Source organism: Bradyrhizobium sp. 6(2017), assembly GCF_011058295.2.
In the GTDB taxonomy this organism is placed as follows: Bacteria; Pseudomonadota; Alphaproteobacteria; order Rhizobiales; family Xanthobacteraceae; genus Bradyrhizobium; species Bradyrhizobium septentrionale.
In genome coordinates, this window is record NZ_CP049289.2 from 4,729,458 (window position 1) to 4,787,128 (window position 57,671).

43 protein-coding genes and 1 pseudogene (2 of these 44 cut by a window edge) are annotated in these 57,671 nt (G+C 65.4%); 19 read left to right on the forward strand and 25 right to left on the reverse strand.

All coding sequences use genetic code 11. The features are described 5' to 3' along the window. A protein-coding gene (locus tag G6P99_RS22055; protein WP_029082191.1) for a vitamin B12-dependent ribonucleotide reductase crosses the window boundary here: on the reverse strand, positions 1-841 show its start. It extends 2,933 nt beyond the left edge of the window; the window shows 841 of its 3,774 coding nt (coding positions 1-841); it begins with the start codon at positions 839-841; the stop codon falls past the left edge of the window. Positions 842-1,662: 821 nt separating this feature from the next. On the opposite strand from G6P99_RS22055, the gene G6P99_RS22060 reads away from it, so the two are divergent. Then, positions 1,663-2,556: a DMT family transporter gene (locus G6P99_RS22060; protein WP_029082190.1), complete on the forward strand. Its 894-nt coding sequence runs from the start codon at positions 1,663-1,665 to the stop codon at positions 2,554-2,556. Between the two features lie 350 nt (positions 2,557-2,906). Here G6P99_RS22060 and G6P99_RS22065 read toward each other — a convergent pair whose 3' ends face one another. Together G6P99_RS22065 and G6P99_RS22070 are read right to left on the reverse strand one after the other, a co-directional pair. After that, positions 2,907-5,144 (reverse strand): CHASE3 domain-containing protein, encoded by a 2,238-nt coding sequence (locus G6P99_RS22065; RefSeq protein WP_165123421.1) that lies wholly within the window; start codon positions 5,142-5,144, stop codon positions 2,907-2,909. A 19-nt stretch (positions 5,145-5,163) separates the two neighbouring features. Next, the gene (locus G6P99_RS22070; protein WP_029082188.1) at positions 5,164-5,568 is read right to left on the reverse strand and encodes a response regulator; all 405 of its coding nucleotides are present in this window, start codon (positions 5,566-5,568) and stop codon (positions 5,164-5,166) included. Positions 5,569-5,747: 179 nt separating this feature from the next. Here G6P99_RS22070 and G6P99_RS22075 point away from each other — a divergent pair, with 179 nt between their 5' ends. Next, entirely contained in the window at positions 5,748-6,644 is an 897-nt protein-coding gene (locus G6P99_RS22075) for a DMT family transporter (RefSeq protein ID WP_029082187.1), read from the forward strand. A 66-nt stretch (positions 6,645-6,710) separates the two neighbouring features. On the opposite strand, the gene G6P99_RS22080 is transcribed toward G6P99_RS22075, so the two are convergent. Beyond that, on the reverse strand, positions 6,711-7,337 hold the full coding sequence (locus G6P99_RS22080; protein WP_084518525.1) for a BA14K family protein: 627 nt from the start codon (positions 7,335-7,337) through the stop codon (positions 6,711-6,713). Between the two features lie 255 nt (positions 7,338-7,592). Here G6P99_RS22080 and G6P99_RS22085 point away from each other — a divergent pair, with 255 nt between their 5' ends. After that, complete coding sequence (locus tag G6P99_RS22085) at positions 7,593-8,003, forward strand: NADH:ubiquinone oxidoreductase subunit NDUFA12 (protein WP_029082185.1); 411 nt, start codon at positions 7,593-7,595, stop codon at positions 8,001-8,003. Positions 8,004-8,480: 477 nt separating this feature from the next. Here the strand turns inward: G6P99_RS22085 and G6P99_RS22090 are convergent, their stop codons facing one another. After that, positions 8,481-9,167, reverse strand: coding sequence for a DJ-1/PfpI family protein (locus tag G6P99_RS22090; protein ID WP_029082184.1), 687 nt, complete (start codon positions 9,165-9,167; stop codon positions 8,481-8,483). A 128-nt stretch (positions 9,168-9,295) separates the two neighbouring features. Between G6P99_RS22090 and G6P99_RS22095 the strand changes: the two genes are divergently transcribed. Then, positions 9,296-10,234, forward strand: coding sequence for a GlxA family transcriptional regulator (locus tag G6P99_RS22095; RefSeq protein WP_029082183.1), 939 nt, complete (start codon positions 9,296-9,298; stop codon positions 10,232-10,234). 607 nt (positions 10,235-10,841) lie between these two features. Here the strand turns inward: G6P99_RS22095 and G6P99_RS22100 are convergent. The 4 genes from G6P99_RS22100 to G6P99_RS22115 all read right to left on the reverse strand — a co-directional run bounded on the left by G6P99_RS22100 (position 10,842) and on the right by G6P99_RS22115 (position 14,645). Beyond that, positions 10,842-11,285: a hypothetical protein gene (locus tag G6P99_RS22100; RefSeq protein ID WP_245284732.1), complete on the reverse strand. Its 444-nt coding sequence runs from the start codon at positions 11,283-11,285 to the stop codon at positions 10,842-10,844. A 202-nt stretch (positions 11,286-11,487) separates the two neighbouring features. Further along, positions 11,488-12,711 (reverse strand): SLC13 family permease, encoded by a 1,224-nt coding sequence (locus tag G6P99_RS22105; RefSeq protein ID WP_029082180.1) that lies wholly within the window; start codon positions 12,709-12,711, stop codon positions 11,488-11,490. 176 nt (positions 12,712-12,887) lie between these two features. Continuing rightward, the gene (locus G6P99_RS22110) at positions 12,888-13,829 is read right to left on the reverse strand and encodes an alpha/beta hydrolase (protein ID WP_029082179.1); all 942 of its coding nucleotides are present in this window, start codon (positions 13,827-13,829) and stop codon (positions 12,888-12,890) included. A gap of 36 nt (positions 13,830-13,865) precedes the next feature. After that, positions 13,866-14,645, reverse strand: coding sequence for an SDR family NAD(P)-dependent oxidoreductase (locus G6P99_RS22115; protein WP_165123423.1), 780 nt, complete (start codon positions 14,643-14,645; stop codon positions 13,866-13,868). 258 nt (positions 14,646-14,903) lie between these two features. On the opposite strand from G6P99_RS22115, the gene G6P99_RS22120 reads away from it, so the two are divergent. Then, positions 14,904-15,923, forward strand: coding sequence for a DUF2155 domain-containing protein (locus G6P99_RS22120; RefSeq protein WP_051346442.1), 1,020 nt, complete (start codon positions 14,904-14,906; stop codon positions 15,921-15,923). A gap of 113 nt (positions 15,924-16,036) precedes the next feature. Here G6P99_RS22120 and aat read toward each other — a convergent pair whose 3' ends face one another. Next, a complete protein-coding gene (aat, locus tag G6P99_RS22125; RefSeq protein WP_029082176.1) occupies positions 16,037-16,717 on the reverse strand; it encodes a leucyl/phenylalanyl-tRNA--protein transferase in 681 nt (226 codons plus the stop codon). Between the two features lie 225 nt (positions 16,718-16,942). Between aat and G6P99_RS22130 the strand changes: the two genes are divergently transcribed. The 7 genes from G6P99_RS22130 to G6P99_RS22160 all read left to right on the forward strand — a co-directional run bounded on the left by G6P99_RS22130 (position 16,943) and on the right by G6P99_RS22160 (position 28,430). Next, positions 16,943-18,388 (forward strand): DASS family sodium-coupled anion symporter, encoded by a 1,446-nt coding sequence (locus G6P99_RS22130; protein WP_029082175.1) that lies wholly within the window; start codon positions 16,943-16,945, stop codon positions 18,386-18,388. A 178-nt stretch (positions 18,389-18,566) separates the two neighbouring features. Next, positions 18,567-19,895, forward strand: coding sequence for an MdtA/MuxA family multidrug efflux RND transporter periplasmic adaptor subunit (locus G6P99_RS22135; RefSeq protein WP_051346441.1), 1,329 nt, complete (start codon positions 18,567-18,569; stop codon positions 19,893-19,895). Beyond that, a complete protein-coding gene (locus G6P99_RS22140) occupies positions 19,892-22,999 on the forward strand; it encodes an MdtB/MuxB family multidrug efflux RND transporter permease subunit (protein ID WP_029082173.1) in 3,108 nt (1,035 codons plus the stop codon). Before G6P99_RS22135 ends, G6P99_RS22140 begins: the two co-directional genes overlap by 4 nt. A 3-nt stretch (positions 23,000-23,002) precedes the next feature. Continuing rightward, the gene (locus G6P99_RS22145) at positions 23,003-26,287 is read left to right on the forward strand and encodes an efflux RND transporter permease subunit (RefSeq protein ID WP_165123425.1); all 3,285 of its coding nucleotides are present in this window, start codon (positions 23,003-23,005) and stop codon (positions 26,285-26,287) included. A gap of 33 nt (positions 26,288-26,320) precedes the next feature. Beyond that, the gene (locus tag G6P99_RS22150) at positions 26,321-27,772 is read left to right on the forward strand and encodes an efflux transporter outer membrane subunit (protein WP_029082171.1); all 1,452 of its coding nucleotides are present in this window, start codon (positions 26,321-26,323) and stop codon (positions 27,770-27,772) included. An 8-nt stretch (positions 27,773-27,780) separates the two neighbouring features. Next, positions 27,781-28,092, forward strand: coding sequence for a hypothetical protein (locus G6P99_RS22155; protein WP_029082170.1), 312 nt, complete (start codon positions 27,781-27,783; stop codon positions 28,090-28,092). Positions 28,093-28,103: 11 nt separating this feature from the next. Next, positions 28,104-28,430 (forward strand): BA14K family protein, encoded by a 327-nt coding sequence (locus G6P99_RS22160; RefSeq protein WP_245284731.1) that lies wholly within the window; start codon positions 28,104-28,106, stop codon positions 28,428-28,430. Between the two features lie 12 nt (positions 28,431-28,442). Here G6P99_RS22160 and G6P99_RS22165 read toward each other — a convergent pair whose 3' ends face one another. From G6P99_RS22165 to G6P99_RS22215, 11 genes are all read right to left on the reverse strand, one after another. Next, positions 28,443-29,126, reverse strand: coding sequence for a hypothetical protein (locus tag G6P99_RS22165; protein WP_165123427.1), 684 nt, complete (start codon positions 29,124-29,126; stop codon positions 28,443-28,445). Positions 29,127-29,283: 157 nt separating this feature from the next. Further along, complete coding sequence (locus tag G6P99_RS22170) at positions 29,284-30,375, reverse strand: sensor histidine kinase (RefSeq protein WP_029084200.1); 1,092 nt, start codon at positions 30,373-30,375, stop codon at positions 29,284-29,286. Beyond that, positions 30,372-30,812 (reverse strand): response regulator, encoded by a 441-nt coding sequence (locus tag G6P99_RS22175; RefSeq protein ID WP_029084201.1) that lies wholly within the window; start codon positions 30,810-30,812, stop codon positions 30,372-30,374. The genes G6P99_RS22170 and G6P99_RS22175 overlap by 4 nt, the downstream gene beginning before the upstream one ends. Continuing rightward, on the reverse strand, positions 30,809-32,335 hold the full coding sequence (locus tag G6P99_RS22180; protein ID WP_165123429.1) for a sensor histidine kinase: 1,527 nt from the start codon (positions 32,333-32,335) through the stop codon (positions 30,809-30,811). Before G6P99_RS22180 ends, G6P99_RS22175 begins: the two co-directional genes overlap by 4 nt. Before the next feature lie 129 nt (positions 32,336-32,464). Further along, positions 32,465-33,823 carry an acetyl-CoA carboxylase biotin carboxylase subunit gene (gene accC / locus G6P99_RS22185; RefSeq protein ID WP_029084203.1) on the reverse strand — a complete coding sequence of 453 codons (1,359 nt, stop codon included), beginning with the start codon at positions 33,821-33,823 and terminating at the stop codon, positions 32,465-32,467. A 24-nt stretch (positions 33,824-33,847) separates the two neighbouring features. Continuing rightward, positions 33,848-34,324: an acetyl-CoA carboxylase biotin carboxyl carrier protein gene (gene accB, locus G6P99_RS22190; RefSeq protein WP_029084204.1), complete on the reverse strand. Its 477-nt coding sequence runs from the start codon at positions 34,322-34,324 to the stop codon at positions 33,848-33,850. Between the two features lie 52 nt (positions 34,325-34,376). Further along, positions 34,377-34,862, reverse strand: a complete 486-nt coding sequence (gene aroQ, locus G6P99_RS22195) for a type II 3-dehydroquinate dehydratase (RefSeq protein ID WP_029084205.1) — start codon at positions 34,860-34,862, stop codon at positions 34,377-34,379. A gap of 309 nt (positions 34,863-35,171) precedes the next feature. Then, complete coding sequence (locus tag G6P99_RS22200) at positions 35,172-35,990, reverse strand: DUF1236 domain-containing protein (RefSeq protein ID WP_029084206.1); 819 nt, start codon at positions 35,988-35,990, stop codon at positions 35,172-35,174. 122 nt (positions 35,991-36,112) lie between these two features. Then, a complete protein-coding gene (locus tag G6P99_RS22205) occupies positions 36,113-37,075 on the reverse strand; it encodes a hypothetical protein (protein WP_063618986.1) in 963 nt (320 codons plus the stop codon). A gap of 133 nt (positions 37,076-37,208) precedes the next feature. Further along, entirely contained in the window at positions 37,209-37,976 is a 768-nt protein-coding gene (locus G6P99_RS22210) for a DsbA family protein (RefSeq protein WP_029084208.1), read from the reverse strand. Between the two features lie 87 nt (positions 37,977-38,063). After that, positions 38,064-39,155, reverse strand: a complete 1,092-nt coding sequence (locus tag G6P99_RS22215; protein WP_414645598.1) for a M48 family metalloprotease — start codon at positions 39,153-39,155, stop codon at positions 38,064-38,066. Positions 39,156-39,234: 79 nt separating this feature from the next. On the opposite strand from G6P99_RS22215, the gene G6P99_RS22220 reads away from it, so the two are divergent. Then, a complete protein-coding gene (locus tag G6P99_RS22220; protein WP_165123431.1) occupies positions 39,235-40,566 on the forward strand; it encodes a dicarboxylate/amino acid:cation symporter in 1,332 nt (443 codons plus the stop codon). A gap of 13 nt (positions 40,567-40,579) precedes the next feature. Here the strand turns inward: G6P99_RS22220 and G6P99_RS22225 are convergent, their stop codons facing one another. Further along, positions 40,580-41,812 carry an NAD(P)/FAD-dependent oxidoreductase gene (locus tag G6P99_RS22225; protein WP_029084212.1) on the reverse strand — a complete coding sequence of 411 codons (1,233 nt, stop codon included), beginning with the start codon at positions 41,810-41,812 and terminating at the stop codon, positions 40,580-40,582. Positions 41,813-41,918: 106 nt separating this feature from the next. Next, entirely contained in the window at positions 41,919-45,137 is a 3,219-nt protein-coding gene (locus G6P99_RS22230) for an Rne/Rng family ribonuclease (RefSeq protein WP_029084213.1), read from the reverse strand. A gap of 705 nt (positions 45,138-45,842) precedes the next feature. On the opposite strand from G6P99_RS22230, the gene G6P99_RS22235 reads away from it, so the two are divergent. The 5 genes from G6P99_RS22235 (at position 45,843) to G6P99_RS22255 (ending at position 53,080) form a co-directional block, all read left to right on the forward strand. Next, on the forward strand, positions 45,843-47,174 hold the full coding sequence (locus G6P99_RS22235) for an N-acetylmuramoyl-L-alanine amidase (RefSeq protein ID WP_029084214.1): 1,332 nt from the start codon (positions 45,843-45,845) through the stop codon (positions 47,172-47,174). Between the two features lie 282 nt (positions 47,175-47,456). Then, positions 47,457-49,958, forward strand: coding sequence for a penicillin-binding protein 1A (locus G6P99_RS22240; RefSeq protein WP_029084215.1), 2,502 nt, complete (start codon positions 47,457-47,459; stop codon positions 49,956-49,958). 97 nt (positions 49,959-50,055) lie between these two features. Continuing rightward, positions 50,056-51,187 (forward strand): peptide chain release factor 2 gene (gene prfB / locus G6P99_RS22245; protein WP_156928927.1). Its coding sequence is split into 2 segments (ribosomal slippage): positions 50,056-50,124 and positions 50,126-51,187, totalling 1,131 coding nucleotides; the frame shifts between segments, so codons are not numbered across the junction. A gap of 3 nt (positions 51,188-51,190) precedes the next feature. Then, complete coding sequence (locus G6P99_RS22250; protein WP_029084217.1) at positions 51,191-52,060, forward strand: NAD(P)-dependent oxidoreductase; 870 nt, start codon at positions 51,191-51,193, stop codon at positions 52,058-52,060. A gap of 84 nt (positions 52,061-52,144) precedes the next feature. Continuing rightward, complete coding sequence (locus tag G6P99_RS22255) at positions 52,145-53,080, forward strand: DMT family transporter (protein ID WP_165123433.1); 936 nt, start codon at positions 52,145-52,147, stop codon at positions 53,078-53,080. Here G6P99_RS22255 and G6P99_RS22260 read toward each other — a convergent pair. Next, positions 53,040-55,193: a carbamoyltransferase C-terminal domain-containing protein gene (locus G6P99_RS22260; protein ID WP_029084219.1), complete on the reverse strand. Its 2,154-nt coding sequence runs from the start codon at positions 55,191-55,193 to the stop codon at positions 53,040-53,042. The genes G6P99_RS22255 and G6P99_RS22260 overlap by 41 nt on opposite strands. 161 nt (positions 55,194-55,354) lie before the next feature. On the opposite strand from G6P99_RS22260, the pseudogene G6P99_RS22265 reads away from it, so the two are divergent. After that, positions 55,355-56,589 (forward strand): annotated as a pseudogene (locus G6P99_RS22265) (ABC transporter substrate-binding protein). A 605-nt stretch (positions 56,590-57,194) separates the two neighbouring features. On the opposite strand, the gene G6P99_RS22270 reads toward G6P99_RS22265, so the two are convergent. Next, on the reverse strand, positions 57,195-57,671 hold the 3' portion of the coding sequence (locus G6P99_RS22270; RefSeq protein ID WP_029084220.1) for a class I SAM-dependent methyltransferase. Its footprint extends 321 nt past the window's final position; the window shows 477 of its 798 coding nt (coding positions 322-798); the start codon falls outside the window, past its right edge — the gene reads right to left on this strand; it ends in the stop codon at positions 57,195-57,197.

Consider the following 57,671-nt stretch of genomic DNA (forward strand, 5'->3'; position numbering starts at 1 on the left):
CCATCTTGGCGGCGCGGCGGGTGGTGCCGCCCGACTTGATTGCGCCCGCGGCGCGGTCGCCGATCTTGAGGAAGCTCATCAGGCCGGACGAGCGGCCGCCGCCGGAAAGCTTTTCGCCTTCGCCGCGCAGGCTGGAGAAGTTGGAGCCGGTGCCGGAGCCATACTTGAACAGGCGCGCCTCGCGCACCCAGAGGTCCATGATGCCGCCCTCGTTGACGAGGTCGTCGCCGACGCCCTGGATGAAGCAGGCATGCGGCTGCGGGTGCTCATAGGCCGACTTCGATTTCGTCAGCTTGCCGGTCTTCCAGTCGACGTAGTAGTGACCCTGGCCCGGGCCATCGACGCCATAGGCCCAATGGAGACCGGTGTTGAACCACTGCGGCGAGTTCGGCGCGACCATCTGTTTTGCCAGTTGGAAGCGCAGCTCGTCGAAGAAGGCGAGGGCGTCTTCCTCGGTGGAGAAATAGCCGCCCTTCCAGCCCCAATAGGTCCAGCAGCCGGCGAGGCGATCGAACACCTGCTTTGCCGAGGTCTCGCCGACGATGCGCTCGTTCTCGGGCAGCAGGGCGAGTGCCTCGGTGTCGGGCACCGAACGCCACAGCCAGGACGGCACGGTCTCTTCCTCGACCTTCTTCAGGCGCGCGGCAACGCCGGCTTTGCGGAAATACTTCTGCGCCAGCACGTCGGAGGCGACCTGCGACCAGAAATCCGGCACCTCGACGTTCTCGGCGCGGAACACGACCGAGCCGTCCGGATTGCGGATCTCTGATGTGGTCAGGCGGAAATTGATCCCGGCATAGGGTGATTGTCCGCTGGTGGTATTGCGCCGATCGATTTGCATGGTCGAGCCCCGTCTCTTCTTCTGCCCGGTCCCACGTTTTTCGCAGGTTGCCGGAATGTTATCTGTTCGCGGACTCAGGGAAAACGCGTCAGCACGCCTCCCGTCATCCGCAGCTCAGCCGGTGGACCCGGCCTGTTCTCTCATCCGCGAGGGGTCCGGCTTGATCCGGCCCTGCGGCGGCACGATCCCGGCGCGGATCCCGACGTTACGGGCCCTCCGGGTCATGCATTCAACGCCCCAAAACGCTTCACGCGACACGTCACGCGTACGCTTCTTGCGGGCCGGTTCCGGCCTCTGTTTCCGGGTCCTTCTCGGCCCGTTTGTCGTCCCCAACCTGGCCCAAAAGACTCGGCCCAAAATCAGGGCAGACAAGTCCTTCACCCGCGGCCCGAAGGCCTGGCGGAGTGGTCATTTTGGTACCCTTGTGGGAGCGACCGGCGGGAACCCAAACACACTCGCGCCGAACAGGTTGAAAACTAGGCCATGTCCGTCTCACCCGTCAAGGACTAGTACGAGTTTCTGAATCAAACACTAAATATGGTGGATGGAGGGGGATAACAGGGGTCGGTGCCGCGCCTGTGATCGAGCCAACTATCGGTGAGTCCTCAGGGATTCCCAAGCCAAAAAAATTCGCTCCGCCTGTGGATTGGAGTTTCGCCCCGCTGTTCACAGGCGAAGTTTTTATTCGCCGTCCCGGATTGAATTTTAGGGACTCACGTAGGGCTACGGGCAAACTAAGGATCAGGCATGTCAGGGGCGTGATGGTCGGGCGACAAGATCGCGGGCAAGCTGCGGCCGACTCACATCCCCCGCCGGGTTCCATGACAGACCAGAAGCCTCACGCGCGGCCGCGCCTTGCGCCCGCCGGCCTGATGTTCCTCGCCATCACTTCGGTGGGCTGGGGGTTCAACTGGCCGTCTACAAAATTCCTGCTCAGCGAGCTCCCGCCGCTGACGCTGCGCGGCACCACCGGCGTGATCGGCGCGGTGCTGCTGGCGCTGCTGGCCGTGATCCGCGCGCAGAGCCTGCATGTCGAGCCCCGGCTGTGGCCGCGGCTCGTGCTGTATGCGGCGCTCAACGTCACCGGCTGGATGGTGCTGATGGGGCTGGCGCTGCTCTGGCTGCCGGCGAGCGAGGCCGCGCTGATCGCCTACACCATGCCGGTGTGGGCCTCGCTGCTGGCCTGGCCGGTGCTCGGCGAGCGGCCGACACTGCTGCGGACCATCGCACTGGTGATGGCGTTCGCGGGACTTGCCGCGATCATGGGCGGCAACGGCATTTCCGCGAGCAAGGAGAAGCTGCCGGGAATCATCATGGCGCTCTGCGGCGCGTTCGGCTTTGCGCTCGGCACGGTGCTGGCGAAGAAATACCCGCTGGTGATGCCGCCGATCCCGGCCGCGGCCTGGCAGATCGGCCTCGGCTGCGTGCCGATCGCAATCGTTGGCCTCCTGATCGAGACCACGCATATCGAGAGGGTGACGACGGTCGGCTGGTGGCTCCTGGTCTATTCGACGCTGATCCAGTTCTGCGTCGCCTATGTCGCCTGGTTTGCCGCGCTCGCCCGCCTGCCGGCCTCCGTCGCGGCGATCGGCACCATGGCAGTGCCGGTCATCGGCGTGGTGGCGTCCGCAGTCGCGCTCGGCGAGCCGCTCGGGCCGATCCAGATCACCGCGCTGCTGTTCACGCTCGCCGGCGTCGCGCTGGCGACGCGGTAGCTGCGTCTCGCTCTGCGCCACAAACTCGTCATGCCCGGCCTTGTGCCGGGCATCCACGTCTTGGCCTCTGAGCAAAAGAAGACGTGGATGGCCCGGACAAGCCCGGCCATGACGACGTGGCAACGTCAGTTGCAGAAGTCCGCAAATGCAATATGCGACAGCCCCAAGGTGAAGGGTGTCTGCATGATTTCTGAATAACGGAAAAATGTCGCTGATTTAGCCCCTCGTGTCGAGGCACCGTGGCGAACGTCGGCGGCCGTCGGCTCCTTTGCATGGGGTTGTTTTCGATATTTTGGCAGTGCACCCCTGCGATCGCCCTGCCGCAACCGAGGAGAGGTCGAGGCGTCGCATCACTCGCCGAGCGCCTGCTGCAGCATGCTGGAGAGCTGCGCCTTGCGGTAGGGCTTTGCGAGCAGCAGCACGCCTTCGTCGAGGCGGCCGTGATGCACGATCGCGTTCTCGGTGTAGCCCGAGGTGTAGAGCACCTTGAGGCCGGGCCGCCGTTTTCTCACTTCGTCGGCGAGCTGGCGGCCGTTCATGCCGCCGGGCATGATCACGTCGGTGAACAACAGGTCGAACTTCTCGCCCTTGTCGACCAGCGCCAGCGCGGCGCGGGCGTCGGGCACGGCAATGGTCTTGTAGCCGAGGGCGCCAAGCTGCGTGACCACGTAGTTGCGCACCAGCTGGTCGTCCTCCACCACAAGGATGACTTCGCTGCCGCGCCGCACCGGCTCCGGCTCCGGCGCCGTCGCCTCGACCTGGCCGCGGGCAGGCGGCAGATAGAGCTTGATCGTGGTGCCGTGGCCTTCCTCGCTGTAGATCTTGATATGGCCGCCGGACTGCTTGACGAAGCCGTAGACCATGCTCATGCCGAGGCCGGAGCCCTTGCCGACCTCCTTGGTGGTGAAGAACGGCTCGAACACCTTGTCCTGTACCGCGTGCGACATGCCGGTGCCGGTGTCGCTGACCGCGAGCAGCACATAGCGGCCCGGCGTGATGTCGGGGTTGGTCGCAGCATAGGCGTCGTCGAGCACGATGTTGCTGGTCTCGAACAGCAGCTTGCCGCCGTTCGGCATCGCGTCGCGCGAGTTGATCGCCATGTTGAGCAGCGAGTTGGCAAGCTGCGACGGATCGATATGGACGCTGGCGACATCGGGGGCGAGCACCGAATCGATCTCGATCTGCTCGCCGAGCGTCGGCCGCAGCAGTTTTGCGATATCGACCACGGTGCCGTTGATGTCGACGGTGCGCGGCTCGAGCGGCTGGCGGCGGGCGAAGGCGAGCAGATGCTGGATCAGCTCGCGGCAGCGCTCGGCGGCGCGGTCGATCAGTTCGGCGGTTTGCGCCAGCTTCGGCTGGTTGCGCAGGCTGTCGACCAGCGTCTCGGTGGTGCCGGTGATGACCGTCAGCATGTTGTTGAAGTCGTGCGCGACGCCGCCGGTGAGCTTGCCGATGGCGTCGAGCTTCTGCGCCTGCTGCAGCTTGTGCTCGGTTTCGCGCGAGGCGGTGATGTCGTGATAGATCAGCGCGGCGCCGGTGATGGCGTCGTCGCCGTCGCGCAGCGGGCAACCCGACACCACGAGGTGAATCGGGGGGGCGCCGCGGACCGGCTTGGCGACGAATTCCAGCCCGTCGAATTCCTCGCCGCGCAACGCCTTGGCCGAGGGCATGTCGTCGGCCTGCATCGGCGTCTCGCCGTCGGACTGGAATACGTTGCTCATCGCGCGCAGCTGCCGGAGCGTCATGCCTGGTTTGTAGCGCAGCATCTTCTCGGCGGCCGGGTTGGAGAGCAGCACGACGCCGGCGCTGTCGATCACCAGCACCGCCTCCGCCATGCTGCGGAAGGTGGTTTCCATCACCGAGGTGGAGCGGTGCAGCCCTTCGAGCGCGGCGCCAAGATCCTTGGTGCGTTCGGCGACCTTGCCCTCGAGCGACAAATTGGTGGCCTTGGTCGCGCTGAGCGCGCCCTGCAATTCGCGGCTGGCACGGCGGGCCGCGAGCGTCAGCGCGACCGCAAGCAGCAGGATCAGCACCACGCCGGCGAGGTCGATCGCCAGCAGCAGCCGTCCGTTGGTCTTCGACTGTCCGGTGCGAATCCCGAGCAGGCGGCGCTCTTCGGTGACCAGGCGGTCGAGCGCCGCTCCAACCTTGTCCATCACCGCGCGGCTCTCACCCGCGGAGATCAGCGCGGCGGCGCCGGCGGTGTCGCCCGCGTTGCGCAAGCGGATCAGTTCGGCACCGAGCGCGATGGCGCGCTGAACGTCTCTCCTGGTGCCCGTGATCAGCTGCGCCTCTTCGGGGGCCGACGTCACCGCGGCCATCAGGCCGTCGAAGGCAGCGGTGAGGGCTGTGCTCTGCTCGCGGAATTCGTCGGCGAAGGACGCGTCGCCGGTCAGCGCGAAGCCGCGTGCCGCGCTCTCGACGCTGCGCGGCAGCGCCCGCGCATCCGAAATGCGCTTGAGGATGCTGAGCGTGCGCTCGACCGAATCAATCTCGCTGCGCGACCTGACGTCCAGCCCGATCGACGCCGCGCTGATGACGAGAAGGATCGCAAGGCCGCTGCCGAGGATGAGACGTTGGGAAGCCATCGACGATTAGTACGAGCAATTACTTCGAAAGACGAGCGGAAGGAGTGTACTTCGCGAGACATTCGTTCACGGCGGCAATCAGCGCCTGCGGGGTAAACGGCTTGCGCAGGCAGGCGGACGCACCGAGCTCGATCGTCATCCGCAGGAAGTCCGGCGCGCGGTCGGCATTGGCGAAAGCGTAGCCCGACATCGCGATCACAGGAATATCGGGGGCGCGCTCGTGGAAGATCCGGATCGCCTCGAAGCCCCGCATATGCGGCATGAAGACGTCGACCACCATCACGTCGAACGTGCCGTTCTCGAGCGCACGCATGCCCGCCTCACCACCGTCGGCGACGGTGACCTCGAAGCCCTGGCGCTGCAAACAGACCTCGATGGCAACGCACACCATCGGGTCGTCATCGACCACGAGAACGCTCGGCACGATGCATCCTCTTGCTATGGCCTCGCGTGCCGGCGACTCGCTTGGCCCGTTTGCCGATTAAGGCGGAACCGCGACGGAAAGTCTGTATCATAGAATGCATATGCTGTTTGCTGACAAGCTGATTTCCAGCTAGCCCTGACACATCACTTGTATTTGTCCATTCCCTTTACGACAGGTCCATGACCGCAGTTCCAGCCGCCGGCCGCGCTCCGCTGTCACCGCTTGGCCTCGCATTCCTGGTGGTAGCCTCGACCGGCTGGGGACTCAACTTCCCGATCATGAAATTTCTCCTGAGCGAGTGGCCGCCGCTGTCCTCGCGCGGTCTGTGCGGCGTGGTCGGCGCGCTCGCGCTCGGTCTGGTGGCGGTCGTGCGGGGGCATACGCTGCGTGTTCCGCCGGGCATGTGGTGGCGGCTTGCGCTGGTCTCGACACTGGCGATCGGTGGCTGGGTCGCCTCGATGGGGCTGGCGCTGATCTGGCTGCGGGCCAGCGAGGCGGCCGTGCTCGGGATCACGATCCCGGTGTGGGTCGCACTGGTGGCCTGGCCGGTGCTCGGCGAGCGTGTGTCGCTGCCGCGCGCGCTCGCGCTTGCGGTGGCGCTCGCCGGCATCGCCGCGCTGATCGGCGGCGGCGGTCTCGACGCAAGCCTCGGCAAGTTGCCGGGCATTCTGTTTGCGCTCGCGGGCGCGGTGTGTGTCGGGCTTGGCACGGTGCTGACCAAGTCCTTCAAGCTCGCGATGCCGCCATTGTCTCTCGCGGCCTGGCAGCTTGCGATCGGCTGCGTGCCGATTGCGATCATCGGCGTCCTGATCGAGCAACCGCAATTGGTCGCGCTGTCGCGGTTCGGCTGGGCGTCGATGATCTACATGACGCTGATCCAGTTCTGCCTTTGCTATGTCTGCTGGTTTGCGGCGCTGGAACGGCTACCGGCGGCAACCGCATCGATCGGCACGCTGCTGGTGCCCATCATCGGCGTCTTGGCGGCAGCGGCGATGCTGCGCGAGCCGCTCAGCACCAGCGATATCGCGGCGCTGGTGGTGACGTTCGCAGCCGTCGCGGTGGCCTTGCGCACGTGAATCTTACGCACATGAAAAAGGACGGCGTTGCCGCCGCCCTTTGCTAACTGGAAGTTCAGACTGCGGTTACGGGCAGGGGTGCCGCTGGCCGTCGTAGCCGAGATAGGTGCCCGAGCCCGGGTCGTAGGACTTGTAGCGCTGCGCGCAGTAGCTGGCATCGCCGCCACTCGGCACGGCTTCCACAGCGACAGACGGTTCATCGTAATAACCGTAGCTGTCATCGTAATAGCCGGGGCCATAGCCGTAGCCCGAGCCGTAATACGCGCCCGAGGCAATGGCGCCGCCGACCACTGCACCGGCAACCGCGCCCGGCCAGTAGCCGCCGCCACGGCGATAGCCGCCGTGCCAACCGCCACCACCGCCTTGCCAGCGCCCGCCGCCACCGCCGGCCCACTGGCGACCACCGCCACCGCCACCAGCCCACTGGCCGCCGCCGCCAACGCGCGGGCCGGCTCCCATGGCCGCGCCACGACCGCCGCCAAATCCGCCGCCGCCGCCAATATGGCCGCCGCCACCGCCACTACCGCCGATGTGGCCACCGCCACCGCCACCGCCACGCGCGCCACCGCCGCCCATCGCGCCCATCTGTGCACCAGACTGCGCGAACGAGACGTTCGGCATCACCATCGGCAGCGCAAGCGCCAGCGCCGCGGCAGTGCTCAGAACCTTCAGGTTGATCATTTTCGACTCCATCAAAACGGGTGATGTCTAACCATTTCTGCGGTCGGACGTTCCTGCGTTCCACATTGATTGTGCGTCATCTTTGCTTGGCAGGCGGCGCATGTATGGTGGCTGAACAAAACCGCCCGTGACCGCGTCATTTGGTCGCCAAACGGGTTCGTGATCGGGTCCGTTCGGGGAGTGCGCGGTTACCTTGGCGACGGCTGGACATTTGGGGTTTGAGGTGGCATCAGAGCCTGACTGCCTCGAACCGACGACCGGCCACGCATGAAACAATTCCTGCTGAAATTCTTCACCTGGTGGAACGGCCAGACCTTTGGCACGCAATTGTGGACCTCGCGATTCGGTGAGCTGGTCGGCGAGGACGAGCAGGGCAATCGCTACTATCGCACCAAGGGCGGCGAGATCGACCCGACGCTGCATTTCGAGCGGCGCTGGGTGGTCTATAACGGCTACGCGGAAGCGTCCCGTATCCCGGCGGGCTGGCACGGCTGGTTGCATCACACCGTCGACGTGCCCCCGACCGAAGAGACCTACACGGCGCGGGAATGGGAGAAGCCGCACCTGCCGAACATGACCGGCACCGCGCAGGCCTACCGTCCGTCCGGCTCGACGCTGGCGAGCGGCCGCCGCCCCAAGGCGACCGGCGACTACCACGCCTGGACGCCGGGAAGCTAACCTTCACGCATTGCCGTTTCTGACGTGCATCTGCGTCACGCCGCGCGTGCACCGCACGCGCGTCGTGGCGACCCATGGCGCGCCTGTGGACAACGGTAACAGCGGGGACAGTCGGGCAGCAGCCGAACATGTCCGCTTGCGTCGCGCACGGGTTCGCGGCTCAATGAAGCCATCTTACGGAGATGGGAGACCATCGCGTCGGATCGGGCTCCAGATCGCGACTGTCCCGATAAGCAGCGGCCTCCGAGTTGGATGCGGCCGGGAGATAGGCCCCCGGTACAGATGTCCTGAAATCGCCCGCAAATGTGAGGCTACCGTGAGACAGGAAGGGCCGCCCGGGAAACTGGGCGGCCTTTTTCTTTGCGGCGATCCTGAAGCGTTTTCGAGCGTAGTGGATCCCGGTTCGCGTGAAGAAAACGCGTCAATACAAGAATCCAGAGCCCGTTCCGATTCCATCGGAACGGAAAGGGCTCTGCGTCAGGACAGCCGCGCCGCGGCACGGTTCATCTGTTCGGTGCGGCGGGTCTGCGACGGCGCGATCCGCTCCTTCACCAGAGCGAGGATCTCGGCCGGCGCGGTGTCGGGCGAGCCCGCATTGAAGGGCGGTGCGGGATTGTATTCGATCCCAAGCTGGATCGCTTCCGCGGCCTTGCGGTCGACCAGCTCCGACACTAGCGTCAGCGCGAAATCGATTCCAGCCGTGACGCCGCCGCCGGTGAAGCGGTTGCGGTCGACGCAGACGCGCGTCTTCGTCGGGATCGCGCCGAAGCCGGCCAGGAAATCGATCGCGCTCCAATGCGTGGTGGCGCGATAGCCTTTGAGCAGGCCGGCCGCGCCAAGCACCAGCGATCCCGTGCAGACCGAGGTGATGTACTTCGCGCCGGCGGCCTGCTTGCGCAGGAAGGCGAGCATCTCCTCGTCGCCCACCATGTCGTTGGTGCCGGCCCCGCCGGGCACGCAGATCACGTCGAGCTGCGGGCAATCGGCAAACGTCATGGTCGGCGTGAGCACCATGACGGAATCGGTCGGAACGGGTTCGATCCGTTTCCAGATCAGATGAACCTTGGCGCCGGGGACGGCCGAAAACACCTGCAGCGGACCGGTGAAATCGAGCTGGGTGACTTTCGGGAAGATCAGCAATCCAATCTGCAGGGGTTCGGACATCGGAAGTCTCCAAATAGCGCTTGACGGAACCACGATGCCATGATGGCCTTCCGTCCAAAATGGCGTATTTCCCTCATTTTAAGACGTAAGGCCATTCGGAACGTAACGCCGTTTGCGAGGATTTGGCGATGATCGGCATCCTGATCTTTCCGGACTTCCAGCTGCTCGACGCGGCCGGCCCGATATCGGCCTTCGAGATCGCCGCGCGCCTTTCCAACAACGCGCCGGCGATCAGGACGATCGCGATGAAGCCGGGGCCTGTGCGCTCTTCGTCCGGCGTCGAGATGCTCGCGCGCGGACTCAAGCCGTCGGCGGCGATCACCACGCTGATCATTTCGGGCGGCATGGGCGTGGGCGGAGCGGCGACCTGTCCGACCACGCTGTTATTCGTGCGGCGGATGGCGGACCGCGGCATTCGGGTCGCCAGCGTCTGCTCGGGTGCCTATGTGTTGGCCGAAGCGGGCCTGCTCGACGGCCGCCGCGCCACCACGCATTGGCACCGCACGCCGCATTTCGTGAAGACCTATCCGAAGGTCAAGCTCGAGCCGGACCAGATCTTCGTCCGCGACGGCAATATCTGGAGCTCGGCCGGCATCACCGCCGGCATCGATCTCGCGCTCGCGATGATCACCGAGGATTACGGCGACGAGATCGCGCAGAACACCGCGCGGCAGCTCGTGCTGTATCATCGGCGCAGCGGCGGGCAGTCGCAGTTTTCCTCGCTGCTGGAGTTGAAGACGCCGAACGGACGGTTCGGGCCGCTGCTCGCCTGGGCGCGCGAGCATCTCGACGCGCCGCTGACGGTCGAGGACCTCGCCGACAAGGCCGGGATGAGCTCGCGGCATTTCACCCGCGCCTTCATCGCCGAGACCGGCACCACGCCGTCGAAAGCGGTCGAGCGGCTCAGGATCGAGGTGGCGCGGCAGCGAGTGCAGTCGTCGGGCGAGGCGATCGAGCGCGTCGCCGAGATCACCGGCTTCCGCGATCCCGAGCGGATGCGCCGCGCCTTCATCCGCGCCTTCGGCCAGCCGCCGCAATCGCTGCGCCGGGCCGCCAGGGTGGGGTAGGCGCCAAATTCATCGGCGCTGTCGGCAGAGGCAATTGAGTTTGGGACAAGCTCGTTGTCCGATCTCACACGATCGATGATATTTTTGTACTGATGAACCAGCGCGAAGGTTCCCGTGACTTACCTTGAGTGGGCATTGGGGACCCGAGGAGGTTCTAATGACAAAGCATCGAACGATTACCGGGTTCGTGGCTGTCGCCCTGCTAGCTGTCACGGCAACCGCCGCTACGATGAGGTCGCACGCTTCCCGGACCGACGGCGTTGTCGCCTCCGGCGCGGACACGCTCCCGGCTACGGATTTTAACGACCGCTGGTCCGCGATATCCGCTTTGCCTCCGGCAACGGACATGGCCGAGCGTGCACCTGACGCGCGTTAAATCGGTCATTGGCGGCGGTCCGGCCAATTTGAGGACTCGCCGCGCGCAGAGATTGCCCTCACAGCACAAAAGCCCCGCCGAAGCGGGGCAAGATGTTGAACGACCTAATTTTGAACAGAACTAGCAGTTCCGCCGCGCCGGAATAGCGCAGCCACCGCACGCAGGATCAGCCCACGATCGCAGAAATCCACGAAAGCGCTGAGCACGAAACGTGCCCCAGCCGAAATATCGCTAGCTCAATGTGTCGGTCGCGATCTTCTTCTTGAGTGCTTCGCAGGTATCCCTGACCTCCGTGGTCATCAACGCCACGGCCTCGATCTGCAGGAAGAAACGCTTGCCCTGATCGCGGTAACCTGCGGCGAATTCCTTGATTTCCGCGATCATGTCATGGACGCCTGCCACCATTGCCTCGCAGTTCTTGGCGGCCAATTGCAGTTCCGTTCCAAGGGCCTCGATCTCTTTCACCGCCGCTTCGTATTCGCGCACCACCGCCTCGGCCGACAGCTTGCCCACCTCGTTGACGCCGTTGCGGTGCTCGACGTAGTCCGGCATCGGTGAGAGAGGCCGAATGTTGCTGCGTGGTCGATGCGAATTCATCGTGTCGACTTCGCCCTGCAACTGTTCCAGCGGGGCGCGGGCGAGGACTTCTGCACTAACACTCATGCGACGCTCCATAAGTTGTTACGACAAACGGAGTTTAGCAATGTCAACGGATTTGTCTCGCTTTTCCACAAGTTTGACGTAAGTTCATTGTGCAATGCAGCATAGCAAATTCCACATTAGCGAGAGCAGGTTGGTGAACAGCCGCGCGCCTGCGGCCAGCTGCCGCAATCGCCGTGCCGGGCGGCGCGGGCGGGGTAGGGCGGAGCCGGCGTGCTCAATGCGGCGCGTCGGGGTGCCAGCCGAGCAGCGCGAGCATCACGAAGAAACCGACGACGTAGGCCACCATGATCGGCCAGCCCTGGGTGATCCATCGGACCACCGACTTGGCTTCCGGATACATGTTGGAGACCGCGACGCCCGCGGAAGAGCCGAACCAGACCATCGAGCCGCCAAATCCGACCGCGTAGGCGAGAAAGCCCCAGTCGTAGCCGCCTTGCTTCAACGCCAGCGCGGTCAGCGGAATGTTGTCGAACACGGCCGAGACGAAGCCGAGCCCGAGCGCGGTCTGCCATGATGCCGCGGGCAGCTCCTCGACCGGCATCATCGAGGCCGCCGTCACCAGCGCCAGCAGGAACACGGTGCCTTTCAACGTTTCGGGCATCACCGACCAGTCCGGGCGGCGCAGCAGCGAGGTCAGCAGGATCGCGGCCCAGACGGCGAGGCCGAACACCGGCAGTGCATCGAGCAGCGCGGGGAATTTCAGATTGGCGGTGACATTGGCCGCGAGCGCAGCGAGCAGGATGACCGCCACGATCGCAACCCGCGCCCAGTCGATCTTCAGGCCGGACGGCGCGTCCTTCACGATCGGGGAGAAGCGATGCTGCTGCAGCGAGGCCGGCACCGCAAACACCAGCATCGCGACGATGGCGGCGACATAGGCGTCGACGACGATGAGCGGGCTGACGCCGTCGATCCACATCATCGTCGTCGTGGTGTCGCCGACGACGCTGCCGGAGCCGCCCGCGTTCGATGCGGCAACGATGGCGGCGAGGTAGCCGATATGCACCCGGCCGCGGAACACGTGGCGCGCGACGGTGCCGCCGATCAGCGCGGCTGCGATGTTGTCGAGAAAGGCCGACAGCACGAACACGAGCACGAGCAGGATCAGGCCGCCCTTCCAGTCATCGGGCAGCAGCGCCGGCATCTTGTCGGGGAGGCGGCTCTCCTCGAAATGGCGCGACAGCAGCGCAAAGCCGATCAGCAGCAGAAACAGGTTCGCGAGCGTGACCCACTCATGCTCCATGTGGTGCACAAGACCAGGCAAGCCGGCGCCGAACTTCGCGAAGCCCGCGAACAACAGCTTGTAGGCAACGATCGCCGTCAGGCCGGTCAACGCAACGGCAAGCGTGTGGTGATGGAAGATCGCGACGCCGAGCAGCGTCAGCGCGAACAGGAGGAAGTCGAGCGGGATACCGTAGAGGAGGACAGGCGTGAGCAAGACGATCTCGATGGCTGGAGTGCCCGGCGGCGTGACGCGCGCCCGGCCGCACTATCGCGCGACGCGGGGAACTTCAAGGCGCGCTAGCGCCGCAAGCTGCGCTCGCCGCTTCGAGCCATGATCGGGGGACGCCAGACCACGTCGCCCGATCCGGTTGTCCACTCGCCGGCCGGCCGTCAGCCCAGCGTCTTCAGCCAGGCGCTGATCTCTGACACCGCGACATTGGCCTGATTGAGCAGCTTGCCCATGGTGAAGAAGCCATGGAATTGGCCGGGGAAATGCCGGTAGGTGACGGGCACGCCGGCGTCCTTGAGGAATTTCGCGTACTCGTCGCCTTCGTCGCGCAGCGGATCGGCGCCGGCGGTCAGCACATAGGCCGGCGGCAGTCCGGCAAAGCTTGTCGCGCGCGCCGGTGAGACGCGCCAGTCGCTGCCGTCGGCGCCGCCGAGATAGTGGTTGGCGAACCAGCCGATCACCGAATGCGTCAGGAGGATGCTGGTCTCGGGCTCGCGATGCGAGGGATGCTTTCGCGAAAACTCCGTCGCGGGATAGATCAGCAGCTGGGCGGCAAGCTTCGGTCCGCCGTCACGGGCGGTGAGCGCAACCACAGCCGCAAGATTACCGCCGGCGCTGTCGCCGCCGACGATCAGCCGCGCGGCGTCGACACCGAGGCTCTTTGCATTGGCGGCGACCCATCGGGTCGCGGTAACGGCGTCATCCACCGCGGCGGGGAAGCGGTGCTCGGGTGCCAGCCGATAGTCCACCGAGATCACGATCAGCTCGCCCTCATGGGCAAGCTTCTGGCAGACCACCTCATGGGTATCGAGATCGCCGATCACCCAGCCGCCACCATGGAAGAACACCAGGCACGGCACCAGCCCGTCGGTCTTGCGCAGCGTCCTCGGCGTGTAGATGCGCGCCGGGATGGTGCCGTGCGGCGCCGGGATCGAAAGCGGCTTGCTGGATTCCAGCGCCGGCGGCTCGGGGTTGGAGACGACGCGGGCGGCTCGATAATATTCGCGCGCTTCCGGTGCGGTCAGCGTCTCATAGGCGGGGCGGCCGGCCTCCTGGAAGGCCTTGTAGACAGCGGCGGCATCGGGATCGAGAACGACGGGCATGGACGACAAACCTTCTTGCGATGCTGGACTGAAGTGTTACGCGGCGGTGCGGCCGCCATCGACGGTGTAGGCGGAGCCGGAGACGTAGCTCGCCTCATCGGAGGCAAGGAACGCGACGATGGAGGCGACCTCGCTTGCGAGCCCGAGCCGGCGCGCCGGGATGCGGTCGACGATCTTCTCGACAGGCGGCGGGGCGTTGCCGCCACTGCGGCCCTGCAGGATCGTGCTCAGCATGCGGCTGTCGATCATGCCGGGACAGACGCAATTGACGCGCACGCCGGTGCCGGAGCATTCCCAGGCCGCACTCTTGGTCAGTCCGATCACCGCGTGCTTGCTCGCGCTATAGACCGCGATCATCGGCGATCCCATCAGGCCCGCGATCGAGGCGGTGTTGATGATGCTGCCCCTGTTCTGCTTCAGCATCACCGGCAGTACGTATTTCATACCGAGGAAGACGCCGACGACATTGACGTCGAGCACCCGGCGAAAGCTCTCCAGCGAATATTCCGGGATCGGCTTGATGTCGCCCTCGATGCCGGCGTTGTTGTAGAAGGCGTCGATGGTGCCGAAGCGGTCGACGGCGGCGCGGACATAATCCTTGACCTCGCTTTCGTCGGTGACGTCGGCTGCGATCGCCAGCGCCTCGGCCGAGGCCGGCAGCTCCTTGAGGGCCGCCGACAGATCGGCCTCCTTGCGGTCGACTGCGACAATCCGCGCACCCCGTTCGGCGAGCAGATGAAGCGTGGCGGTTCCGATGACGCCAGCAGCCCCGGTGACGACGGCAACCCGGCCGTCGAGCCTGATGCGATCGGGCATGTCTGGGTTTCCTCTGGCTGGTCCGGTTCGATCCGGATTTTCCTGATTTTCGCGCGTCGCCGCGCGGCTTTTGCGTGCTGACTATCCCACGTGTCCCCGGGGCTTACCAGTGTCAGACCGGTGGCTGACCAGAGCGCCGGGGAGGGCGCCGGACCCGCCCTTTCCCCGCCCTATTTGGCGTGTTAACCGGTGCCCTGCGAGCGGCCGATATCAAGGTACAATGTCGCGAGCCCGATTCGCCTTTTAAAGCCGCGCGAGATGCTTCGAACCATTGCCCTGACTGGCTTTGCGGCCTTGGTTGCCGCCTCAACCATCTCGCTTGCGCCGCCCGCGCGCGCGCAGATCGGAACGATTTTCTCCGATCCCGCGCCGCGTCCGCCGGGCTCGATCCCGCGCGGTCAGGTGCAGCCACCCAGCGACGACGACGAGGAAGTGCCGGAATTGCCGCGCGGCCGCCTGCTGCCGACGCAGCCGCGGGCGTTGCCACCAGGGCAGGCGGTTCCGCCGCCCGGCAGTGTGCAGTCGCAGCCTTTGGCGCCGCCGCCCGGCACCACGGTCGCTCCGCCGGGCACCCAGCCCGGCGTTGCCGTGCAGCCGCCGCAGCCCGGCGGTCCTGCCGTTGCCAATACGCCGCCCGGCGCAAATCCCTTGCCGGGCCTGCCGCCGGGGCAACGTCAACCCAAGGGCACGCCACAGGGGGCTCCACAGGGCACTCCGCCGCAGACGCCGGCGGCGCTGCAGCCGGGCGACGAGGTGGTCCAGGAGCCGCCCTCGACCAAGATCACCAACAAGAAGGCGAGCTTCTCCGGCCTCGACAAGATCACTGGCCGCATCATCAATTTCGACGAGGAAATCGGCGAGACCGTGCAGTTCGGCGCGCTGCGGGTGAAGACCGATGCCTGCTACACGCGGCCGTCGACCGAAGCCGCCAACACCGACGCATTTGTCGAGGTCGACGAGATCACGCTGCAGGGCGAGGTGAAGCGGATATTCTCGGGCTGGATGTTCGCGGCTAGCCCCGGCCTGCATGGCGTCGAGCATCCGATCTACGACATCTGGCTGACCGACTGCAAAGGGCCGGACCAGACCATCGTGACCGCCGCGCCCGACCCGCCGAAGGCACCGACGCCGCCACCGCCGCCGGCCCAGAAGCGCGCGCCGCCGAAGCAGGCCGCGCCGCGTCCGCCGCCGCAGCCGCAATACCAGCAGCAGCCGCCACCTCCACCGCCCCAGCAGCAGCGGCCGGGCGGTTTGTTCGGCGGATTGTTCGGAAACTAGACGCGGTCTCGTGCCCCGGACGCAGCACAGCGCGAAGTGATGCGCTGCTGGGCCGGGGCCTATGCTTCCGATGGGAATGAGTGAGATGGGTCCCGCGTCCGGGACACGAGCCCTTAATTGCGCGCCGCGATGATCGCCAGCGCCTGCTCGCCCTTCACCGGTTGCGTCGCGTCGAGCTTGCCGAAATCCGCCGGCGTGCCAGTGATCGCCTTGTCGAGCAGCGTGCGATAGCGGCGCCGCGAGATTTCGATCGCGCCGAACGTCTTCAAATGCTCGGTCACATATTGCGTGTCGAGCAGCTCGAACCCGCCCGCGATCAGTCGTGCCACCAGATGCACCAGTGCGACCTTCGACGCATCGCGTGTGGTGTGGAACATGCTTTCGCCGAAGAAGGCGCGGCCAAGGCTGACGCCATAGAGCCCGCCGACCAAATTGTCGTCCTGCCAGACCTCGACGCTGTGGCAATGGCCTGACGCGTGCAGCCCGAGATAGAGGTCGCGGATGCGCTTGTTGATCCAGGTGTCGTCGCGGCCGGGCTGCGGTGCCGCGCAGCCGGCGATCACGGCCTTGAACGCGGTATCGACGGTGATCGTGAACGCATCCGAGCGCACGGTGCGCGCCAGGCGGGAGGCGATACGGAAGCCATCGAACGGAATCACGCCGCGCAATTCGGGCTCGACCCAGAACAGGGTCGGGTCGTCGGCGCTCTCCGCCATCGGGAAGATGCCGCAGGCATAGGCGCGCAGCAGCACCTCGGGCGTGATTTCGGAGGAGGCGGAGTCTCGTGACGTCATGGTCACGAGAATAGCAAAGCGTGCGTGGTCTTGCGATGGGGGGGCCCTCGGGTGTCGCACGGTGTTGACGAGACGCGCCGGTTCCTCCACAGGCCGCGCCGTTCGGCTGCAGTTTCCCGAGACGGACTGCGCGACCGTGCTACATTGCAACAAAAAGATGGCGGCGCCGTCCGGGACATGGCGGTTTGCACGCCCGACAATCGACACAGCTGAGGGGGACGCTGCATGAAGTGGTCATGGCGGACATTTGCGCCGTTGCTGGTCTGGCTGGTGATTTATCTGGTCCCGGTGCCGGCGGGGCTGAACGCCAACCAGTGGCACTATTTCGCGGTGTTCGCCGCCGTGATCACCGGGCTGATCCTGGAATCGATGCCGGTCGGCGCGGTTGGCCTGATCGGCCTGACGGTCGCCGGCGTCGGCGGCTATGTCGAGCCCGATCCGAACAAGTCGCTGCGCTGGATGCTCGGCGGCTTTTCCGAGAGCACGGTGTGGCTGATCGTCGGCGCCTTCGTGTTCTCGATCGGCTACCGCAAGAGCGGGCTCGGCCGCCGGCTGGCGCTGCTCCTGGTGCGCGGCCTCGGCCGCCGCACCATCGGGCTCGGCTATGCGGTGGCGTTCTCCGATCTCGTGCTGGCACCGGCAACGCCGTCCAATACCGCACGCTCCGGCGGCACGATCTATCCGATCGTCAGCAACATCCCGCGCATCTATGGCTCCGAGCCCGGTCCGACCGCGGGCAAGATCGGCACCTTCGTGATGTGGACGGCGTTTGCGACCACGGCCGTGACCAGCTCGCTGTTTCTCACCGCGCTGGCGCCGAACGCCGCCGCGCTCTCGATCGCCAAGAAGCTGGTCAATATCGAGGTCGGCTGGTCGCAATGGTTCATCGGCTTCGCGCCGCTCGGTATCCTTCTGCTGCTGCTGGTGCCGCTATTGAGCTACGTGATCTGCCGGCCCGAGATCAAGGAGAGCCCGGAGATCGTGACCTGGAGCGAGGGCGAGCTCACCAAGATGGGCCCGCCGTCGCGGCACGAATGGATCATGGCGGTGCTGGTGCTGCTCGCGATGTTCCTGTGGATCTGCGGCTCCAATCCCAATATCAGCGTGCCGCTGCTCGGCTCGAACTTCATCAACGCGACCACGGTGGTGTTCGTCGTGATCTCGCTGATGCTGCTCACGGGCGTGATCGCGTTCGAGGACATCGTCGCCGAGAAGAGCGCGTGGGAGGTATTCTTCTATTTCACCTCGCTGCTCACGCTGTCGTCAGGCCTCAACGAAATCGGCTTCATCAAATGGGTGGCCGAAGGCTACGCGAAGCCGCTTGCCGGGATGTCGCCGTTCGTCGGAATGATCCTGCTCGTCTCGTTCTTCTTCTGGATCCATTACTTCTTCTCGAGCATCACCTCGCACGCCGCTGCCGTGCTGCCGGTGGTGCTCGCCGTTGGCTCCAGTATTCCCGGGCTCTCGGTGCAGACCCTGATGCTGCTGTGTGTCTATTCGCTCGGGCTGATGGGCGTGATCTCGCCCTACGCCACGGGACCGGCGCCGATGTATTACGGCAGCGGCTATATCGGCAAAGGCGACTTCTGGAAGTTCGGGCTGATCTTCGGCGCGATCTACTTTGCCGGATTGTTGCTGATCGTGTTGCCCTGGTTACAAACGATCGGGTAAAATAGCCACAATCCAGCGGGAAACAGCGGCCGGCCGGGAAGGAGGGACTTTCCTTTCCGATTCTTAACGCGCTTTGTCTGGCGGAAGCGATCAAAATGCTTCCCGAATGTGGCGCGCGCGGATCTCAGGGGACACATAGAGTCGCGCGAGCTCTTTCGTGTTTCTTCGTGGGCAAGTTATGGACCAGCATATAAAAGACCCGTCGATCGTCGCGCCCGAGCCGGTCAGGCGAACGTCGCGCGGCCGAGGGATTTTGACCGGATTTCTCGTGCTGGCGGTGCTTGCCGGCATCGTCTGGTGGACGCGCCAGCAAAGCCCGCCGCAACAGGCCGGCGGCGGCCGCAATGCCGGGCCGATGTCGATCGTGCCGGAGACCGTCGGCAAGGGCGATATCGGCGTCAGCCTCAATGCGCTGGGCACCGTGACGTCGCTCGCCACCGTGACGATCAGGAGCCAGATCAGCGGCTACCTGATGAAGATCGATTTCAAGGAGGGCGACGAGGTCAAGAAGGGCGACCTGATCGCCGAGATCGATTCGCGGCCCTATGAGGCGACGCTGGCGCAGGCCAAGGGCACTCTGGCGCGCGACGAGGCGCAGCTGAAGGGTGCCCAGGTCGATCTCACCCGCTACCAGAACCTCGCCACGCAGAACGCGGTGCCGCACCAGACGCTCGACACCCAGGTCGCGCTGGTCGCGCAGTATCAGGGCACTGTCGAAGCCGACCGCGCCTCGGTGAAGTCCGCCGAGGTGAATTTGCAATATTGCCACATCGTGTCGCCGATCAACGGACGCGTGGGCCTGCGCCAGGTCGACCTCGGCAACTATGTGACGCCGGGCGACACCAACGGCCTTGTCGTGATCACGCAGCTCGAGCCGATCAGCGTGCTGTTCACGCTGCCGGAGGACAATCTGCAGGCGGTCGCCAAGCGGCTGAAGGAAGGCGCCGTGCTGCCGACTGCGGCCTATGACCGCAGCAGCGCCAACAAGCTCGCCGACGGATCGCTGCAGACCTTCGACAGCCAGATCGACGCGACCACCGGCACGATCAAGCTGCGCGCCCAGTTCGAGAACGACAAGCGCACGCTGTATCCGAACCAGTTCGTCAACATCCGCCTGCTGCTCGATACCCACAAGGACGCCACCACGATGCCGACCGCCGGCATCCAGCGCGGCGTCCCCGGCACCTTTGTCTATCTCGTCAACGCCGACAGCACGGTCTCGGTGCGCCCGGTCAAGCTCGGCGTCACCGACGGCGACCGGGTCGAGGTGCTCACGGGGCTGGTGCCCGGCGACCGCATCGTGATCGATGGCGCCGACAAGTTGCGCGAGGGCGCCAAGGTGATCGTGCGCTCCGCCGCCGATGCCGCGAACCCGGCCGCTGCGGCCAAGGGCGCGGCGACGGGTGGCGCGAACGGCGCGGCGATGGGAGATAGCAAGGGCGGCGCCGAACCCGACAAGGCGGGAGGCGGCCACCGCAAGCGTTCCGAGGACGGGCAGACGAAATGAACCCGTCTCGGCCATTCATCCTGCGGCCGGTGGCGACGACCCTGATGATGATTGCCATCATGCTGTCGGGCATGCTGGCGTTCAGATTCCTGCCCGTCGCGGCGCTGCCGGAAGTCGACTATCCGACCATCCAGGTGCAGACCTTCTATCCGGGCGCGAGCCCCGACGTGATGACCTCGTCGGTGACGGCGCCGCTCGAGGTGCAGTTCGGCCAGATGCCGAACTTGAACCAGATGAGCTCGGTGAGCTCGGCCGGCTCGTCGGTGATCACGCTGCAGTTCGGCCTGTCGATCTCGCTCGACGTCGCCGAGCAGGAGGTGCAGGCCGCGATCAATGCCGCGGGCAATCTGTTGCCGTCGGACCTGCCGGCGCCGCCGATCTACGCCAAGGTCAACCCGGCCGACGCGCCGATCCTCACGCTCGGCCTGACCTCGAAGACCATGCCGCTGACGCAGGTCAACGATTTCGTCGACACGCGGCTGGCGCAGAAGATCTCGCAGCTGCCTGGTGTCGGCCTCGTCAGCATCAGCGGCGGCCAGCGGCCCGCGGTGCGCATCCAGGCCGACATCCGCAAGCTCGCGGCCTATGGCCTCAACATCGACGATCTCCGCACCACGCTCGGCAACGCCAATGTCAACACGCCGAAGGGCAATTTCGACGGCGCGATGCGCGCCTACACCATCAACGCCAACGACCAGATCCGCAATGCCAGCGACTACCGGTCGCTGATCATCGCCTACAAGAACGGCTCGCCGGTCCGGCTCAGCGACGTCGGCAACGTCATCGACGGCGCGCAGAACGACAAGCTCGGCGCCTGGATGAACGAGACGCCGGCGATCATCCTCAACATCCAGCGCCAGCCCGGCGCCAACGTCATCTCGGTGGTCCAGGGCATCAAGGCGCTGCTGCCGCAGCTCCAGGCCACGCTGCCGGCCGCGATCGACCTCAACATCCTGACCGACCGGACCGTCACGATCCGCGCCTCGGTCCGCGACGTCGAGTATGAGCTGTCGCTCGCGGTCGTCCTGGTCGTGCTGGTGATCTTCGTGTTCCTGCGCTCGACCCGCGCCACGCTGATCCCGAGCCTGTCGGTGCCGCTGTCGCTGGTCGGCACGCTCGGGGCGATGTATCTGTTCGGCTTCAGCCTGAACAATCTGTCGCTGATGGCGCTGACGATCGCGACCGGCTTCGTGGTCGACGACGCCATCGTCGTGATCGAGAACATCTCGCGCTACATCGAGGAGGGCGAAACGCCACTTGAGGCGGCGCTGCGCGGCTCCGAGCAGATCGGCTTCACCATCATCTCGCTGACGGTGTCGCTGATCGCGGTGCTGATCCCGCTGCTGTTCATGGGCGATGTCGTCGGCCGCCTGTTCCGCGAATTCGCGATCACGCTGTCGGTCACGATCCTGATCTCCGCCGTGGTGTCGCTGACACTGGTGCCGATGGCCTGCGCCAAGCTCCTGAAGCCGGAAAGCATGACACGCGAGAACACCTTCCAGCGGCTCAGCCGGGAAGGGTTCGATTACGTCATCGCGATCTATGCCCGGATGCTCAACTGGGTGCTGGATCGCCAGACGCTGGTGCTGTTGGTCGCGCTCGCCACCTTTGGGCTGACCGCGCTGCTCTACATCGTCATCCCCAAGGGCTTCTTTCCACTGCAGGACACCGGCGTGATCCAGGCGATCTCGGAGGCGCCGCAATCGGTGTCCTATGCTGCGATGGCTGAGCGGCAGCAGCGGCTCGCCAGCGCGATCCTGAAGGATCCGGACGTGGAAAGTCTGTCGTCCTTCATCGGCGTCGACGGCACCAACACCACGCTCAACAGCGGCCGTATCCTGATCAATCTGAAGCCGCATGAGCAGCGCAAGGCCGGCGTCGCGACGATCATGGACCGGATCAAGGCGAGCACGGCCGCGCTGACCGGCATCACGCTCTATATGCAGCCGGTCCAGGACCTCACCATCGAGGGCACGGTGAGCCGGACGCAGTACCAATTCATCCTGCAGGACGCCGATCCGAACGAGCTCGCGGAATGGACGCCGAAGCTGGTCGACAAGCTCAGGGAATTGCCTGAACTAAGCGACGTCACAAGCGACATCTCGGCGCAGGGGCTCTCGGTGTTTGTGGACATCGACCGCGACCAGGCCGCGCGGTTCGGCATTACGCCGGCCACCATCGACAACGCTCTGTACGATTCCTACGGCCAGCGCATCGTCTCCACCGTGTTCACCAATTCGAACCAGTACCGCGTGATCCTGGAGGCCGACCCGTCGCTGCAGAATTCGCTGGACTCGCTGTCGTCGATCTATCTGCCGTCATCGGTGGGCTCGACGCCGGTGCCGCTGTCGGTGATGGCCAAGATGCGGGTCGAGACCGCGCCGCTGCAGGTATCGCATCTCGGCCAATTCCCTTCGGCAACCGTCTCGTTCAATCTGGCGCCGGGCGCCTCGCTCGGCGGCGCGGTGACCGCGATCAAGCAGGCGCAGGCCGACATCAACCAGCCGCTCGGCATGATCACGAGCTTCCAGGGCGCGGCGCTGGCGTTCCAGTCGTCGCTCTCAAATCAGCTGTTTCTGATTCTGGCCGCGATCATCACGGTCTATATCGTGCTCGGCGTGCTCTATGAGAGCTTCATCCATCCGCTGACCATCCTCTCCACGCTGCCCTCGGCCGGCATCGGCGCGTTGCTGGCGCTGATGATGGCCGGGCAGGATCTCACGATCATTGCGATCATCGGCATCATCCTCTTGATCGGTATCGTGAAGAAGAACGCGATCATGATGATCGACTTCGCGCTCGATGCCGAGCGCAACGAGGGCAAGCCGCCGCGCGAGGCGATCTACCAGGCCTGCCTGTTGCGGTTCCGGCCGATCATCATGACGACGATGGCCGCAGTGCTCGGCGCGCTGCCGCTGATGCTCGGCAGCGGCGCCGGCTCCGAGCTGCGGCATCCGCTCGGCATCTCCATCGTCGGCGGCCTTTTGCTCAGTCAGCTGCTGACGCTGTTCACGACGCCGGTGATCTATCTCTGGTTCGATCGCCTCGCGCTGCGGTTTGCCGGGCGGTCGGACGAGGTCGGCGAGGCGAGCGAGTCGCGTTGAACCATGGATCCGTCAACGCCCTTCATCCGCCGGCCCGTCGCAACCACGTTGTTGACCTTCGGACTTGCGGCCGCCGGCATTGTCGCGTTCTTCAAGCTGCCGGTGTCGCCGCTGCCGCAGGTGGATTTTCCGACCATCTCGGTGCAGGCGACGCTGCCCGGCGCCAGCCCGCAGGACGTCGCGACCACGGTCGCCAGCCCGCTGGAGCGGCATCTCGGCCAGATCGCCGACGTCAGCGAGATGACGTCGTCGAGCTCGGTCGGCCAAACCCGGATCACGCTGCAGTTCAACCTCAATCGTGACATCGACGGCGCGGCGCGCGACGTGCAGGCCGCGATCAACGCGGCGCGGGCCGATCTGCCGACCAGCCTGCGCAGCAATCCGACCTACCGCAAGGTCAATCCGGCCGACGCGCCGATCCTGATCCTGACCCTGACGTCGGACACGCTGACGCGCGGCGCTCTCTACGATGCCGCGTCCACGGTGCTGGCGCAGAAGCTGTCGCAGGTCGAGGGCATCGGCGAGGTCGTGGTCGGCGGCAGCTCGCTGCCCGCCGTCCGCGTCGACCTGATCCCGCAGGCGCTCTACAAATACGGCATCGGGCTGGAGGATGTCCGGGCGGCGCTGTCGAGTGCCAACGCCCACAGCCCGAAGGGCGGCATCGATGTCGGCGACCAGCGCTACCAGGTCTATGCCAACGACCAGGCCAACAAGGCCGACGACTACAAGCCGCTGATCGTGGCCTATCGCAATGGCGCGCCGGTCCGCGTCTCCGATGTCGGCGAGGTGACCGACGGCGTCGAGAATTTGCGCAACGCCGGGCTCGCCAACGGCAAGCCCGCGGTGCTGCTCATCCTCTACCGCCAGCCGAACGCCAACATCATCAGTACCGTTGACCTGGTGAAGGGGCTGATGCCGCAGCTGCAAGCCTCGATTTCGCCGGCGATCGACATCGGCCTTGCCGTGGACCGCTCGACCACCATCCGCACCTCGCTCAGGGACGTGGAGCGGACCCTCGTCCTGGCCGTGCTGCTGGTCATCATCGTGGTGTTCGCGTTCCTGCGCAGTGCGCGCGCCACATTCATTCCCGTCGTGGCGGTCTCGGTGTCGCTGGTTGCAACCTTCGGGGCGATGTACCTGTTCGGCTACAGCCTGGATAATCTGTCCCTGATGGCGCTGACGGTCGCGACCGGCTTCGTGGTCGACGATGCCATCGTGGTGCTGGAGAACGTGACCCGCTACATCGAGGACGGCTTGAGCCCGCTCGAGGCGGCGTTGAAGGGCGCCAACGAGGTCGGCTTCACGGTGCTGTCGATGAGCATCTCGCTGATCGCGGTGTTCATCCCGATCCTGCTGATGCAGGGCATCGTCGGCCGGCTGTTCCGCGAATTTGCGATGACGATCTCGATCTCGATCCTGATCTCGCTCGCGGTCTCGCTCTCGACCACGCCGATGATGTGCGCGGTACTGCTCAAGCCGGACAAAGGCGGCCACGGGCGGCTCTATTGGGCCAGCGAGCGCTTCTTCGAGGCGATGCTGAATTTCTACCGCAGGACGCTGACCGCAGCGCTGGCGCATCCGCAGTCGGTGATGCTGATCTTGGCGGCGGTGTTCGGCCTCAACTTCTATCTCTACGACGTGATTCCGAAGGGCTTCTTCCCGCAGCAGGATACCGGGCGGCTGGTCGGCTCGATCCAGGCCGACCAGAGCGTCTCGTTCCAGCTGATGCAGCAGAAGCTCGCGCAGTTCGTCGGCATCATCAAGCGCGATCCGGCGGTGGAGACGGTGGTCGGCTTTACCGGCGGCGGGCAAACCAATTCCGGCTTCGTGTTCGTCTCGCTGCGTCCGCTCGACCAGCGCAAGATCGGCGCCGACGGCGTGATCTCGCGGCTGCGGCGTGAGATGTCGGTGGTGCCCGGCGCGAGCCTGTTCCTGCAGGCGGTGCAGGACATCAGGGTCGGCGGACGGCAGTCCAACGCGCAGTATCAGTACACGCTGCAGGGATCGACGCTGGAGGAGCTCAATGAATGGACGCCGAAGATCGCGGCGGCCCTGCAGCGCGATCCGAACCTGGCCGACGTCAACAGCGACCAGCAGAACAAGGGCCTGGAGTCCGATCTCGTGATCGACCGCGACGCCGCGGCGCGGCTCGGCATCACGGTCAGCCAGATCGACAACACCCTCTACGACGCCTTCGGCCAGCGGCAGGTGTCGACCATCTATGTCGCGCGCAACCAGTACCACGTCATCATGGAGGTCGCGCCGCGCTATTGGCAGAACCCGCAGACGCTAAAGGACGTTTATATCAGCACGTCGGGCGGATCGGTCGGCGGCTCGCAGGCCACCAACGCGGTGGCGGGCACGGTGGCGGCGCCGGGGACCTCAAGCGCCGCCAATTCGGCCAATGCCCAGGCCGCACGCAATCAGGCCACCAATTCGATCGGGTCGACCGGGAAGGGCGTGGCCTCGACCGGTTCGGCCGTCTCTACCAGCAGCGAGACCATGATCCCGCTGTCGGACGTCGCCGCCTTCAAAGAGGGCGCGACGCCGCTTGCGGTCAATCACCAGGGCCTCCTGGTCGCCAACACGATCTCGTTCAACCTGCCGCCAAACGTGTCGCTGAGCACCGCGGTCGGAAGCATCGAGGCGACCATGAACCGGATCGGCGTCCCGGCCACGATCCGCGGCACCTTCCAGGGCTCTGCGAAGGCGTTCCAGGATTCGCTCGCCAACCAGCCATTCCTGATCCTGGCAGCGCTGGTGACGATCTACATCGTGCTGGGCGTGCTCTACGAAAGCTTCGTTCATCCGCTGACAATCCTGTCGACATTGCCGTCGGCGGGTGTGGGCGCCTTGCTGGCGCTGATGGCATTCAAGACCGAGTTCAGTATCATGGCGCTGATCGGCGTCATCCTGCTGATCGGCATTGTGAAGAAGAACGCCATCATGATGATCGACTTTGCGCTGGAGGCAGAACGCAAGCGCGGGCTGGAGCCGCTCGAGGCCATCAGAGAGGCATGCCTGCTGCGCTTCCGACCGATCATGATGACGACGATGGCTGCGCTGCTCGGCGCGGTGCCGCTCGCCATCGGCATGGGCGATGGCGGCGAGCTGCGGCAGCCGCTCGGCATCGCCATCGTCGGCGGCCTGATCCTGAGCCAGGTCCTGACCCTCTATACGACGCCGGTCATCTACCTCTATCTCGACCGGTTCCGCTTGTGGGCCCAGCGCGTCCGCCGCGGCGGCGCCATGCGGACGCCGGGCTCCTCACTTCAACCGGGCGAGTAAATGCCGACAGTTGCAGCGTTGCGAAATCTTCAGGTGTTGCGGAAACCGGTCCGGTTGCTGCGCGTAGGGGCGTTCGGCGGCCTCAGCCTTGGTCTGAGCCTTGGCCTCTCCGGGTGCATTCCCGGGGCGGAGAAGCCCGAGCTCAGTCTCGAAGTGCCAGCGAGCTATCGCGCCGCCGCCAAGGGCGATGTCGACGCGGCAGTTCCGGCGCTTGCCTGGTGGCGCGGTTTCCGCTCGCCCGAATTGATCGGGCTGATGGAGTCCGCGCAGCTCTATAATCTCGACATCGCGGTGGCGATCGCCCAGATCGTGCAGGCCGATGCCCAGGTCGGCGTCTCCGGCGCGGCGCTGCTGCCGTCGATCTCCGGATCGGCCAATGCCGAGCGTCAGCGTGTGGCCACGGGATCGAGTTCGTCGCTCGGCGGGAGCGGGACGTTCTCGCAATACAGCCTGGGGCTGAGCGCGAGCTATATCGTCGATTTCTGGGGCAAGAACCGCGCCACGCTATCGGCGTCGGAGGAGAGCGCCACCAGTGCCCGCTACAATCGCGAGGTGGTCGCGCTGACCACGATGGCAACGGTTGCCAATACCTATTTCCAGGTGCTGGCGGCACAGGACCAGATCAAGGCCACCCGGCGCAATCTGGCGGCGGCAGAGCGCATCCTCGCTTTGATCAAGTCGCAGTTCGCCGGCGGCACCGCCTCGCAGCTCGATCTGTCGCAGCAGGAGGCGCTGGTTGCCACGCAGCGCGCGGCGATCCCGCCGCTCGAGGTGACGGTCGGGCAGAACATCGCTTCGCTCGCCGTGCTGGTCGCGCGCGCGCCGGCCAATTTCACGGTGCGCGGCGGCAGCACCACGCAAATCGCGGTGCCGCGCGTGACCCCGGGAATGCCGTCGGAACTGCTCTATCAGCGGCCTGACGTGCGCCAGGCCGAGGCGCAGCTCGCATCCTCCAATTTCAGCGTCGACGCGGCGCGCGCGGCGTTCTTCCCGCAGATCCAGCTGACCGGCACCACCGGCTTCCAGAGCGTGGCGCTGGCCTCGCTGTTTGCACCGGGCGGCTGGTACTACACGCTTGCCGCCGGGCTGACGCAGCCGCTGTTCGACGGCTTCCTGCTCGAAAGCCAGCTCAAGCTCGCCAAGGGCCAGCAATTGCAATTCCTCCAGGCCTATCGCAAGGCGGTGCTGTCGGCCTTCGCCGATGTCGAGAAGGCGCTGATCGCGCTGCAACAGTTCACGCTGCAGGAGCGGCTGCAGTCCGACGTGGTGGCGAGCTCACGCAAGGCGTTCGAGGTCTCCGAGACGCAGCTGCGCGGTGGCACGGTCAATCTCATCACCGTGCTGCAGACGCAGCAGACGCTGTTTACGGCTGAACTGAACCTGGTCACGGTGAGGCTCAACAAGCTGCTCGCCGCGAGCAGCCTGTTCCAGGCGCTCGGCGGCGGCTGGACGCCCGCCGGCACGCTTGCGGCGGCGGTGCAATGAGGTCGGTCATGCAGCGGTTCGTCACACTCGTCGTCGTTACCCTCGTCATCGCGCTGGGCGCGCCGCTCGGCACAGCCCGGGCACAGCAACGCGCAGCGAACGGCGTTCCGCTTGCCTTCGGCATGAGCGCCGACCAGGCCAGCCAATCGCTGGGCGTTCCCCTGAATTACGTTCGCGGCACGCCGGGCAATGAATTGTTCGTCGCGCTGCCCAATGTCAGGGGCAGCGTGCTGTCGAGGCGCAGCGACGGGCTCTATCTGCAATTCGGCAAGGGTCGCCTGATCGCCTGGAAGGGCGACTGGGGGACCAATCCGCAATGAGGGTTTTGGCCATGACTGCCATCAGAGGACTGATCGCCTGCGCCGTCATCGCGCTCGGCGCGGCCGCGGCGTCGGCACAGGAGCGGCCGCTGCGCTACGGCAACACCGGCGGCGCGTATTTCGACGGCCGGGACGACGACCGCGATTTTCGCAGCAACGGCTATTTCCCGGGCAGCTTTGCCGCCGATCCCTTCAGCGCAGGGTTCGGGGCGGCGGGCCTGTTCGGCTCGACGCCGTGGCACTCTGCGCGGCCGTATCCGTCGCAGGTGATCTTTGGCACGCCGTGTCAGGATTGCCGCCAGTACCGGACGCGGCGGCACCGCGACAGGCAGGATTGAGAGGCGGGTGTTTTAGCCCTGAATACGCACAAGCTCGTCGATGATGCGCGGCTTCATCCAGCCGACCTTGTCGACGATCTCCTGGCGCAGCGTGTCCTTCTCCGTCTCATATTGTTCGCGCGTGATGCCGCCTTCGCCGCCGGTGGCCGTGACGCCGTATAATTCCAGCGCAGCCTCGTGGCGCGCCTTCCATGCGGTCACGTGCTTGGCCACGACGTCGGTGACGGCAGGCACGGTGCCGGGATGGCCGGCGATGCCGCACATTTGCCTGGTGCGCTCGTCTGCCGCCAACATCAGCACGTTCCAGTCGTCGAAGCCGATCAGGTTCATGCTCGCATAGAGGAAGGCGCCATCCTCGCCGTCCCAGATCGTGTGGTCGATCACCAGGAAGGGGACGGCGCGGCAGTAGCCGTAGCGGGCGGTCATGTCGCGGTTGAAGGCTTCAGAGCGTTCATCGAGCCGCTTTTTCGCCGCGGCGAACATCGCGACGTAGTCTTCCGCCGTCTTTCTGATATTGCGCGGATCGTCGGGGTTGAAGCCGAGATCGCGCAGCATCGCACCGACCTTCGGATCGTCCCAGATCTCCTTGGGAAAGACCCGCGTCACGCCATCCGCGTCCGGTGTCGGACGCATCAATTCCTGGAGTTCGCCCAGGGTGTGCTGCTTCTTCCCGAAGGTGATCCTGCGCCCGAACATGGGTAGCGCCTCCTGCCAAGCTGGTGGCGGGATTTTGGCAATCAACGTCGATTTGTTTCTTAATTGGCCGGAAGGACGATGTCCCGATCGAACAACAGGATGACGCAGCCGTTAAATCAAACGCGACAAATCGATCGAATCCGCCGCCTCCGGCGGCCTAATTTGCGGCGACACTCGTCGATTTCGCCAGCGCCGGGCTGACGCGGGCGAACCGCAGCACGAAGCGGGTGCCCTTGTGGTTCGGGTCGCGCTCGACGCTGGCGTCGAGCTTGGCGGCCATTGCGGTGACGATGCGCTGGCCCATGCCGGTGCCGCGCGGGTCGGCCATGTCGGAAAAACCGACGCCGTCATCGCTGATCGCGAGTTGCAAATCGTCGGCCTGCGGCTTCAGCTCGACATGGATCGGACCGGCGCCATCGGGATAGGCGTATTTCACGGCGTTCATCACCAGTTCGTTGACGATGATGCCGATCGCGACCGCGCGGTCGGGGTCGATCTCGATCGGGGCGGCCTTCAGCGTCAGCCGCGACATCTTGTTGCCTTCGGCCGAGCGCCTGAGATCCTCGAGCAGCGCCTCGAGATACTGGTTGAGCATCACCGTCTTGAAGTCGTGCGAGGTATAGAGGCGGCGGTGCACCTGCGCGACCGCGGCGACGCGGCCCATGGCGTTGGTGAGCGCCGCCTTGACGTCCTGCTGGCTCGCGGAATTGGCCTGCAGATGCAGCAGCGATGCGATGATCTGCAGCGAATTGCCGACGCGATGATTGACCTCGCGCAGCAGAACCTCGCGCTCGGCGGCGAGCGCGGCGTAGCGGTCGCGCGAGGCGTGGACCTCGGCCTCGGCCTCGTCGCGCGCCTTCTGGATCGCGGCCTGCCGGATCGCGCCGTTCACCGCGACCTGGAGCAGGGGAATGAAATCGCCCCTCGCGTCCTTGACCAGATAGTCGGCCGCGCCGGCCTTCAGCGCAGTGACCGCGATCGCCGAATCCTGCGAGGCGGTGACGAACACCACCGGCGGCGCGTCCGCGATCTTGAGAATCTGCTCCAGCGTCTCCAGCCCATCGAGGCCGGGCATAACCTGGTCGAGCGCGACGACGTCGATGCCGCCCGTGGCGAGCCGGTCGAGACCTTGCTGGCCGCCTGCGGCGTGCACGACCTTGAAGCCCGCGCGCGTCAGGCCGCGTTCGACCAGGCGCGCCAGCGCCGCGTCGTCGTCGATATAGAGCAGTGTCGGCGTTTCGCTGGTCATATGGAAGCTGGCGGCACCTGAATCACGGAAAAGAACAGGCCTAGCTGGCGAATGGCGTTGGCAAAGCTTTCGTAGTTCACCGGCTTGGTGATGTAGACGTTGCAACCGAGTTCGTAGCAACGCTTGATCTCCTGGGAGTCGTCCGTCGTGGTCAGCACGACCACCGGCGTCGCCTTGAGATACTTGTTCTCCTTGACCCGACGCAGAATATCGATGCCGCTCGTGTCAGGCAGATTGAGATCAAGCAGGATGAGCAGGGCCTGGCCCTTGCGCTCGACCGCGCTGCCATCCTTGCCGAACAGGTAGTTCACGGCCTCTGTACCGTTGGTGAACGGGATGATCTCATTGTTGACACCTGAGCGCCGGATATTGCGCTCAATCAGGCGGGCATGGCCCTCGTCGTCCTCGATCATGATGATGGTGACTGGATCGCTCATGATTCCTTATCCCGTTGCTTTCCTGACCAATTGACCGGCAGCGTCACGGTGAATGTGCTGCCGCTGTGAAGTTCCGATGCTACCGACATGGTGCCGCCCAGTCTGCGCACAAGTGCGCGGACATGGGCAAGCCCGATGCCCTGACCGGGCTTGTCCTGGGTTCCGGCGCGGCGGAACAGATCGAAGATGCGCTGGTGGTCCTTCGGATCGATGCCGCGGCCGTTGTCCGTGACCTCGAAGATCGCGAAGCCGAGCTTGGTGCGGCCCTCGATCGCGATCTCGCCGGGGACGCCGTCCTTGAGATATTTGAGTGCGTTGTCGATCAGATTGGAGAAGATCTGCTCCAGCGCGAGGCGGTCGCTGACGAGGTTGGGCAGCGCGCCGACCTCGATGGTCGCATTGGCCTCGACCGCCTGATGGGCGACCGTCTTGACGATGCCGTCGATCAGCTCGCGAAGGTCGATCCGTTCGGCCTTGAACTCGCGGCGGCCCTCGCGGGTGAGGTTGAGGATCGCACTGATCAGGCGGTCCATCTTGGCGATCGACGACTTGATGAAGCCGAGCGACTCGTTGAAATCGTCGGATAGCTGCTTGTCGGAGCCTTCGAGCTCGGGCTCGGCCACGTCGGTGGCGTCTTCCATCGCCGGCGCCAGCGACACGAAGCGATTGAGCGTGGCGATGCGCTTGAAGATGTCGCCGCGCAATTCCTCCAGCTCGCTGGTGAAACCCATGATGTTGACCAGCGGCGAACGCAAATCGTGGCTGACGATATAGGCGAAGCGCTGGATTTCCTCGTTGGCCTCGCGCAGGTCGGCGGTGCGCTCGTCGACGATGGTCTCGAGATTGACGTTGCTGTCGCGCAGCCTGGCCTCGGCCTCGTCACGGGCCCGCGAGGATTGCCGCAGCAGCACGAGCGAGAGGGCGGCGAGCGCCAGCACCATGCAGGAGCCTGCGATCGTGACGGAGGAGGCCAGTACCTGGGTCCTGTCCGCGGTCGCGGTGCGCATCGCCAGCAGGCGATCCTCCTCGGTGCGCAAGTCGCGGCCGATCCGGGCGATCGCCTCCACCGCCTCGGTCGATGTGCCCTTGCGCAGGATGTCGATGCTGGTCGCGACGTCGTTATTCTTGACGCGCTCGATGCCGAGCGCGAACTCGGCCAGCCGTTGCTCGACCGCGGCCTTGAGCTTCGCGGCGTTGGCGACCTGCGCGGGATTATCGACGGTCATCATCTGGAGATGATTGAGCGCGGCCGGGATTCCCGCCGCAGCCGACTGGTACTCGGACAGGTATGGTGGTGCCGACGTCAGCAGATACGCCCTGGTCGCGCTTTCAGCGCGCCTGATGTCAACCAGCAGGTTGGCGACTTGGCTTTCGACCTCGACGGTATGCACCACCCAGGAATTGTCCTCGCGCGCCTTGTTGACGAGGAAAACCGAAGCCACGCTGATCGCGACCAGCACGAAAAATCCCGCCGAAAGCAGCAGGATCTGCAGCGTAGACCTGCGTCGTGAAACCGGTGTCACGGCGCTCTCGTCCCGGGAGTGGGATTCTTGGGAGGGGGATTCTTGGGAGTGGGATTCAATGCGTCCCCGTGGAAAGCCAATAACCCTTAGTACGCTTGAACAGGGCGCTGGGTTCCACGGAGTTCCGAACTATTTCGGGGCGTCCGATGGCTGGCCGGCGAGGTACTGCTCCAGCCAGTGAATGTGGTAGTCGCCTTCGATGATGTCGGGCTCGCGCACCAGTGCGCGGAACAGCGGCAGCGTCGTCTCGATGCCCTCGACCACCATCTCGTCCAGTGCACGGCGCAGCCGCATCAGGCACTCGCCGCGGGTCTTGCCGTGCACGATCAGCTTGCCGACCAGCGAGTCGTAGTAGGGCGGGATCACGTAACCTTGGTAGACGGCGGAATCGATCCGCACGCCGAGGCCGCCCGGCGGATGGTATTGGGTGATCCGTCCCGGCGAGGGACGGAAGGTCTCCGGGTTCTCCGCATTGATGCGGCACTCGATGGCGTGGCCGATGATCGCGATGTCGCTCTGCTTGGCCGGAAGGTCGCCGCCGGCCGCAATCCGGATCTGCTCCAGCACCAGATCGATATCGGTGATGCTTTCGGTGACGGGATGCTCGACTTGGATACGCGTGTTCATTTCGATGAAATAGAACTCGCCGTCCTCGTAGAGGAATTCGATGGTGCCGACGCCGAGATACTTCATGTCCCGCATCGCCTTGGCGCAGGTCTCGCCGATCCTGGCGCGCGCGGCCGCCGCGAGCACCGGCGAGGGGCCTTCCTCCCAGACCTTCTGGTGACGCCGCTGCAGCGAGCAGTCGCGCTCGCCGAGATGGATGGCGCCGCCGCGGCCGTCGCCGAGAATCTGGATCTCGATGTGGCGCGGCTTCTGCAGGTATTTCTCCAGATAGACCGAGGCGTCGCCGAACGCCGACTTGGCCTCGTTGGCCGCGGTCGAGAGCGCGAGCGCGAGGTCGGCCTCGGTGTGGGCGACCTTCATGCCGCGGCCGCCGCCGCCGGCAGCCGCCTTCACCAGCACCGGGAAGCCGATCTCCTTGGCGATCGCCATGGCGTCGTCGTCCGCCGTCACCGCGCCGTCGGAGCCGGGCACCACGGGAATGCCGAGGCGCTTGGCGGTCTTCTTGGCTTCGATCTTGTCGCCCATCAGGCGGATGTGCTCGGCCTTCGGTCCGATGAAGCCCAGATTGTGGTCGGCGAGGATCTCGGCGAAACGCGCGTTCTCGGACAGGAAGCCGTAGCCGGGATGCACGGCGTCGGCGCCGGTGATCTCGCAGGCTGCGAGCAGCGCCGGCACGTTGAGATAGGAATCCTTCGACGGCGGCGGACCGATGCACACGCTCTCGTCGGCGAGCCGCACATGCATGGCGTCGGCGTCGGCGGTGGAATGCACCGCGACGGTGGAGATGCCGAGCTCCTTGCAGGCGCGAAGCACGCGAAGCGCGATCTCGCCGCGATTGGCTATGAGGATCTTGTCAAACATCGCAGCGCCTGGTGTTGACGGAAGCTATTCAATGATGACGAGCGGCTCGCCGAATTCGACCGGCTGGCCGTCCTCGATGAGAATCTGCGTCACGGTGCCCGCGCGCGGCGACGGGATCTGGTTCATCGTCTTCATCGCCTCGATGATCAGAAGCGTCTGGCCGGCCGAGACCTTGGTGCCGACTTCAATGAACGGCTTGGCGCCCGGCTCAGGCGCCCAATAGGCGGTGCCGACCATCGGAGAGGGCACCGCGCCCGGGTGTTTTGCGAGGTCGGTCGCAGCCCCAGCAGCTGCCGGGACGGCCACGGCGGCCATCGCATGCACGGCGGGCACCGAGGCTGCGATGCTTATATTGCGTGCGACGCGGACGCGCAGGCCGGCACGCTCGATCTCGATCTCGGTCAGATTGGTCTCCGCGAGCAGCAGGGCGAGCTCGCGAATGAGCGCGCTGTCGTCGCTCTTGGATTTTGCCGTTGATTTGTCGTCTGGCTGGCGCGCCATGTTGTTTGATCCAAAATCTCTGTCTGATGACGGGGGACGTCAGGAGTGACGATTAAGCCTTTGCCTTGGCATCGGTCTTGGTACCGATCTTGGCACCAATCTTGGTGGCGAGGCCGATGATCGCAAGCCGGTAGCCATCGATGCCGAAGCCGCAGAGCGACGCGAACGCGGCTTTAGCAGTGAACGAGTGGTGCCGGAAGCTCTCGCGGGCGTGGATATTGCTGACATGGACCTCGACGGCGGGAATCTTGACCGCAACCAGCGCGTCATGCAGCGCGATCGAGGTATGGGAGTAACCGCCGGCATTGATGATGATGCCGACCGCCTTCTTGGCGTGGGCCTCATGGATGAAGTCGATCAGTTCACCCTCGCGGTTGGACTGCCGGCAGTCGGCGGCAAGTCCGAACTGGCGTGCGGTGTCCGCGCACAGCTTCTCGACGTCGGCGAGGGTGGCGTGGCCGTAGGTCTCCGGCTCGCGCGTCCCCAACAGATTGAGGTTCGGGCCGTTCAGCACATAGATCGTTCCGGCAGCAGCCATTCCAGGGGTTCCGGGCAAGGGTTCCGACAAGGGGTGGAGTGGGCCGGGTTATAGGTAACAACCGGCCGCAGGGGAAGTCTTTAGGTGAAATCGGAACGTCTTCAACAGCTTCCTCCGCCCTGTCAGGTAGCTGCCGTAACCCACGGAAATTGCTGATTAACCAAATCTGGTGGAAGGCGGCCTCCGCGGCCGCTCCTCCCAGCCATCCACTGCCGCGAGGGGCTGCGCCCGGACGCAAAACCCCGCCCCGAAGGGGCGGGGTCGAGAATGCGCGAGGGCGCTTAATGGCGCCCTCGCGCCGAGGCCGGCTTAGCCCTCGATGATGTAGACGATCTCGTGGGTCTCCGGCTGCACGATGATGTAGCGGCCGTGGACCAGGATGAACTCGTAACCGCGCCACTGCGGATAGATCGTCACCACCCGTTCCGGCACCGGGTAGAAGCGAACGTCGGCCGGGACGCGGGTGCCGACTGCGACGTTGAAGTTCACATTGGTGACCTCGGTGACGTGCTCCGACTTGATCGCGGTCGTGATCTGGCTGCGCTTCTCGGCCGGCGGAGCCGCGGTGGCCGACGTCGCCGCATTGCCGGTCGTGGTCTGCGTGCGGCTGGTGTCGTTGGTCTGCGCGCGGTTGGTGTCGGCCGGGCTCTTGGTCTGAGCGTTCTGGTTGGTCGTGGCGCCGCTCTTGTCGCGGCTCTCGGCGGCGTTGTTGCGATCGCGGCCGTCACGGCTTTCCGCGTTCATCTTGCCGCTCTTGTCGCGGCCCTCGGCCTTCATGTCCCTCGAGTCCTCCCTGGAGCCCTTGGTCGCGTCGTTCTCGGAGCTCATGCTCTTCGACTTCTGCGTGTTGTCCTGCGCACCCTTGGTGGCCGCGCCTGAGTTGTCGGACTCCGCACCCTTCGTGCTCGGGGATTCACCGGTCGTGGAATGCTCCGAACCCTTCATGCCGCCCGTATCACGCTGCATCGTGCCCGATGACGCGCCTCCGGACGGTGCGCTGTGCTGCATGGTCGCGCCACCGCCGGCCCCGGATTCCTTATTGGCGCCGCCGGCGCCCTGTGCATTCGCAAAGCCGGTGCCGGCGATCAGAGCCGCCGCGGCGACCGAAATCAGAAAGCGTTTAGACATCGTATTCCTCCTCGTGTGTCAGCATTGCCCGCGCCGACAACGAGAGAGGATGTGCGATGTTCCTGTTGATTTGCGGTTCCCCGCGGTTTGTTTGTTGTGTGAATGCGCGATGAACGCGCGCTTCAACCGCAGGCCCAGTCGAACTCCATGCTCGCAAGATCGAGCTGGCCGTTGCCGCCGCCGAAATTGAAGCCGCCGAAATGCTCCTCGATCTCGAGATAGGTCGCGCTGTATTTCGGCGTCCATTGATTCGGAAACATCGTGCCGCCGAGATGGTTGCGGCCGTGCAATCGCTCGAGGCCGCGCGCCTTGCCATCTTCGCCGTACGGCGCGATATAGTCGCCGAGCGCGCCCTTGTGCAGCAGATGGTCGCGCGGCGGCTTGCCGACATTGGGATCGCCGTCGCGCGGCGCAAGCGCGATGCCGTAGGCGTGGTGCCCGGTCTCGGGGACACGGCCGAACAGGCGGTACCAGTATCTCTTCTCCAGTTCGTCAACGCTGGTGGTGCGGCCGACCTGCGCATCGAACGCGGTGCGCGCCGCGCCCTTCTCGAGCCAGCGTGGCGGCGCATTGGCTTCCAGCAATGGATTGCCAGTCAGCTCCAGCGGCCGGCACAGCGGCCCCATGAACTCGGCATCCGTGAGCCAGATCGCCGCGAAATTGTGGTCGATGATGTCCTTCATCCGAAACTCCATCGGATGACGGTTCTGCCGATAGGCGAAGTACGGCAGCAGATGGCGATCGGCCGGACGCTCGATCGTCTCCGCGGCGAGATATTGCGCGACCGCATCGATCTCGTCGGGCTCGTCATATTGCTGGTCGGCGAACATCGCGAGCGCAACATAGGCGTCGCCCCTGGTGCGATATTGCACGGGAATGCGCAGCGTGAAGCAGTGCTGCATCGGAAAGCCGTCATGCGGACTGAGCGGCCATTGCTCGGTGCGAATGCCGGGCGGCAGGCCGTAGCACCAGCCGTGATCGTGTTCGGTGCCGCGCGGCGGTTCCGTCTTCAGCAGCGTGAGGTCGTAGCCAAGGGTTGGTGTAGTAAGGGTTGGTGGAGCAAGGGTTGGCGGGGCCAGGGGCATCGCGCGGCCTTCGTTGTTGGTGACGGCCCTTGGTTGCGGCGAGCGCCGAGGTGGTTCGGTGCCGGCCATAAAAAAAATCCGGCTGCCTGGCAGCCGGATTTCGTTGAGCGAATGAGCGCCGGCGAAAGCGCGATCAGCAGGTCGCCTTGCCGCAGCGGGCGATGCCGATCTTTTCCTTGAGATTGTCGACGCCGACGGCGCCGATCACGACCTGCTTGCCGATCACGTAGCTCGGCGTGCCGTTCATGCCCATGGATTCGGCGAGGCGGAAGTTCTCCTCGATGGTCGCCTTCACTTCGGGGCTTGCCATGTCCTTCTCGAGCTTGGTCATGTCGAGACCGATCTCCTTGGCGACCGCCAGCGCGCGTGCCTTGTCGGCGGCGCCGCGGCCACCCAGCAGCTTCTGGTGGAAGTCGAGATACTTCTTGCCGGTCGGATCCTGCATGCGCACCGCGACCGCAACCTGCGCGGCCTCGACCGAGCCTTGGCTCAGCACCGGGAATTCCTTCAGCACGACTTTCAGCTTCGGATCCGCCTTCATCAGATCCATCATGTCGGACATCGCGCGCTTGCAGTAGCCGCAATTGTAATCGAAGAACTCGACGAAGGTGACGTCGCCGTCCTTGTTGCCGAGGAAGACGCCGCGCGGCGAGTTGAAGATGGTGTCGGCGTTCTTGGCGACGCTCTGCTCATGCTTCTCGGCTTCGGCGGCGGCCTGCCGCTTGCTCAGCTCGTTCATCGCCTCCTCGAGCACCTCGGGATGCGCGATCAGATAGTTGCGCACGATGGTCTCGATGTCGCCGCGCTGGGTGTCATTGAAGCTCTGCGCGGACGCCGACAGCGGCGCGGCACAGATGCCGAGCGCGAGCAGGGCAGGGGCAAGAAAACGAAGCGCTGGCATGACAAAATCCTTGTTCGAGGTGGCCCAAAATGCGGCGGGGCCGTGAGCCGGTTTCGGGGGATCGTTGTATGGAACTGCGGTTTATTTCTAGTTGTTTTTCTGACCCGGCATGGGCTTGGCGCTCACAATGTCGTCAGCTTTGACCCAGCCGGGCGTGCCAATCGCGAACCGCGTCTTGGCGCGCGACGCCAGCTCGCGGGCGGTCTTGTTGTCACCACGGAGATAGGCGGCCTGTGCCGAGGCAAGGTCGGCCTGGGCATAGTCGCCCTTGCGGCCATAGGCCATCGCGAGCTGGGTATAGCCGAGCGGCGCCTCGGGCTCGCGCGCCACGGCGGCACGCAGTATGTTGATCGCATCGTCGGTGTAGGCCTTGTTGTCCGAAGCAACCAGCGCTTGGCCGAGCAGCATCTCGATCAGCGGTGAGCTGCCGGAGAGTTGCACCGCGCGGCGCAGCGGCGCGATCGCCTCACTGGGCCGGCCGCCTTCGAGCAGCGCCTGACCGCGCAATTCGTAGAAATAGGGATTGTTCGGCTGCACCTGGATCAAGCCGTCGATCTGCGCGATCGCCGAACGCAGATCGCCGTGCAGATAGGTCGTGATCGCGCGCGCATAGCGCGCCGGCAGGCTGGTGTTGGACAGCGGGTAGCGGCGATAAACTGTATCCTGCCGCTCCATGAAGCCCGAGATCTTGGCGCGCATCATGTCGTGACGCAGCTGCAGCGCCGGATCGTCCTTCTTGTCCCAATAGGGGCTCGAGCGCGCCAGTTCCTCCAGCGCCGAGACGCGATCGACCGGCATCGGGTGCGATTGCAGATAGGGGTCGGCACCGCGCGAGGCGAACAGGCTCTCATCGGTGAAGCGCTTGAACGTCTCGTACATGCCCCGGGCCGACTGGCCGGTCGCGGTCAGGAATCTGACGCCGGCGCGGTCGGCGTTTTCTTCCTGCTGGCGCTGATAGGACAGCAGCGTGCGCTGAATGACCGACTGCGGCGCCGAGATCGCGGCGGCACCGGCGCTGGAGAGGCCGCTTCCACCGCCGCCGCCCGCTGCACCTGCGGCCAGCGCGCCGACGCCGAGCAGCATCGCGATGATCATCTGGGTCTGCGCGCGAGCAGCTGGCGCCCGGCGCCATGATTTCGGCTGCGCGGTGCGCGGCAGATCGTCGCGGATAAGCGGCAGCGCACACACAGTTTCCAGTTTGACTTCAACCGCCAAGTTGATCTTGGCTATTTCCGCCATTTCTGAGGGGGAGTGACACATGGCAACGACAACCGTTGCCACGGCTGCGCCGGCGAGCGCCGGCAAGCCGTGGTACAAGATTCTCTATGTCCAGGTCCTGATCGCGATCGTGCTCGGCGCGCTGGTCGGCGCGTTCTGGCCCAGCCTTGCCACCAACGAGTGGATCAAGGCGCTCGGCGACGGCTTCATCAAGCTGATCAAGATGGTGATCGCGCCGATCATCTTCTGCACCGTGGTGTCGGGCATTGCCCATATCCAGGATGCCAAGAAGGTCGGCCGCATCGGCGTCAAGGCGCTGGTCTATTTCGAGGTGGTCTCGACCTTCGCGCTGGTGCTCGGCTTGCTGGTTGGCAATCTGGTCAGGCCGGGCGCAGGCTTTGGCAATGCGGCGGCGAACGCGCAGGCGGTTGCCGGCTATGCCAAGCAGGCGGAGGCGCAGAAGAGCGTCGACTTCGTGCTGCATATCATTCCGGACACCGTGGTGGGCGCATTCGCGCAGGGCGAGATCCTGCAGGTGCTGCTGTTCTCGGTGCTTTTCGGCTTCGCGCTCATGGGGCTGGGCGAGCGCGGCCACACCATCCGCTCGTTCATCGACGACGCCGCGCATGCGGTGTTCGGCGTGATCTCGATCGTGATGCGGGCGGCGCCGATCGGCGCGTTCGGCGCGATGGCCTTCACCATCGGCAAGTTCGGCACCGGCGCCATCCTCAACCTGATGGGGCTGATCGCGACGTTCTATCTGACCGCGGCGCTGTTCGTGTTCGTGGTGCTCGGCTTCATCGCGCGGACCGCCGGGTTCTCCATCTTCAAGTTCCTGGCCTATATCAAGGACGAGCTGTTGATCGTGCTCGGCACCTCGTCGTCCGAAAGCGCACTGCCGTCATTGATGGAGAAGCTCGAACGGCTCGGCTGCTCGAAGTCGGTGGTCGGCCTCGTGGTGCCCACGGGCTACTCGTTCAACCTCGACGGCACCAACATCTACATGACGCTGGCGACGTTGTTCATCGCGCAGGCGCTGGGCTTCGACCTCTCGTTCGGCCAGCAGCTCACGATCTTGATCGTGGCGATGCTGACCTCGAAGGGCGCCTCCGGCATCACCGGCGCGGGCTTCATCACGCTGGCGGCGACGCTTGCGGTGGTCGATCCGCGGCTGGTGCCGGGCATGGCGATCGTGCTCGGCATCGACAAGTTCATGAGCGAGTGCCGCGCGCTGACCAATCTGTGCGGCAACGGCGTCGCCTGCGTGATCGTCGCCTGGTGGGAGGGCGAGCTCGATCGCGACAAGCTCAATGCCAATCTCGCCCGGCAGATCGACCCGACCGACCTGGAGACCGCGCTGACGACGGATTAATTCGCGTCCGGAATCAGAACCGGTCCAGCCGATACGGCGAGGTATCCACGGCGGATGCCTCGCCGTTCATCGTTTCGGCCAGCACCCGCGCCGTCGCGGGGCCGAGCGTGAAGCCCTGATGGCCGTGGCCGAAATTCACCCACAGCCCGCGATGGCGGGGCGTTGGCCCGAGCACAGGCAGCATGTCGGTGGTGCAGGGGCGGGTGCCGAACCAGGGCTCGGGCTCGACGCGGCTGCCGATCTCGAGCAATTGCCGCGCCGCAGCTTCGGCATGGCCGAGCTGGATCGGCGTGGCCGGCGCGTCGGGACTGGTCAGCTCTGCGCCGGTGGTGATGCGGATGCCCTTGGCCATCGGCGCCATCGCGTAGCCATTCGCGGTGTCGACCAGCGGCAGGTCGAGCGATCGGCCGCCCTGGTAGTGCATGTGGTAGCCGCGCTTGCGCACCAGCGGGATCCGGTAGCCGAACTTGCGCAGCAATTGCGGTGACCACGGCCCGAGCGTGACCACGACGTGGGCGGCATCGATCCGGCCGCCATCGGTGGCGACCGACCAGCCGGACGCGGTCTCGGTCAGCGTCTGCGCGTCACCGCGCAGCAGCGTGCCGCCGAGGCGCTCGAACAACCCGGCGTAGGCCGAGACCAGACCGCCGGGGTCCGACACGGTCCACGGCTCGAGCCAGTGAATGGCGCCGGGCAGGTCGTCGCGCAGCAGGGGCTCCGCCCGGGCGAGCTCGCCGCCATCAAGCACACGGAATTTCACGCCGAAGTCACGCTGGTTCTCTTCTGCCACCGCGATCGCTTGCTCGAGCGCTGCCGGGTCGCGATGCAGCAGGCGATAGCCGGCGCGGCGGATCAGATTGTCGGCATGGGCCTCGCGGATCAGCGTGTCGTGCTCGGCAGTGGCGTAAGCGATCAGGCGCGCCCAGGCGATGGTGGCCTCGCGGTGCCGCTCGGGCGTCGAGTTCCACCAGTAGCGCAGCAGCGGACCCGCGTGCTGCGGCAGCGACGCCAGCCGATAGCGTACGTCGTTGGTGCGTCCCATCGCGATTCGGGCGAGTGTGGCGGGATCGCGCGGCATCGGATAGGGCCGCACCGCTTCGCTTTGAATGATCCCGGCGTTGCCGTAGCTGGTTTCCCGGCCCGGTTCCTTGCGGTCGACGAGCGTGACCGCCCAGCCGCGCCGCTGCAGATGCACCGCCGTGCTGACGCCCACCATGCCGCCGCCAAGAACGATCGCGCTTTGCATTGGGATCCGTCTCCGTCAGGCTCCGTCACGCCGGCGCCTGACGAACGGTTCGCCTGTCCAATAAAAACGCCCGGCGTGAACCGGGCGTTTTGACTTCCAGGGAGCGCTAGTTGCCGCCGCCGCCGAAGCGGCGCGACCACCAGCCCTTGCGGGTCGGAGCCTCGGCCGTAGCGGCCGGCGCCGCCTCCTGGGCAACGGCTGCGGGCTCAGGGGCAGCTTCCTCAGCCGGGCTCTGAGCCAGCGCGTGCGCTGGTGTTTCAGGCTGCGGGCTCGACGCGAAGCTGACCTTCTCGCGCACCGTCGAACGGCGCCGCTGCGCGCGGTCGCTTTCGGCGGCCGTGTCCTCGGCGGCTGCGGCAGCAGCCTCCGGCGCGGGCGCCGCAACGGCCTCGACAGGTGCAGCCTCGATCGGCTGCCATTCCTGCGGCTGGGCGAACAGCTCGGGCTGCGCGAGCAAGGGAGCCGGCTCCGCGTCATGGCTATCGAAATCGGCGACCGCGTCGGCGGCTTCCGGTGCTGCGGCAGGGCTCAGCTCGTCGGCGATCGATCCCGCGAGACCGTCATCCGGTCCGCTGCCGCGCCGGCGGCGGCCGCCACGACGTCCGCGGCGGCGCGGGCGGCGATCGCCGTTGCCGGCCTCACTTGCGGACTGGTCATCGCGGGCCGCGCCCTGCGCTTCGTCGCCTTCGTCCTCGTCACCCTCGGCATCTTGCGCGGCAACCGCCTCGGTGCCCTCGGGCAGGACATGCATCAGATCGCCGTCGTCGCGCGGCGGCTGCGTGCCCTCGCGCGCTTCGTTGGCACCACCGCGGCCGCGGCGCCGGCGGCGGCGCTTGCGGCGCTGGCCGTCGCCTTCGCCCTCGGCGGCAGAGGCTTCCTCGCCGGCGGCCTGCTCATCGGCAAGGCCTTCGGTCTCGTCGGTCTCGACCTCGTATTCGAACAGCTCTTCCTCGTCGTCGGCCTCATCGGCCTGGGCCGGCGCGGCGGCGGCCTGCGCGGCCAGCAGCGCCTTGGCGGCCTCGAGCGTATGCACCTGCTCGCCGCGATCGATGATGTAGGATTGCTGGCCGTGCACCGTGGCGTCGGCCACGATCGACAGCGAGACCCGGAAGGAGTCTTCGAGGTCGCGCAGATGGCCCCGTTTGTGATTGAGCACGTAGAGCGCCACGTCGGTGCGGGTGCGGACCACCAGATTGTGGGTCGCGCCCTTCATCAGGATTTCCTCGATGCCGCGCAGCAGCTGCAGCGCCACCGACGAGACCGAGCGGACATGACCGCTTCCGCCGCATTGCGGGCAGGGCTCGGTCGAGCTTTCGAGCACGCTGGCGCGGATGCGCTGGCGCGACATTTCCAGCAGGCCGAAATGCGAGATGCGGCCGACCTGGATCCGCGCGCGATCCTGGCGCAGGCAGTCGGACAGCTTGCGCTCGACCGCGCGGTTGTTGCGCTTCTCGTCCATGTCGATGAAGTCGATGACGATCAGGCCGGCGAGATCGCGCAGACGCAATTGACGCGCGACTTCTTCCGCCGCTTCCAGATTGGTCTTGAGCGCGGTGTCCTCGATATGGTGCTCGCGCGTGGCGCGGCCGGAGTTGACGTCGATCGAGACCAGCGCCTCGGTCTGGTTGATGACGATGTAGCCGCCGGAGCGCAGTTGCACGGTAGGCGAGAACATCGCGTCGAGTTGGCTTTCGACGCCCATGCGCGAGAACAGCGGCTGGCCGTCGCGATACTGCTTCACCGCGCGCACATTGGCCGGCATCAGCATCTTCATGAAATCGCGCGCTTCACGGTAGCCGGCTTCGCCCGCCACCTGAATCTCGTCGATCTCCTTGTTGTAGAGGTCGCGCAGCGAGCGCTTGATCAGCGAGCCTTCCTCGTAGACCAGCGTCGGCGCCTGCGACTTCAGCGTCAGGTCGCGCACCGTCTCCCACATCCGGATCAGGTACTCGAAGTCGCGCTTGATCTCCGGCTTGCTGCGGGAGGCGCCGGCGGTGCGCAGGATGATCCCCATGCCCTCGGGCACGTCGAGATCCTGCACCACTTCCTTGAGCCGCGAGCGGTCCTGCGCGGAGGTGATCTTGCGGCTGATGCCGCCGCCGCGCGCGGTGTTGGGCATCAACACGGCATAGCGGCCGGCGAGCGACAGATAGGTGGTCAGCGCGGCGCCCTTGTTGCCGCGCTCTTCCTTGACGACCTGCACCAGCATGACTTGCCGGCGCTTGATCACTTCCTGGATCTTGTACTGGCGGCGCGGGCGGAACGCGCGCTCCGGAACCTCCTCGAGCACATCGTCGCCGCCGACGGACTCGACGACATCCTCTTCCTCGCCGTCGTCCTCGTCGTCATCTTCGCCGGCCTCGTCGCCATGCCGGGCCTCGGACGCGGTCGCATCAGCCAACGGGGCGTATTCGGCGCCCGCGTGCTCATCCGGGCTGGCGTGAACTTCGTCCGCAGCGATATGCGGCGCGTCGTCGGCATGCGCGGCGTTCTCTTCGACCTGTTCCTGATGGGCCCGGTCAGGCTCATGATTGACCTCGACCGTCTCGACGGCCTCAGGCGCGGCAGACGCAACCGAGGCTTCGACCGCCGCGACCACGGGGTCGGACTGGGTGTCGGCGGCCGGCGCCTCGCTCACGGCCGGGGCGTGGTCGTGATCGTGCGCATGATCGTGGTCGTGATGGTCGTGGTCATGATGGTCATGGTCGTGATCGTCGTGACCATGACCATGGTGATGCTCGTGATCATGGTCGTGATGCTCATGGTCCTCGTGATGGGCATGATCATGCGGCTCATGCTCGTGGTCGTGACCTTCGTAGGCGACCACGCCATGATCGTGATGCCCGGCATCATGTTCATGCTGCCCGGCATCGACGGGGTGTTCGTGAGCCTCATTGGCCGGCTGCGCCTGCGCGTCGCCAGCACCCTCGATCACCTCACTCTGGACGCGCTCGCCATGGCCGCGGCGACGGGCGTTGCGATGGCGCGACCGGCGGCGATGGCCGCGATTCTCGTGCTCTTCCTCGGCCTCGCGATGGGCGCGTTCGTCGGCTTCGATCAGCGCCTGACGGTCGGCGACCGGGATCTGGTAGTAGTCGGGATGGATTTCGCTGAAGGCAAGGAAGCCGTGCCGGTTGCCGCCATACTCGATGAAGGCGGCCTGCAGCGACGGCTCTACGCGCGTAACCTTGGCGAGGTAAATGTTGCCGCGCAGCTGCTTGCGCTGGGCGGTCTCGAAATCAAACTCTTCGACGCGATTGCCACGGACCACGACGACCCGGGTCTCTTCCGGGTGGGTGGCATCGATCAACATCTTGTTGGGCATTTTGGAGCTCTTGGCGGCGGCGGGCGCGGATCATGGCGCGCGCAAATAGCGCCGCCCGGTGACGCGACGGTCCACCTGATTCGGGGGTGAGGGGAAGGCCAAAACGCGTCTCGCGGCGCAGCGCCGGACGGGAACCCACCGGGATGATGCGACGGGCGAAGCTTTCACCTCGCGTCAGCGCGATCATTCGGGGGATCCTGGTCGGCAATACAGTCTGGCGCATTAAGCGTCGGCCCGTCTAAACATGTTGGCGGCGAGAAATACCGCCGTATCTTTTGCTGAAGACCCCGCCTGGCGCCGAAGCGCCTGCCGGCCATCGCATATCGAGGCCCCAAGGGACCGGATAATCAGTTATGCCGTGTCTCAAACCGTCCCTCTGGCGAGGGAGTGTGCCTGGGACCGGACGCCGCTCGGGCTCGAATCCGCCACTCCATGTCAGCCGCGCGCGGCGCTGGCTGGGGAGGGACCGGAAAAACACGGCGGGATCTTCGATCTGGAAGGTTCCACCGCTGCACCGGGAGGCTGAACGCGACACAACCGGGAGTACTAGCCGTCAGCACCCCGTACATACGTGGATTGACAGCCGCGTGCAAGGGAAGCGTCACGCCGCCGCAACACTCGGTTCTTTTCGCCTGAGTGTCATTAGGGCGTGATTAACCGTCCGGTTCTAATGCGGTAAGAAGCAGTCGGGAGGCTCCGAATCGGGTGGCGAGCCGTGCAAATCACCTTGTTTTTCTGGGATGCGGGCTGTTGTGCGCCGCAGCATTGATGTTTGCCATAGCCAGCGCTCCGAGCGCCGCCGAGGGACCGCAGGGCGGCCAGGCTGCCCCGGCCGCCGGTGCCCCCGCCGCCCCGAATTTCCCGGTCGCATCCGGTGCCAGGCTCGCCGGCGACGACAAGCAGACCCGATTCATCCTCGACCTCGACCGCAAGATCGAGTTTCGCGCCTTTCCGCTGGCCGACCCTTACCGGGTCGTCGTCGACATCCCGCAGGTCAATTTCCAGCTCGCGGCCGGTACCGGCTCGGCGGGCCGGGGACTGGTGAAGGCATTCCGCTATGGGCTGGTGATGCCGGGCGGCTCCCGAATCGTGTTCGACCTGGCCGGGCCGGTGAAGATCGCCAATTCCTACGTGCTCGATGCCGCCAATGGCCAGCCGCCGCGGCTGGTGCTGGACTTCGAAGCGGTCGATCGCACCGCGTTCGTGCAGTCGCTTGCGCCCGAGAGCCGGCCCGAACTGAAGCCCGCGATTTCCGATGCAAACACCAGCAGCAACACCGTCACGGTTCCGCCGGTCACGACAGCGGCGCTGCCCCCGGTCGCGGTCACCGATCCCCGTCCGTTGATCGTGATCGATCCCGGTCACGGCGGCATCGATAACGGGACCCAGTCCGGCGGCGAGACGGAGAAGAATCTGGTGCTGGGCTTTGGCCTTGCCCTGCGCGACCGGATCGAGAAGTCCGGCAAGTATCGGGTGGTCATGACCCGGTCCGACGACACGTTCATTCCGCTGAATGACCGGGTGAAGATCGCCCGCACCCAGTCGGCGGCGCTGTTCGTCTCGATTCATGCCGACGCGCTGCCGCGCCGCGAGGGCGATGCCCAGGGCGCCACGATCTACACGGTGTCGGACAAGGCTTCCGACGCCGAGGCTGAGCGGCTGGCCGAGACGGAAAACAAGGCCGACGCCATAGCTGGCGTGAACCTGACGGACGAGCCGACCGAGGTCGCCGACATCCTGATCGACCTCGCGCAGCGCGAAACCAAGACCTTTTCCAACCGCTTCGCCCGTCTTCTGATGGATGAGATGAAGACCTCGGTGCGGATGCACAAGCATCCGCTCAAATCGGCCGGTTTCCGGGTGCTGAAGGCCCCCGACGTGCCGTCCGTGCTGGTCGAGATCGGCTACGTCTCCAACAAGGGCGACCTCGAGCACCTGGTCTCCGAGAGCTGGCGGAACAAGGCCGTCGGCGCGATGGCCCAGGCGATCGACGCGTTCTTCGCCAAACGGCTGGCAACCGCCGGACCGGCAAAGTGAAACTGGCCGCCTGAAAAGCCCGCTCCGTTGCCGGGAAGCCCTAGTTTGGCCACAGCGGCGACGGTATAGACAATGGACCGCAGGCCCGCAGAATCGACCATATTGTCCGGCGGCTCTTGTATTTTCGCGTGCGCAGGGCAGCTCGCTGGGCCAAGGCTTCGTTGTGTAAGGCCTCGTTGTTTGAGCCTTCGTTGTGCGAGGCTTTGTTGTGTGAGGCTTTCGCACTTTTGGACAGGCGCTCCCGACGACTGAGCGCCGGAGGGTAGGAACGGAACGTCGATAATGCGCCTGCTCGTGCGGTTCATGGGTTTCTTGTTCGCCGCCGGAACCGTTGTGTTCCTGGTTGGTGTCGCCGCCGTCGCAGGCGCGATCTGGCATTTCTCCAAGGATCTGCCCGACTACTCGCAGCTCCAGGATTACGAGCCGCCGGTGATGACCCGCGTGCATGCCTCCGATGGCGCGCTGCTCGGCGAATACTCCAAGGAGCGCCGGCTCTATCTGCCGATCCAGGCGGTGCCGAAGCTCGTGATCAACGCGTTCCTCGCCGCCGAGGACAAGAACTTCTACGAGCACGGCGGCATCGACTATCAGGGCATGGCGCGCGCCGCCGTTCTCTATGCGCAGAACTACGGCTCGAACCGCCGCCCGCAGGGTGCCTCGACTATCACCCAGCAGGTCGCGAAGAACTTCCTGCTCACCAACGAAGTGTCGTTCGCCCGCAAGATCAAGGAAGCCTTGCTGGCGATGCGCATCGAGCGCGCCTATTCCAAGGACCGCATCCTCGAACTTTATCTCAACGAAATCTATCTCGGGCTCGGCGCCTACGGCATCGCGGCGGCGTCGCTGGTCTATTTCGACAAGTCGGTCAACGAGCTGACGATCGCGGAGGCGTCCTATCTCGCCGCGCTGCCGAAGGCACCGGCTGCATTGCATCCCGTGCGCAACCGCGATCGCGCGATCGAGCGCCGCAACTATGTGATCGATCGCCTGCTCGAGAACGGCTGGATCAAGCAGGCCGACGCCGACAAGGCGCGCAAGGACCCGCTCGTCGTCACCAGCCGTTCCAATGGCGCGCACATCTTCGCCGGCGAATATTTCGCCGAGGAGGTTCGCCGCGACATCTTCGAGCGCTACGGCGAAAAGAAACTCTACGAGGGCGGGCTGTCGGTCCGCACCACGCTGGATCCCAAGATCCAGGTGATGGCGCGCAAGACCATGGTGGCGGGGCTCGTCAATTACGATGAGGCGCAGGGCTGGCGCGGCGCGCTCCACAAGCTCGATGTGTCGGGCGACTGGGGCGTCAAGCTTGCCGACGTCAAATCGCTCTCCGACATCTCGCCATGGCGGATGGCCGTGGTGCTGGAGACCAGCGACCAGTCGGCGCGGATCGGCTTCCAGCCGGGCCGCGAGCTCGGTGGCGCGGTCAGCAAGGAGCGGCAGACCGGCATCATCACGATGGATGGGGTGCGCTGGGCCAAGGCCAAGGGCAAGGCGCCGACGGCGGTTTCGCAGGTGCTGCAGCCGGGCGACGTGATCTATGCCGATCCGCTGGTGACCAAGGAGGGCACGGCGGTCGAAGGCCAGTACCGCCTGCGGCAATTGCCCGAAGTCTCCGGCGCGATGGTGGCGATGGATCCGTGGACCGGCCGCGTGCTCGCGATGGTCGGCGGCTTCTCGTTCGACCAGAGCCAGTTCAACCGCGCGACGCAGGCCTACCGGCAGCCCGGATCGTCGTTCAAGCCCATCGTGTACTCGTCGGCGCTGGACAACGGCTACACGCCGTCGACCACCGTGATCGATGCGCCGATCGAGATCGATCAGGGGCAGGGCGGCGGCGTGTGGCGTCCGGAGAACTATTCGACCGGCAAGTATTACGGCCCGACCACGCTGCGGAACGCGCTGCAACGCTCGCTCAACACCGTCACGGTGCGCCTCGCGCAGGACATCGGCATGCCGCTGGTCGGCGAGTATGCAAAACGCTTCGGCGTCTATGACGAACTGCCGAACTATCTGTCGTATGCGCTGGGTGCCGGTGAAACCACCGTCATGCGCATGGTTACCGCGTATTCGATGTTCGCCAATGGCGGCCGTCGCGTGAAGCCGACGCTGATCGATCGCATCCAGGACCGCTACGGCCACACCATCTTCAAGCACGACACCCGCGAATGCCGCGGCTGCGACGCGCCCGGAGGCTGGAAGAGCCAGCCCGAGCCGCAACTCGTCGACCGCCGCGAGCAGGTGCTCGATCCGATGACCGCCTACCAGATCACCGAGATGATGGAAGGCGTGGTCCAGCGCGGCACCGCCACCGTCGTCAAGGAGGTCGGCAAGCCGATCGCCGGCAAGACCGGCACCACCAACGACGAGAAGGACGTCTGGTTCGTCGGCTTCTCGCCGGATCTCGCGGTCGGCGTCTACATGGGCTACGACAAGCCGCGCAATCTTGGCCGCGCCGCTACCGGCGGCCACGTCGCAGCGCCAATCGCCCGCGACTTCCTCAAGCTTGCGCTCGCCGACAAGCCGCCGACGCCGTTCAAGGTTCCGGCCGGCATCAAGCTGATCCGCGTCGACGCCAAGTCCGGCATGCGAGCCGGCCCCGGCGATAGCGGCAACACCATCCTCGAGGCCTTCAAGCCGGGCACCGCGCCGCCGGACAACTATTCGGTGATCGGCGTCGCCGATGCCGACGGCCGTGGACCCGGTCCCGGCCCCCAGCCGTCGCAGAGTGGTGGACAGCCTGATGGCGGCTTCTTCATGCGTCCGGGAACCGGCGGGCTGTATTAATCGGCTTCGTGCCCAAATCGCCGGGATAAGCCGATTGCGCTTTGCCGCGCCGGCCGCTACATCCCCGGCAAGCTTTTTTGCCAACACCTGAAAGACCATGCGCGCGGAAATCGAACGCCTTGTTGAAGAGATCAAGCAGTCAGTCGGGCTGCTGAGGAGGCATCTTTGACGTCGATCAATCGACGGCACGCCTCGCTGAGCTGAATAAGCTCGCTGAAGACCCCAATCTCTGGAACGATCCCCAGAAGGCCCAGCGGCTGATGCAGGAGCGTACCTCGCTGGAGGACGCGCTCTCTGGAATCGGCAAGGTCGAGCGCGAGCTCGAGGATCAGGTCGGCATGATCGAGCTCGGCGAGGCCGAGAACGATGCGGCCGTGGTCGCCGAGGCCGAGAAGGCGCTCAAGGACCTAAAGAAGGAGGTCGCCCGGCGCGAGCTCGAGGCGCTGCTCTCGGGCGAGGCTGACAAGTTCGATTCCTATCTCGAAGTTCATGCCGGCGCAGGCGGCACCGAGAGCCAGGACTGGGCGCAGATGCTGCTGCGCATGTACACGCGATGGGCGGAGAAGCACGGTTTCAAGATCGAGTTTCTCGAGGAGTCGCAGGGCGAAGAGGCCGGCATTAAGTCCGCCACCATCCAGATCTCCGGCCACAATGCCTATGGCTGGCTGAAGACCGAGGCCGGCGTGCATCGCCTGGTGCGGATCTCGCCGTTCGACTCGAATGCGCGGCGGCACACCTCGTTCTCGTCGGTGCAGATTTTCCCCGTGATCGACGACAGCATCAAGATCGAGATCAAGGAGGCCGACGTCCGCACCGACACCATGCGGTCGGGCGGCGCCGGCGGTCAGCACGTCAACAAGACCGAGTCGGCGGTGCGCTTGACGCACATCCCGACCGGCATCGCGGTGGTCTGCCAGGCCGGCCGCTCCCAGCACAAGAACCGGGCGCAGGCCTGGGACATGCTGCGCGCACGGCTGTATGAGATGGAGCTGAAGAAGCGCGAGGAGCAGGCCGCTGCCGATCAGGCCGCCAAGACCGACATCGGCTGGGGTCACCAGATCCGCTCCTACGTGCTGCAGCCCTATCAGATGGTGAAGGATTTGCGCACCGGCGTGCAGACCTCCGACACGTCGGGCGTGCTCGACGGCGATCTCGATGAATTCATGGCGGCGACGCTGGCGCAGCGTGCCTTCGGCACCGAGCCCGGCTCCGTCGAGGATGTGGATTAGCCCATGCCACGCGTCGCTTTCATCGGATTGGGACGCATGGGCCACGGGATGGCCGGCCGTTACCTCGATGCCGGCTTCACGGTCGCGGTGTGGAACCGCAGCAAGGCCAAGGCCGAGGATTTGATCGCGCGCGGGGCGCAATGGGCGACCTCGCCGGAGGATGCCGCGATCGATGCCGATGCCGTCGTGACCATGGTCGCCGACGATGAGGCATCGCGAGCGGTCTGGCTGACCAAGGACGGCGCCGCCGCGACCATGAAGGCCGGCACGCTCGCGATCGAATGCTCCACGGTCTCCTACCAGCACACGCTCGACATGGCGCACGAGTTGCGCAGCCGCGGCCTGATCTACATCGATTGTCCCGTCACCGGCCTGCCGGAAGCGGCGGCGGCCGGCAAGCTGACGCTGCTGGTGGGAGCTGATCCCGCTGATCTAGAGCGGGCGCATCCGTTCCTCACTCCGATCGGCAGCACGATCCGTCATTTCGGCGCGGTCGGCACCGGCACCGTGTTCAAGCTGATCAACAATCTGATCGGCGCAGTGCAGATCGCAAGCCTCGCCGAGGGCGTTGCGATCGCCGAGCAGGCCGGCCTCGACATGCAGCTGGTGGCCGAGGCGCTTTCGACCGGCGCGATCGCGAGCCCGCAGGTGATCCGCCACTCCAGGCGGATGATCGACCGCAACTTCTCCGGCGCGTCGTTCACTGCGGCGCTGCGTCACAAGGATGCGGATTACGCCGTGCGGCTGGCCGAGGCGCTGCTGCCCGGCGTGCCGGTGAGCCGCGCCGCGCTGGCCGCCTATGACAAGGCGAAGGCCCATGCGCCCGATGGCGATGAAGGCCAGATGATCGAGATCGTGTCGCGGCCGAAATAGGCGGGGCCGCCATTCACGGAAATCGGGTGGGAATATTCGCAAGCCTGCGCTAGTCACCTGTTCGAGTGCAGGTGAGTGCCCGACATGCCTTCCACCGACAACCGCATTGATAGCCGCGACTGGGGGCTGCTGGGTCTGCTGTCGGTGCTCTGGGGTGGGTCGTTCTTCTTCAACGGCGTGATCCTGCGCGAATTGCCGCCGCTGACCCTGGTGCTGCTCCGCGTGGTGCTCGGCACCGTGCTCTTGCTGCCGCTGCTGCGGGCCGCGAAGATCGAATGGCCGCGCGGCGCGTCCGGATGGGCGCCGTTTGTCGCGATGGGGCTGTTCAACAATGTGCTGCCGTTCTCGCTGATCGTGTTCGGGCAGACCTATATCCCGAGTGGCCTCGCCTCGATCCTCAATGCGACGACGCCGCTGTTTACGGTGGTCGTGATGGCGGCCGCCGGCGAGGAGCGGTTGCAGGCGCGCCGCGTGGCGGGCGTGGTGGTCGGCCTGATCGGGGTCGCGATCCTGCATGGCGATGCGCTCGGTTTCGAGAGCCGGCAGGGCATCGGCATCCTGCTGTGCCTCGCCGGCGCCTTCAGCTACGGCATTGCGGCGCTGGTCGGGCGGCGGCTGCCACAGCGGGTGCCGCCACTGGGCACGGCGACGTTCCAGATGATCGCATCGGCCGCGATGATGGCGCCCGTTGCCGGTGTGGTGGAGCGGCCGTGGCTGCTGCCGATGCCGCATCCGACGATATGGCTCGCGGTGCTCGGGCTCGCGGCGCTGTCGACGGCGCTGGCCTACATCGTGTTCTTTCGGATCCTGCAGCGCTCCGGCGCGACCAATGTGATGCTGGTGACGCTGCTCATCCCGGTGACCGCGATGCTGCTCGGCACGCTCGTGCTCGGCGAGCCGGTCGCGCCGCGCGAGGTGATCGGCGCGCTCGTGATCGCCAGCGCGCTGCTCCTGATCGACGGCCGCGTGCTGGGCTGGTTCAGCCGCGCGCCTGCTTCCACGCCGCATACCAGCCGGTGAAGCGGCCACTGTCGCGTTCGCCGCCGTGCCAGGCCGCATAGGTGGTGCCGTCGTCGGCGACCAGCACCACCGCATCGAGCCCCCTGGAGCGGCGCAGCGTGTCGATCGCCTGCGCCGGCGTCTGCGCGATTGGACCCGCGACGTTGAACGAGGTGTTGACCGACATCTCGACGCCGATATGGCGGCCGAGCGCCTTCAGATAGGCATAGGTGAGGGGATCGTCGGTCTCGCGCACGATCTGGATGCGGCCGGTGCCGTCGGCATGCACCACCGCCGGAATTTTCTCACGCGCCTCCGGCTTCGAATGCGCGGTCAGCACCATGTAGTTATAGGCGTTGTAGTCGCCGTCGGACGCGCCGTCTTTGAGCTCGAAATAGTCGCGCGCGGCCTGCAGCGTCGCCATCGGCGCCAACGGCCGGATCGCCTCGCGATATTTGACGCGCTCGTTGAGCCGCTCGCGCACACGCGGGTCGCAGGGGTTGGCGAGGATCGAGCGATGGCCGAGCGCGCGCGGGCCGGTTTCGGCCGCGCCCTGATAGATCGCGATCACGCCGCCTTGCGCCACCATGCTCGCCATCAGATCCGCGATCGCGTCGCGGCCTTGCGGCGTCGAGACGTTGCCGATCTCCATCGAGGCGACGTCGCCGTTCCTGAGCGCCGTCGTGATATCGGCGTTCGAGGGCGGCAGCCCGCAATAGAATGCGTGCGACAGCGGCGCACCGCGCGGGGCGCCCGCCATATGGGCGAACAGCCAGGCGGCGCCGATCGGCACGCCGGGATCGCCGGGCACCGGCGGCACCCACATATGCAGCCGCGTCTTGCGACCCTGCGCGCGCTCAAACCAGGCTTCGTCGAAATGCTCGAGCAGACGCATGTTGCCGAGCGCGTTCAGCGCCACGCCGCCGGTCAGCACCAGGCGGTCGGTGCCGGTGACGCGCAAGAGATGATCGATGACATGGATCATCGCGTCCTCGAACACCAACTGCGTCGCGGCGGCCTTGTCGAGCCGGTCCTTGGTGTCGGGACGATGATTGATGTCCTCGACACGCAGCACGGCGTCGGGATTCCAGAGCTGGTCGGAGCGCAGCGGCGGGCCCAGGATATCGATCAGCGGTTGATGGTAGGGATTGTCGGCGGGATCGGCATACCAGTTGGCCATCGCGCGATTGAGCCGCACGGTGCCGCCCGGCCCGAGCTGCAGCACCGCCTTCAGCCGCTGGTAATACGGATTGGTGGCGCGGTTCATGTCGCCCCAGGCGGCGGCGCCCATATAGCGGCCCTCGCTGGACAGCCAGGTCCAGCCGCCCTGGCTCGACGAGATCACGGTGTAGAAGGCGCCGAGCGAGTCGAACAGGCTCTCGTTGCAATAGAACTGCTTCATCTCGCCGTTCTCGGCGGCATAGAGCGAGATCGAGCCGACATCGCCGGTGCCGTCAAGCACCGCGATCGCAACCCGCTCGCGCTGATCTGCGAACGGCGAGGCCGTGAACGAGTACCAGGCGTGATTGTCGTGATGCGGCATGCAGATCAGCGGCAACTGCTCGCCGAGCCCGTACATCTGGCCGAGCCGGCGTGACAGCCGCCGCACCTGATCGAGCTGCCGCAGATTGATCGCGGGCGCGATCGGGGCGCGAAGCAATTTGAGGCTTGCCGGCGCTTCCTCCAGCGAGGTGCGGATCAGCATCGCCAGCAGCGCGGGATAGTCCCATGTCGTGACGAAGGCGGCGATGTCACCGATATCGCGGCCCATCCGCTGCAGCACCTTGCGCATGTCGTCGAGCGCATGCTGCGGAAACTCGTTGGTGTGCTTGTTGCCGGAAAAGCGCTCTTCCTCGTTGTTGAGGATCAGCCGCGGTCCGTCCTTCTGGGTGACCTCGACCAGCGCAACGCCGGTGTTGTGCGTGCCGGGGCAGGCGAGACCCGCGATGTAGATGGTCTCGCCGCGCTGCAGCCGCTCGCGGATCGAGGCGATCGTGCGCTGCGCGAACTCGCCGTTGGCCTTGTGCAGGCCACGCTTCGCCAGCACAGATTCACCGAGGCGGCGCGTGAGCTCATAGCCCGCGACCGCAATACGCGGATGCCGCGGACCGGTACGAATGTCCGGTTTACGCAATCAGAACGCCTCGACTCGTGAGCCCCAGATCGACCTTCAATCACAAATAGCGCCAGGCAACAATGCCGTTTCGCCCAACGGAAATACCCGGCGCTTGCCAGCACATGCGTCTCTTGCGAGACTTGCCGCCAAAACCAACGACAAAAATCGGGGAGAAAACGATGCCGGCTCGTCTCGGATATATTGGCGCAATCGCGGCGTTCGCAAGTGCCGCACTGATCGCGACCTCGGCCACGGCGCAGAAGAAATACGATCCCGGCGCGAGTGATGGCGAAATCAAGATCGGCAATATCATGCCATATAGCGGCCCGGCGTCGTCCTATGGTGTGATCGGCAAGACCGAGGCCGCGTTCTTCAAGATGATCAACGACCAGGGCGGCATCAACGGCCGCAAGATCAACTTCATCAGCTACGACGACGCCTATTCGCCGCCGAAGGCGATCGAGCAGGCGCGCAAGCTGGTCGAGAGCGACGAGGTGCTCTTGATCTTCCAGCCGCTCGGCACGCCGTCCAATTCGGCGATCATGAAGTACATGAATGCCAAGAAGGTGCCGCAATTGTTCGTCGCCTCGGGCGGCGCCAAATTCGGCGATCCCAGGAACTTCCCTGGACGATGGGCTTTCAGCCCAACTACCAGAGCGAGGGACGCATCTACGCTAAATACATTCGCGACAATTTCCCGAACAGCAAGATCGCGGTGTTCTGGCAGAACGACGATGCCGGCAAGGATCAGTTCAAGGGCCTGAAGGACGGGCTCGGCGACAAGGTCGGCATGATCATCGCCGACAAGTCCTACGAGGTCTCCGATCCCTCGATCGATTCGCAGATCGTCGCGCTGCACGATTCCGGCGCCGACATCTTCTTCTCCTGGGCGGCGCCGAAGGGATCGGCACAGGCGATCCGCAAGGTCGGCGAGCTCGGCTGGAAGCCAAAGTTCTTCCTCGCCAACACCGCGACCACGGTCGCCTCGGTGCTGAAGCCTGCCGGGCTCGAATATTCCAAGGGCATCATCTCGACCCAATATCTGAAGGATCCGACCGACCCGACCTGGGACAAGGATCCCGCGGTCGTGAAGTGGCGCGGCTTTATGGACAAATACTATCCTGAGGGGGACAAGGCCAATTTCAACAGCGTCTATGGCTATGTGCAGTCGGAGGCCATGGTGCAGGTGTTGAAGCAGTGCGGCGACAATCTCACGCGCGAGAACGTCATGAAGCAGGCGGCCAGCCTGAAGAACTTCCACTCCGACCTGATGCTGCCGGGCATCATGGTCAACACCTCGCCGGACGACTACTACCCGATCGAGCAGATGCAACTGATGCGGTTCAACGGCGAGGCCTGGGAGCTGTTCGGCGACGTGATCACGGGCGAGGTCGGGCACGACGCGACGCGGTAGGATCGGCATTTTTCGATACTCCCGTCATTGCGAGCGAAGCGAAGCAATCCAGCCCTCAGCATTTGCGGAACGATGGATTGCTTCGTCGCTTCGCTCCTCGCAATGACGGAATGAGTTCTGATTCAACTGTCAGATCGCTTGTTCGGTGTCATCACCCGCGAATGCGGGTGATCCAGTATTCCAGAGGCCGCAGTGTTTGAGCCGAGAGGCCGCGGCGTACTGGATCGCCCGGTCGAGCCGGGCGATGACAGTGTGGGTGGGGACGCAGCTTCGCATTCTCGCGACATGGTCGTCCGAGCTTTGCTCTTCGTTCCGCCCGTTCCCTGCGCGATAGTTTCACGGCTTACTTCGTGCTCTCCCCGCCGAGACTTGGCTTTTTTGTCACCGCCTCCGCGAAGATGCTTCGCATCTCGCGGGGGGGCCGCTGGGTCGTTCTGTCGCATCTCTCGAAACGGGCCGACGAGCGCAGCCACTCGTGCTCAGCTCCAACGTCCCAGGTTGGGTGGCACAAATCATCGCATCAAGTCTGCGACAGAAATCAGTCCTCAGCTTTACTCAGAGCCAGGATCATCGGCGACGGCGCACTGCACACGATCGCTGGCGCCTCAGCGCCGGCGCAGAACGTACACTCCGGCATAATCGCACTCTTCAAATCCGGGCGGCGTGGCCGCCTGTTCAAATAGCTCGGCAGATACGCGATTGATATCGTGCCGGTGCTGAGGTGGGTTAGGCATGACGTATGCTGCCTGATAGACGCGAGACATGTAGAGATAAAACCCGACGGATTCGAATGCGACGATCTCGAAATCCTTGGAGACGAAGTCCTCGAAGCTTTTCTTGCTGATTAGACGATTGTACTCGACGACGGTAACTGCCTGCAGCCCGGCCTTTTGGCGATATCGATTTAGAGCTTCCCAACCTTCTGTCCAACCTTCGCTCAGCAGGTAAAGTCCACCGGGCTTCACGACGCTGGCGATTTGATTGATCGCCTGCTTCTGCAGGTCCCAGGTCGGCAGGTTGATCAGGCAGCGAATGGTAACAGCTATGTCCGCTTGACCGAACTGGCGCGTGACAGGTTCAAG

Bases quoted from the DNA above. Each gene is read 5' to 3' on its own strand.
- G6P99_RS22060 (WP_029082190.1), top strand. From the start codon at position 1,663: ATGACAGACCAGAAGCCTCACGCGCGGCCGCGCCTTGCGCCCGCCGGC.
- G6P99_RS22065 (WP_165123421.1), bottom strand. From the start codon at position 5,144: ATGGCTTCCCAACGTCTCATCCTCGGCAGCGGCCTTGCGATCCTTCTC.
- G6P99_RS22075 (WP_029082187.1), top strand. From the start codon at position 5,748: ATGACCGCAGTTCCAGCCGCCGGCCGCGCTCCGCTGTCACCGCTTGGC.
- G6P99_RS22080 (WP_084518525.1), bottom strand. From the start codon at position 7,337: ATGGAGTCGAAAATGATCAACCTGAAGGTTCTGAGCACTGCCGCGGCG.
- G6P99_RS22085 (WP_029082185.1), top strand. From the start codon at position 7,593: ATGAAACAATTCCTGCTGAAATTCTTCACCTGGTGGAACGGCCAGACC.
- G6P99_RS22090 (WP_029082184.1), bottom strand. From the start codon at position 9,167: ATGTCCGAACCCCTGCAGATTGGATTGCTGATCTTCCCGAAAGTCACC.
- G6P99_RS22095 (WP_029082183.1), top strand. From the start codon at position 9,296: ATGATCGGCATCCTGATCTTTCCGGACTTCCAGCTGCTCGACGCGGCC.
- G6P99_RS22100 (WP_245284732.1), bottom strand. From the start codon at position 11,285: ATGGAGCGTCGCATGAGTGTTAGTGCAGAAGTCCTCGCCCGCGCCCCG.
- G6P99_RS22110 (WP_029082179.1), bottom strand. From the start codon at position 13,829: ATGCCCGTCGTTCTCGATCCCGATGCCGCCGCTGTCTACAAGGCCTTC.
- G6P99_RS22115 (WP_165123423.1), bottom strand. From the start codon at position 14,645: ATGCCCGATCGCATCAGGCTCGACGGCCGGGTTGCCGTCGTCACCGGG.
- G6P99_RS22120 (WP_051346442.1), top strand. From the start codon at position 14,904: ATGCTTCGAACCATTGCCCTGACTGGCTTTGCGGCCTTGGTTGCCGCC.
- aat (WP_029082176.1), bottom strand. From the start codon at position 16,717: ATGACGTCACGAGACTCCGCCTCCTCCGAAATCACGCCCGAGGTGCTG.
- G6P99_RS22130 (WP_029082175.1), top strand. From the start codon at position 16,943: ATGAAGTGGTCATGGCGGACATTTGCGCCGTTGCTGGTCTGGCTGGTG.
- G6P99_RS22135 (WP_051346441.1), top strand. From the start codon at position 18,567: ATGGACCAGCATATAAAAGACCCGTCGATCGTCGCGCCCGAGCCGGTC.
- G6P99_RS22140 (WP_029082173.1), top strand. From the start codon at position 19,892: ATGAACCCGTCTCGGCCATTCATCCTGCGGCCGGTGGCGACGACCCTG.
- G6P99_RS22145 (WP_165123425.1), top strand. From the start codon at position 23,003: ATGGATCCGTCAACGCCCTTCATCCGCCGGCCCGTCGCAACCACGTTG.
- G6P99_RS22155 (WP_029082170.1), top strand. From the start codon at position 27,781: ATGCAGCGGTTCGTCACACTCGTCGTCGTTACCCTCGTCATCGCGCTG.
- G6P99_RS22160 (WP_245284731.1), top strand. From the start codon at position 28,104: ATGACTGCCATCAGAGGACTGATCGCCTGCGCCGTCATCGCGCTCGGC.
- G6P99_RS22165 (WP_165123427.1), bottom strand. From the start codon at position 29,126: ATGTTCGGGCGCAGGATCACCTTCGGGAAGAAGCAGCACACCCTGGGC.
- G6P99_RS22170 (WP_029084200.1), bottom strand. From the start codon at position 30,375: ATGACCAGCGAAACGCCGACACTGCTCTATATCGACGACGACGCGGCG.
- G6P99_RS22175 (WP_029084201.1), bottom strand. From the start codon at position 30,812: ATGAGCGATCCAGTCACCATCATCATGATCGAGGACGACGAGGGCCAT.
- accC (WP_029084203.1), bottom strand. From the start codon at position 33,823: ATGTTTGACAAGATCCTCATAGCCAATCGCGGCGAGATCGCGCTTCGC.
- accB (WP_029084204.1), bottom strand. From the start codon at position 34,324: ATGGCGCGCCAGCCAGACGACAAATCAACGGCAAAATCCAAGAGCGAC.
- aroQ (WP_029084205.1), bottom strand. From the start codon at position 34,862: ATGGCTGCTGCCGGAACGATCTATGTGCTGAACGGCCCGAACCTCAAT.
- G6P99_RS22200 (WP_029084206.1), bottom strand. From the start codon at position 35,990: ATGTCTAAACGCTTTCTGATTTCGGTCGCCGCGGCGGCTCTGATCGCC.
- G6P99_RS22205 (WP_063618986.1), bottom strand. From the start codon at position 37,075: ATGCCCCTGGCCCCGCCAACCCTTGCTCCACCAACCCTTACTACACCA.
- G6P99_RS22210 (WP_029084208.1), bottom strand. From the start codon at position 37,976: ATGCCAGCGCTTCGTTTTCTTGCCCCTGCCCTGCTCGCGCTCGGCATC.
- G6P99_RS22220 (WP_165123431.1), top strand. From the start codon at position 39,235: ATGGCAACGACAACCGTTGCCACGGCTGCGCCGGCGAGCGCCGGCAAG.
- G6P99_RS22225 (WP_029084212.1), bottom strand. From the start codon at position 41,812: ATGCAAAGCGCGATCGTTCTTGGCGGCGGCATGGTGGGCGTCAGCACG.
- G6P99_RS22230 (WP_029084213.1), bottom strand. From the start codon at position 45,137: ATGCCCAACAAGATGTTGATCGATGCCACCCACCCGGAAGAGACCCGG.
- G6P99_RS22240 (WP_029084215.1), top strand. From the start codon at position 47,457: ATGCGCCTGCTCGTGCGGTTCATGGGTTTCTTGTTCGCCGCCGGAACC.
- G6P99_RS22250 (WP_029084217.1), top strand. From the start codon at position 51,191: ATGCCACGCGTCGCTTTCATCGGATTGGGACGCATGGGCCACGGGATG.
- G6P99_RS22255 (WP_165123433.1), top strand. From the start codon at position 52,145: ATGCCTTCCACCGACAACCGCATTGATAGCCGCGACTGGGGGCTGCTG.